Source organism: Bacillus sp. FSL W7-1354, from assembly GCF_038002405.1.
In the GTDB taxonomy this organism is placed as follows: Bacteria; Bacillota; Bacilli; order Bacillales; family Bacillaceae; genus Bacillus; species Bacillus paralicheniformis.
On sequence record NZ_JBBOCL010000001.1, the window covers coordinates 229,209 to 286,879 of the forward strand.

Below are 57,671 nucleotides of genomic sequence, written 5' to 3' on the forward strand. Positions count from 1 at the left end.
TGATACGAAAGAAGGTAAAATCGACCGGGCGAGACACCTTCTCGAAGCATATCAGCATTCGTGTCCGGACGCATTGCCGTCATATAAAGAGTGGCTTGAGCGCGTTTTCGGCTTTCAGACCGAATCGGAGGGCAGCAAGCAAAAAGATGTGCTGAGGCTCATGACCGCGATGGAGCCAGAGCATTTTAAGCGTCTTGATCCGTGCCGTATTTATCTGCGTTCAGAGAGCCATGTCGTTAAGCAGGTATGTGATACATTGATCCGTTTTAATGAAAAGGAAGGAGGTTTTATGCCGCATCTTGCCCACCACTGGGAATGTGACGCCGACCAAAAAACGTGGACGTTCTATTTGAGGAAAGGGATCTATTTCCATGATGGCACAACATTGACAGCTGAGGATGTTAAATACTCGTTTGAGCGTTTTATGCTGGATGATGAAAATAAATGCAAATGGCTCGCAGAGGATATCGGAAATGTTGCGGTCAGGGATGAATATAGTTTTGATATTTGTTTAAAGGCAAAAAACTCGCTGTTTTTGCATCATCTTTGCGATGAAAGGCTGTCTATTTTAAACCGCCATCAGAATGACGGACTGTTGATCGGGACGGGTCCTTTCAGACTTGTCCGCCGGGATGACCGGATTCTCGCGCTTGAAGCGCATGAGCGATATTTTCAAGGGCGGGCTTTTTTAGACCGGATCGAACTATGGTATATGGATGGCAATTTTTCTCTTGTCGACTACGGTTTTTATATGGAAAAAGAAGAACAAAGTCAGGTTTTCGATGAATGGCACGAGGAAAGGAATGTTCAGTACATCTCGGTGAATGCAAACAAATCGGGGCCTCTCAAGCATAAGGCGTTCAGGAAGGCTTTGCGGCAAATCATTTCCCCTTCACATATGGTCAGTGAATTAGCCGGACAACGGACGGCTCCTGCGGGAGGCTTTCTAAACCGGGATCTTCCGCCTGAATCCGGGGACGACGACATCGGCAAGCTGCTTATGGAAGGCCATTACAAAGGCGATCCGCTTCGGCTTTATACGTTTTCCGAACCGGATCACCGGGAGGATGCGTCATGGATCCAAAAGAGGTGCAGGCGGTACGGCATCGCACTAGAGGTTTGTTATATGAAAGCGGATGAGCTCATGAAGGAAGAAGTGATCGCAAAAGCCGATTTGATTCACGACAGTGCGACATTCGGACGTTCGGAAGAAATGAGCTGGCTGCACCTCCTTTTAACGGAAAACAGCTTTTTACACGTCCATATGCCGGGGGAATGGCAGAGGAAGTCCGCCTTGATGAGGGATCAGCTTCGTTTCATTGATGAGCATTCCAAGCGGATCAGCCTTCTGTGTGAGGCGGACCGCGCCTTGACAGAAGAGGTTTACACGATTCCGCTATATCAAAACAATATTCGCGTTAAAGCGGGGGAAGCCATTCAAGGCATTGTGCTTAACGAAGAAGGATGGATTGATTTTTACGGCATCTGGTACAAAAAAGAGGCTCTTCTGTAAGAGCCCCTCCATTGTGTTTCTTAATGACCGGAATGTCCTCCATCCGCTGACTTAATTTCCAATATGTCATCAAGAACGCCTTGCGTTCGAAATGAAATCTCATTTTCTGATCCGAGAATGAATGCATGGTTATAAGGGCCGTCCTGCGGTCTGTCCCGAAAAGAAGGCTCGATCTCGGATAAATAGCTGTACATCGTACTGTCTGCCTGTCCATTTTTGAGTAAAAGCAGAGGAGCGTGTTTTCCCAAATGGGAAAATGGCGCTCCGGCAAGCGCCAGCTCGGGCGCGGCCGTTGATGCGAAGGACAGTCCGCGTCCCGGATCTGTGATTCCCCACCCAAAACCGGTGTTTTTATCGCTGAATTTCGCAAACGCAATCGAATTTGCGACAGGCGTATCTCCGGAAATTCTTTTGACTGTTCCATATTCCTTTAATGCATCCTCCGTTTTTTCTGAAACGGCTTTTTTAGGGCCGAGAATATAGATGTTTGCTTTGCCGTCCCTTTTCTTTAATGCTGCGGCCGTCTCTTCGGGAATGCCTTTTTTGTTCACGTACAGGATCGGCTCAGGCATGTGGGCGATCCAGTTTACAGCCGGGAGCGAATAAAGTTCCGCATCTTCCTCGGATGATCCGATGATAACGCTTTTCGGATACTCATCGGCTGCATCCGCGTATTCTTTGTCAATCTCTTTTGCCAGATCAGCCTCGTTCTTCCCTTTCAGCTCTTTTATTTTAAAAGAGTTCAAAGCTTGAAGTGAATCGAATTCTCCGACAGCCATGATTTGCGTTCCGTCTGAAGTGCCCGTCGGGTTCAAGCGCTTGATTTCATTCTGAATCTGCCCGGAGATTTTCCCTTTTTCCGCGATTAAAACAGGTCCGTTATTCGGGTGATGGATCAGATCAGCTGATGCAAGAGCTGCCTGCCATGATCCGCCCGAAACTAAAATCACTGCGCCCGGCCTGTTTTGTTTATGAGTGGCCGGCCATATCGTTTGAGAGGTTTTGATGCTCATTTCTTCCGGTGTATTCGCGTCAAGTCTTGTCGTGTTCTTTGTGTTTTTCACCAGAAGCCCTTCTTCCGCCCGCTTATTGAAATCATTCGGAAGAGAAACGGCGTCTTTTTCTTTCATCTCCGAATGATTCTTCGTATGATGCTCCTTATGTCCGTCCGTCTTTCCCGAGCCGGAATTTTGGCATGCTGCGAGCGGAAGCGCGAAAACAAGCATGACAAAAAGTAAACCGGATTTCAATTTCATGGTGTTTTCCTCCTTTTTGGTCCAGATTACTGAGTAGTATACCCGGGAAATGTGCAAAACTGGTGCAGACATCTCGACATTTGTTACATATTAGAAGGCAGCGTGATGATAAATTCGCTTCCTTTCGGGGTTCTGTTTTTTACTGCAATCTGACCGCCGTGAAGCTCGACGATTTCTTTCGCGATGGCCAGGCCCAGCCCGGTACCGCCGGTTTGTCTCGATCTCGACTTATCGACCCGGTAAAAGCGCTCAAAAATATAATCCAGTTCTTCTTCCGGAATGCCGCAGCCTTCGTCCGCTATCGTAATCTTGACCTGATCCTCTGCTTTTGTTGCGGTGACGGACGCTATTGAATCAGGATCGGAGTATTGGCGGGCGTTGTTCAGCAAATTTGAGATCACTTGTGAAAAACGGACTTCATCGACTGAGACATAAAGATCCGCCGGGATGTCGAACGAAAGGCTGATTCGTTTTTCCGAAAAAGCGACCGCCGCTTTCTGAACTTCTTTTTTTATGAATGTGTGCAGGTGAACCTTTTTCTTACTGATTTGAAATCCGGGCTGTTTCAGTTTTGTCAGCAAAAATAAATCGTCAACAAGGGTGTTTAAATTGTCCGCTTCCTCTTTGATGATCGACAAGTACTGATTTCTGGCTTGTGGATCGAGTTTATCTCTCATCGCGACATCTGTGTAGCCTTTTATATATGTGATCGGAGTCCGCAGCTCATGAGCGACGCTTGACAGAAAATCGTTTCGTTCTTTTTGAAGCCTGCTGAGATTTGAAGAAAGGCTTTCGATTGATGCGGCGAGCTCGCCGAGTTCATCGTTCCGTTTGATATCAAGCGGAATCGAAGCTTGACCGTTTTTGATACTTTCGGTTGCTTCCTTCAGTTTAATAATCGGCTTCGCTAATACACGGCTGAACCAAAGAATAGCTGCGGCAGTTAAGACGCCGGTTAAGCCAAAGCTGAGGAAAAACCGCTTCGTAATGTTTGCCACCAAGGCTTTTATCGAGGAGGTCTCCAAATACATGAAGACGTAGCCGGCCGTTTCCCGTCCGTTCATGATCGGACTGATCGTACAAATATACTTTGATGTATTCCAATGGGACGATAAAGCGGTCCCTTTCCTCGGGATGTGTTTTTCTTCGAAATGAAGGTGTTCCGTCATGTCTCCCCGGGCAGACTGCGCCAATACGCGTCTATTTTGGTCCGTTATGATTACGTTTGTCCGGGCTTCGGTTTCCATCAGGGTGACGTGGTCTATCGTCCTTTTGTCAAAATGTTTTTCGAGGACGTCTCTGTGGCTGTTGCCCCTTAGTTGGAGCGCGCGGATTTCTTCGTTTATTCTTGTGTTGATAATCGTTGTATACAGCGCCGCAAAAAGAATGGTTTCGATGAAAAGGATTAAAATGAAAAATGAACCTGCGAGCTTAAGTGAAATCTTTTTCATGCTCCGGTTCCTTTGCTTGTCCATTTGTAGCCGACGCCGTAGACGGTCCGGAGATGATCTTCAACCGGAAAGCCAGCTTTTTTCAATCGGTTTCGCAAATTTCTCATGTGTGAATCGATGGTGCGGGGCTCGATATCAGAGTTGAACCCCCAGATGTTCTCAATCAATTGGTCTCTCGAAAGCGCTTGATCCGTGTGGTTTAAGAGCGTCCCGAGCAGATCGAATTCACTTGGCGTAATGCCGATTTCCCGTTGATTGACATGCAGGGTATGATGCTGTTTATTCCAGATTAAACCGCGGAACCGGATTTCATGAAACCGACGGGTCCTGCGCAGGACAGCTTCTATTCTGGCAAGCAGCACTTTTTCGCTGAACGGTTTTGTTAAATAATCGTCTGCTCCGCAATTCAATCCGCGCACAATGTCATCCTGCCCGTTTTTGGCGGTGAGCATGATAATCGGAACGTTTGTCAATCTGCGGATCTCTTGGCACACCATCCATCCGTCCATCTCAGGCATCATAATATCGAGAATAACAAGATCAAAATTGTTCATTTTTATTAAATCCAGGGCTTCTTTTCCGGTGGCGGCTTTTGTGCACGAATAATGTTCTAAATAAAGCTCCAGCAGATCGAGCATCCGGATTTCATCATCGACAAGCAGCACGTTCAATGTTTTAGCACCTCTTTAGTCAAAATAAAAGTCCGCTATTTTAAAAATATACCCTATAAGGGTATATTGATCAAGGCGGATCATCTCTTTGTTAAGAAGTATAAAAACCAGACTGCATGGTTTTGTTCGTCAGCTGCCGCCCGCTTGAACGCCTCCCGTATCGCCCGGTCTTTCACATAGTCTGCGATGTCCAAATAAAAATCAACCGTTTCCTGTTCGTCTTTAAATGCGAACTCCAGCGCGTTTCGATACTGTTCCGGACAAGGCTCAGTTATGGAAATGTCAGGCTTTCGGCCGGTAAGAGACGTATAAAATGTTAGGAACGCATTAAAGTGGCGAATTTCATCTTGTCTGATTTCTAAAATCCGCTTTTTTGTTTCGGAATCCGGCGCCTTTTGGGCGATTTTTTGATAGCAGACGACCGCGCTGTGCTCTCCGTTTACCGCTTTTTCAAGATCCTTGATCAGCCTGTCGTTTTGCCTGGCGGGATAGGCGGGAAGATACGGCTGAACATACCACATCTTTTTCACCTCAACACTTTATATTTGACGTCCTGTCATTATATGTATGTGCTTGCATGCATGTGCCTATGGAAGGTTGAGCCTCGAACATGTGTCAAAATGATGTGCGGTGAGCACAATCTATTTTAAAAAAATGAAGTTTGACGTAAAATGGTTGTTAGTGCCGAATTAATGACATACATATCAAAATGGAGTGAGACTATTGAAAAAGGTAATATTGACGGCCGTGGCTTTATTGGTGTCGGTTGTTTTGTTCGCCGGCTGCCAGGCGGAAAAAGGGGGATCAGCCAAGGGGAAGTCTGAAAAAGTTCAAATTACGGTTTCCGCGGCTGCGAGTCTCAAAGATGTATTAGCGGAACTTTCCTCCGTATATGAGAAAGATCATCCGAATGTCTCCATAAAGTTTAATTTTGGTTCATCGGGTGCATTGCAGCAGCAGATCGAACAGGGCGCTCCGGCCGACTTGTTTTTTTCTGCCGCCGAGGACAAATTTAATAGAGTAGTTAATCAGGGGTTAATTGACAAAAAAGACACTGTCAAGCTGGTCGAAAACAGTCTGGTGCTGATCGTTCCGAAAGGGAAAAATCAGCATGTCAACAGCTTCAAAGATTTGGCGGAGGGCAAAATCGAAAAACTTGCGGTCGGCAAACCCGAATCAGTGCCAGCCGGAAAATACGCAAAAGAAACGTTGACGAACCTTGACGTATGGTCTAAAGTGCAATCTAAAATCGTCTACTGCAAAGATGTAAGGCAGGTCCTTTCTTATATCGAAACAGGCAACGCGGATGCCGGAATCGTTTACCGGACGGACGCCCTTTCATCAGATCAGGTCGAGACTGTCGAGACGGCGAAAAGCGATCTGCATACACCGATTGTCTACCCGCTCGGAATTGTAAAAAATACAAAGCACAGGGAACAGTCTGAGGAATTTTATCAATTCCTGCAAAGCGACCAAGCCGTTAAGGCAATGGAAAAGTACGGATTTAAGAAGGGCTGACCGCCGTTATGCTTGAGGAATTCTTTTCCCCGATTGAAATTTCAATTCAAGTATCAGTCGCAGCGGGCATCATCGCAGTTTTGCTTGGAACTGCTGCGGCGAGGCTCCTGGCGAACAGAAACTTTAAAGGCAAGTCTGTTATCGAGACGGTAATGATGCTGCCGCTCGTTCTGCCGCCGACCGTTGTCGGATTCTTTTTAATCGTGATCTTCGGAAGGCAGAGCGTGATCGGACGCTTGATAGAAAACGTATTTCAAGCACCGGTTATTTTTACCTGGTGGGCAGCCGTGATCGCCGCTGCGGTTGTCGCGTTCCCGTTAATGTATCAGTCAGCAAAATCAGGATTTTCGGCTGTCGACCGCGATATCGAGGATGCCGCGAGGGTTGATGGAGCAAGCGAGTGGAGGGTGTTCCTCTTTGTCACCGTTCCCCTCGCATCAAATGGAATCATGACGGGGATTGTGCTCAGCTTTGCGAGGGCGCTTGGCGAGTTTGGCGCAACGCTGATGTTTGCGGGTATCATCCCGGGGGTGACGCAGACGGTGCCTACGGCGATATACTTGGCGATCGATTCGGGAAATATGACGCTGGCATGGATGTGGGTCGCCTCTATCGCGATCATCTCGTTTTTGATGCTGTTTTTTGTGCAGTTCAAGCAAAAATAGCCGTATGGGGTGCAAGTGCTCATACGGTTTTTTCCCAGTTTTGGAGAATGGTTATTTTGCAGATGTTTCGATAGAATAAAGAGTAAGAAACAGAAAGGAGACGAGCTTAGTGGGAGCAGTATTTTTATCAGGCAGATCCGGGAGTGGGAAAACGACCTTTATCCTGAATGAAATCAGAGAAAAACTTCGCGATGAACCGCTCGGAAAACCGATCATTTTTCTAGTCCCGGATCAAATGACGTTTTTAATGGAATACGAGCTTAGCAAAACACCCGATTTGGGCGGAACTATCCGCGCCCAAGTGTACAGTTTTTCAAGGCTTGCCTGGCGAGTGCTCCAGCATACCGGAGGCATGAATCGGCCGTTTTTGACGGGGACGGGCATTCAGATGCTGCTGCGGAGACTGATTGAAGAGCATAAGGGCGAGTTTAAAGTCTATCAAAACGCAAGCGATAAAAGCGGATTTACGGAGCAGGTGGAACGGATGCTGACCGAATTTAAACGGCATTGTCTGCAGCCTGAAAGCATCCGGGACATGATAGAGGGGACGGGCAAATCGGAATACGAAGATGAACGGATCCTTTCCGATAAATTGCACGACTTATATATTTTATACAGCAAGCTTGAGGAAAATCTGGAGAATCAATATGTTCAATCTGAGGATTATTTGACGCTTTTGGCCGAGCAGATTCCGTATGCGGATGAGATTAGAAACGCTGCCGTTTACGTGGACGGATTTCACCAATTTACGCCACAGGAGATGAACGTGCTGGAACAGCTGATGGTACATGCGGAGGAGATCACTTTTTCGCTGACGGCGGATCAGCCGTTTACGGCCAACAGCCCGAATGAGCTCCATCTGTTCAGAATGACCGGGAAAGCGTACTATGACCTTTACCAGAAGGCGAAGGAACTTGGCCTTGATCCGTCAGAAGTGCGGCTGGAAGAAACGAAACGGCACCAGCAACATTCGGAGCTCCGGCACCTTGAACGCTATTTTGACGAGCGTCCTGCAAAACCGTATCGCGGACGGACCGAATCGCTCCGCATCATGCAGGCGTCGAACAGAAGAACCGAGATTGAAGGTATTGCGCGCGAGATTCATTCTTTAATTCGCCAGGGCCGCTTCAGGCTTAGGGATATCGCCGTTATTGCCCGCAATGTTGAAGATTATAAAGATACGATAAAAGAAGTTTTTAAAGACTGCGAACTTCCTTTTTTCATAGACGGCAAGGAATCGATGCAAAATCATCCGCTCATTGAGCTGATCCGTTCGACGCTTGATATCATTAAAGGAAACTGGCGGTATGAAGCGGTGTTCCGCTGTGTCAAAACGGAACTTTTATTCCCGGAAGGACAGCCGAAGGAACGGCTGCGCGAACAGATTGACCAGCTTGAAAACTACTGTATTGCGTATGGCATTAAAGGAGACAGATGGACAAGCAAAGATCCGTTTGTTTACAGAAGGTACGCTTCACTGGATGAGGATTTTGCCAAGACAGACAAAGAGATTGAAACGGAAAATATGCTCAATGAACTAAAGGGCTGGATCGTTCCGCCGATCCACAGGCTGCAGAAGCGCTTGAAAAAAGCTGAAACCGTCAGGGAAATGGCCGAAGCCGTTTACCTTTATCTTGAAGAAGCCGATGTTCCGATGAAGCTTGAACAGGAAAGGCGGCTGGCCGAAGAAAGCGGTAGGATTGCAGAGTCGCGCCAGCATGAGCAAGTATGGGATGCCGTTATTCAACTGTTGGACGAGTTTGTTGAAATGATGGGCACAGAGCGGATATCGTTTGCTTTATTTCAGCAAATGATTGAAACCGGCTTGGAGTCTTTGAAATTCGCGCTGATTCCGCCCGCTCTTGATCAAGTGTTTATCGGCAATATGGACCTTTCAAGGATGTACGGCACGAAATGCACATTTCTCATCGGTGTAAACGACGGTATACTTCCGGCGAGGCCTGCGGACGACGGCGTGCTTTCAGACGATGACCGGGAGTGGCTGAAACGAAACGGCGCACAGCTGGCTGCGACGGGTCGAGAGCAGCTCTTGGATGAGAATTTTCTGATCTACATGACGCTTTCCAGCCCGTCTGAAAAGCTCTATGTCTCCTATCCGATCGCAGATTCGGAAGGGAAGACGCTGCTTCCTTCAACAGTAGTGAAACGGCTGAATGAGCTGTTCCCGGACGGCGAAGAGAAGATGCTGATTCATGAACCCGAGCAGCTGGACGACGAAGCCCAGCTTGAATTTCTCGTGAATAAAGGCGCCGCCTTGAGCCATTTGGCAGGGCAGCTCGGCATTTGGACGAGGCAGTATGCGATCAGCGATGTATGGTGGAGTACATACAACTTTTTAATGAATGAGCCTGACCGCATCTTTTCTCAAAATATCCTGTCCAGCCTGTTTTTCAGAAACAAGGTCGAAAACTTGAACCGGCATGTGAGCCGCGATTTATATGGGGAGCACATTCAGGGAAGCGTGTCGCGGATGGAGACGTTCAAAGCCTGTCCGTTTTCCCATTTTGCTTCGCACGGTTTAAAGCTGAAGGAACGTCAATTTTTCAAGCTTGAAGCTCCGGATATCGGTCAGCTGTTCCACTCGGCGCTGAAGCTGATTTCAGATCGGCTTCACGAGCTTAAACTGGATTGGCGCGACTTAACGAAAGCCCAATGCGAGACTTTGTCAAGCGATGCAGTTGAACGGCTCGCGCCAAAGCTGCAAAAAGAGATTTTGCTCAGTTCGAACCGTCATCATTACGTGAAGCAGAAGCTGCAAAAAATCATTGCCAGGGTATCGGGCATTTTAAGCGAGCATGCAAAAGCAAGCGGGTTTGCCCCCGTCGGCATCGAGCTCGGATTCGGGGGGAAAGGTCCGCTTCCTCCAATGCGTTTTACCTTGAAGAACGGCTGCACAATGGAGCTTGTCGGCCGGATCGACAGAGTGGATAAAGCGGAGAGCTCAAAAGGGCTGCTGCTTAGGATTGTCGACTATAAATCAAGCGATAAAGGCCTCGATTTGGCCGAGGTGTATTACGGCCTCGCCCTGCAAATGCTGACATATCTCGATTTGTCGATCACACATTCAACCGATTGGCTCGGCATGAAGGCATCCCCTGCAGGCGTGCTTTATTTTCATGTGCACGATCCGATGATCCAGGCTTCGGTGCCGCTCGGCCTTGATGAAATAGAAAAAGAGATTTTCAAAAAGTTCAAGATGAAAGGGCTGCTCTTGGGAGACCAGGAAGCGGTCAAGCTGATGGATACCACGCTGGAACAAGGCAGGTCGAACATGATCAGCGCAGGCTTGAAAAAAGACGGCTCGCTCCGTTCGGATTCTGACGTTATTGCAGAAGAGGATTTTCATGTATTAAGGCGCCATATCCGCCGGACATTTCAGAAGGCCGGCGAGGAGATCACAGACGGTAAAGTGTCGATCGAGCCTTACAAGCTAAAAGACCGGACACCGTGCACATATTGTTCGTACCGGTCATTCTGCCAGTTTGACGAATCGCTTGAGGAAAACGAATACCGGATATTAAAACCCGAAAAAGACAACGTGATTTTGGAGCGGCTGAAAAAGGAGGATGAGACAGATGGAGATTTCTAAACCGAAGGGCAGCAATTGGACTGATGACCAATGGAAGGCGATTGTCTCATCCGGCCGGGACATTTTAGTTGCGGCAGCGGCCGGCTCCGGAAAAACGGCCGTGCTGGTTGAGCGGATCATTCGGAAAATAACGGATCAGGAACATCCCGTAGATGTCGACAGGCTGCTTGTCGTCACCTTTACGAATGCATCTGCGGCTGAAATGAAGCACAGGATCGGCGAAGCGCTCGAAAAAGAGCTTGCCGAAAATCCGGGTTCGCTTCATTTGCGCAGACAGCTTGCTTTATTAAACAAAGCGAGCATATCAACATTGCACTCATTCTGTCTTCAAGTCATCCGCAAATACTATTATTTGATCGATGTTGATCCGGCTTTCCGGATCGCCGATCAGACGGAAGGCGAGCTGCTTGGCGATGAGGTGCTGGACGAGCTGTTTGAAGAAGAATACAAAAAGCAAGATCCGGCCTTTTTTGAACTTGTGGACAGATATACGACAGACCGTCATGACCTCGATTTGCAGCATCTCGTCAAGCGGGTCTACGAGTTTTCCCGTTCGCATCCCGATCCGGAAGGCTGGCTTCACACATTTGTTGATCTGTATGACGCGGCTTCAGATACGAAAGTTGAGGCTCTGCCGTTTTATTCTTACATTAAAGAAGACATCGCACTCGTTCTGGAGGGGATGCGGCAAAAGCTGACGCGTGCGCTTGATTTGACAAAGCAGCCAGGGGGGCCTGCGCCGCGCGCCGAAAATTTCCTCGATGATTTAGCGCAGATTGACAGGCTGATTCAGCAGCAGAATGATTTTTCGGCTCTGTACGAGCTTGTACCGGCCGTTTCGTTTCAAAGATTGAAGCCGTGCAAAGGAGATGCGTACGATCCTCGATTGGTTGATGAGGCCGCAGATCTCCGCAACAGCGCGAAAAAGCAACTTGAAAAGCTGAAAAGCGATTATTTTACGCGAACTCCCGAGCAGCACCTTGAGAGCTTGAGGGAAATGAAGCCGGTCATTCAGACGCTCGTCCAGCTCGTGTTGGAGTATGGCAAGCGGTTTGCGGACGCGAAAAAGGAAAAAGCGATCGTCGATTTCTCAGACCTTGAACACGACTGCCTTGCGATTTTATCCGGGAAAAACCAAGCCGGCGAAGCCGTGCCGAGCGAAGCGGCGAAGTTTTACCGCCATCAGTTCCATGAAGTGCTTGTTGATGAATATCAGGATACGAACTTGGTCCAGGAAGCGATTTTAAAGCTCGTCGCCAAAGAGGAGCATGAGGGGAACCTGTTTATGGTGGGCGATGTCAAGCAGTCGATTTACCGGTTCCGCCTGGCAGAACCGCTTTTGTTCCTTTCGAAATATAAACGCTTTACAGACGATGGCTCGGGTTCCGGTCAAAAAATCGATTTAAATAAAAACTTCAGAAGCCGTTCAGATATTTTGGACAGCACGAACTTTTTATTCAAGCAGCTCATGGGAGAAAAGGTCGGGGAAGTCGAATATGACGAACAGGCCGAATTGAAGCTTGGTGCGTCTTATCCGTCGAACGAAGCGACAAAAACGGAGCTTCTGCTCATCGAAAACCAGAGCGGCGCGCAGGATGAAGAGGCTGAAGAGCTTGAGGCGGTCCAGCTTGAAGCAAGAGCGATGGCCGGACAAATCCGCAGGCTGATAACAGAAAAATTTCAAGTATATGATGCCAAAGCGAAAGCGTCGCGGAACATCCAGTACCGTGATATCGTGGTGCTTTTGCGGTCGATGCCTTGGGCGCCGCAAATTATGGACGAGTTTAAACAGCAGGGGATTCCGGTATACGCGAACCTCTCAACGGGTTATTTTGAAGCGACAGAAGTATCGGTCACACTGTCTTTATTAAAAATCATCGATAATGCTTATCAGGACATCCCGCTTGCGTCCGTTCTCAGATCGCCTGTTGTAGGTCTTGACGAAAATGAGCTTTCCTTGATCAGAATCAAGGATAAAAAAGCGCCGTTTTACGAAGCGATGAAAGCATACCTTGCTGCAGCAGATGGCGATGAGAGGCTCAGCGAAAAGCTTCGCCGCTTTGACGCCCTGCTCAAAAAGTGGAGAGCGTATGCGAAAAACCACTCTGTGGCAGAGCTGATCTGGGAAATCTACCGGGATACGAAGTATTTGGATTATGTCGGCGGAATGCCGGGCGGAAAACAGCGGCAGGCCAATTTGCGCGCGCTTTACGACAGGGCAAGATCCTATGAAGCGACATCGTTCCGCGGTTTGTTCCGCTTTTTAAGGTTTATTGAGCGGATGCAGGAGCGGGGTGATGATCTCGGAACGGCAAGAGCTCTGAGCGAACAGGAAGACGTTGTTCGGCTGATGACGATCCACTCAAGCAAAGGGCTTGAATTTCCTGTCGTATTTACCGCCGGTCTCGGACGGAATTTTAATATGATGGACTTGAACAAGTCTTATCTGCTGGATAAAGAACTCGGTTTCGGAACGAAGTTTATTCATCCGAAGTGGCGGATCAGCTATCCGACGCTGCCGCTGATCGCGATGAAGAAAAAGCTCCGCCGCGAGCTTTTATCAGAGGAGCTGCGCGTCTTGTATGTCGCTCTTACCCGGGCCAAGGAAAAGCTGTACCTGGTCGGGACGGCTAAGGATAAAGAAAAGCTGCTTGCCGACTGGCGGTCACAAGCGGCGGGGTCTGAGTGGCTGCTTCCGGATTATGAACGGTTTCAGGCGAAATCTTACCTGGATTTCATCGGACCTGCTTTGATGAGACACAGAGATATGGATGAATCCGGCGCGCCGCTGGTGATTGATGAGATCCGTGAACATCCGGCGCGCTTTCAGGTCAGCTGGCTGTCGGCCGCGGATCTTCAAGCAGAAGATATTGATCAGGCCGGTGAAGAAAGACACGGCCGGCTCTCCCAAATTCAAATGGGGCTTCCGATCGATGGTTCGTTTGAGTATGAGCAACAAGTCAGAGAAAGGCTGACATGGTCATATCCATACAAAGACGCCGCCAAAGTCCGAACAAAACAGTCTGTCTCAGAAATGAAAAGGCAGAAGGAGTATGAGGATGAGTACGGCGACCGCTCGCTGATTCGCCCAACCAAGGATGCTCTCCTGTTTAAACGGCCGTCCTTTATGATGGTTAAAGGCCTGACCGCTTCCGAACGGGGAACGGCGATGCACACCGTCATGCAGCATATTCCGCTGACCCGTGCGCTTGAAATGAATGAGCTCAGCCGCCTCCTAGACAGGCTTGTTGAGAAAGAGCTATTAACAGAAGACCAGCGGGCAGCGATTGAGGAAGACGATATTCTCGCATTCTTTGATACGGAAATCGGACAAAAGCTTCTCGGCGCCCGCCGCGTCGAACGGGAAGTTCCCTTTAACATGACGCTGTCCGCCAAAGAGGTTTATCCTGGTCTTGAGTCAGCCGACGAACCTGTATTGATACAGGGAATTATCGATTGTTTATTCGAGACGGAGGACGGTTTTTACCTTCTTGATTACAAAACCGACCGGATACACGGAAAGTACCGAAACGGATTCGAAGGGGCCGAACCGATTTTAAGGAAGCGTTACGAAACACAAATTCAGCTTTATGCACGAGCCGTTGAAACGATGATTAAAATGCCGCTCAAAGGGCGTGCACTGTACTTTTTTGACGGAGGACATGTGCTCTTATTTTAATATGAAACCGGCGTCCCCCTGACGATTTCGGGGGGAGCTTTAATGAAAAGAGAGGTGAGGCACACATGCGAATTTTACATACAGCGGACTGGCATTTAGGAAAAACGCTTGAAGGGAGAAGCCGCCTGAAAGAACAGGCGGACTTTCTTGAAGAGCTCACAAGGATCGTAAAAGATGAAAAGATCGACGCCGTTATCATGGCCGGAGACGCATTTGACACAGTGAATCCGCCTGCACTGGCTGAACAGCTTTTTTATGAAAGCCTCTCCGCCTTGTCTGACAAAGGAAACCGTCCGGTCGTCGTGATTGCCGGCAACCATGATAATCCGGACCGCCTTTCCGCGGCCTCTCCGTTAACGACAGACCATGGCATCCACTTGATCGGGTACCCGAAGACTGAGCCAGTTGAAATAGAAGTCGCTTCTAGTGGGGAGATCCTGTCAGTCGCAGCGCTCGCCTATCCTTCCGAGTCCAGACTGAATGAAGTGCTGTCGGAAACATTTGACGAAAAACTGCTGCGCGACCAGTATGATGAGAAAATCAAGCAGACCTTTCAGCGTATGTGCGGCAAGGCGAGAAAGGATGCGGTGCAGATTGCGGCAAGCCATATTTATGTGGCGGGCGGCAGCCAGACGGATTCTGAGCGGCCGATCGAAGTCGGAGGCGCATATACGGTGGCTGCGGAAAGCCTGCCGGAAAACGCCGCCTATGTGGCGCTCGGGCATCTTCATCGCCCGCAGACGATCAAACGGGCCCGCACGCTTGCCAGATATTCAGGTTCACCGCTTGCTTACAGCTTCTCTGAAGCGGGATACGCAAAATCGGTCACCATTGTCGAAGCCGCACCCGGTCAAACGGCATCATGGGAAGAGGTCCATTTGACGAGTGGAAAACCGCTCGTTAAATGGAAGGCGGAAAAAGGGATGTCCCAAGTATACAGCTGGCTGGAGGAAGAGCGGGACAAAAACGCGTGGATCGACCTTGAAATCCATCTGACAGACCAGCTGTCGATTGAAGAAATTCACCGTTTGAGAAAAGCGCATCAAGGCATCATCCATATTCGTCCGGTTTTTGAGGAAGCCGCCTCGGATGAAGAGAAGATCCGGTCCAGAAACGTTCCGATTGAAGAACGGTTTATAGCGTTTTATGAAAGACAAACCGGTGGAGCGGTTCCCGATGAGGAAACCGTCAAACTGTTTCTGGAGCTCGCCGCAGGATCGGAACAGGAAGAGGGTGATGAAACATGAAGCCGATTTCTCTGTCTATTAAGGGGCTGCACAGTTTCAGGCAGGAGCAGGTGATCGATTTTGAGCGCCTGTGCGATGCCGGTGTATTCGGTATCTTCGGGCCGACCGGAAGCGGCAAGTCGTCGATTCTTGACGCGATGACTCTCGCTTTGTACGGGAAGGTGGAGCGGGCCGCCAATAATACGCACGGTATTTTGAATCATGCCGAAGATGAGCTTGCCGTATCGTTTACGTTTAAGCTGCAGACAGGCCATGAGACGGCTTATAAAGTGGAACGGGTCTTTAAGCGGACAGATGCCGTCAAGGTCAAAACATCGATCTGCCGCTTCATTGAAATGAAAGAGGAACAAATCGTTCTGGCCGATAAAGCGAATGAAGTAAACCGGAAAATCGAAGAGCTGCTGGGCTTGACGATCGACGATTTTACAAGGGCAGTCGTCCTGCCGCAAGGTAAATTCGCCGAATTTCTTTCCTTAAAAGGAGCGGAGCGGCGGCAGATGCTTCAGCGCCTGTTCAACCTCGAACAATACGGGGACAGGCTCGTCAAAAAACTGAAGAAACAGGCGCAAACAGCGCAGGCCAGAAAAAATGAGATGCTTGCCGAGCAGGCTGGATTGGGCGATGCGGGGGAAGAGGCGCTGAAACAGGCGGAACAGCATCTCGAAGAAGCTGAAAGCCTTTTGCAAAGCAAGAAGCGCGAACGAGACGCAGAAGCGCAGCGCTTTGCGGAGTATCAGGAGATTTGGAACCTGCAGCAGGAAAAAGAAAGCTATCTGAAAAAAGAGGCGGAGCTTTTAAAGAAACAGGAACAGATTCGGGAAAAAGAAAGCCGCCTGCACCTCGCCGAAACGGCAAATACGCTCAAGCCTTATGCAGACGCCTTGCTGGCAGCGCGGGAAGATGCCGAACGCGCACACCGGGAAGAAAAACAAGCGCGGGAACAATTAGAACAATATGAAGAGCTTCATAAAAAAACAGAACGCGAGTACGAGGATTTCAGGCGTCTTAAAAATGAAAAGGAACCGGAGCTTCTCAAGCAAGAAGAACAGCTCACCGCTTTGAAGGAAATTGAAAACAAGCGGCTAGCCGCACAGGCCGAGGCCGAGAAGAAGCAGCGCGAACAGCGTTTGAAAGAAGAGGAAATCAAGCATGCGGCAGACAAGCTGGCCAAGGTGAAAAGTCTGCTTGAACGCGGGACAGCCAAGCAGAATCAGCTGAAAGCGGAGCTGAAATCTGTCCAGGTATCTAGCGAAGAGCGTAAAAACTGCCGAAATGCCAATCAGCTTGCTTTTCACATTCAACAGCTTAACAACGATGCCGCTTTAGAAAAGGAACGGCTTGGTCAGCAGGAGACGCTGATTAAAGAGCTCCAGCAAGAACAGCAAGCGGTGGATCAAAAGGTAAAAGCTGAAACCGAACGCATCGAGGCATTGTTTGCCGCTGTCGAACGAGCGTACGCGCTCGTTTGCGAAACAGACAGATCGCTCTCTGAGACCATCCGTGTGGCATCTCAAAAAAAAGAAGAGATTGCGGCAAAACGGGAACAGGCAAACCGTGATCAGCTGGCAATCGAACTGGCAAAGCAGCTCAAAGACGGAGAGCCTTGTCCGGTCTGCGGATCTGTACATCATGAAATGCCCGCCCGCGTCGGCATAGAAAGCCTGTCCTTTAAAGAGGCGGATTCCGAACTGGAGAAAACGGAAGCCATCATCGCTGAAGCCGGTGCGCTGGCTCAGGAGTTTCTCTCGGCCAAAGTGGCACTCGAACAGCAATCCGACCACCTGGTGAGCGAATGCCCGTTTTTAGTCAAGAGCAAACATGAACTGCCTGAAACCGCTGCATCGATAGAAGAAGGCACCATTCCCGAACGGTACAACCGCATCAGCTTTGAATGGAAAGGAATCAGACAGGATCTCGCAGAGACAAAAAGCAGGATGTCCAAGCTCCTTCACACATATAAAGAGCTCTGCAAGAAACGCGACCAAATCAGCGAGCGACTCAGCCATGAAGAAAAGGAGCGTAACAGGCTTCAAAACCGCGTCGGCGAATTAAATGACCAGTTAAATGAACGCCGAAAAAGCTTCGGCGAACAATTCGACGGCCTCTCTTATGAACAGGCTGAAAAATGGCAAAAAACGATTGAAGAAAAAGATCTGGCCGCAGAGGAATTCGAAAAGCGTATCGAAATGAGCGTCGGCTTTCTCACAAAACATGAACAGCAAAAAGAGAAGCTCACCGAGCGCTTGTTTGCGCTTGATAAAGAAAAGCTCGACCTCCGCTATGCAGTCGAAAGCCTTAATAAAGAAATAAACGATTATCAAAAAGAGCTGATGGGCTATCCCGATACAGCTGCGATCGACAAAAAGCTTCAAGACGTGAAAACGCAATTGGCCAAGTTGCATGAGCAGGAACAGACGCTTTACGGACGGCTCAAAGAGACCGAATCCGAAGTCAGCCGTTTAAGAGGACAGACAAAAGGGTGTGAGCTCGCTTTGCGTGAAGCGGAAGCAAGGCTTGCGAAAGCGGCGGACATCTGGCAGGAAAAATCCGGAGGTACACCGTTTGAAAAGGCCTCTGAAGTGAAAGCGAGCATTTTAGACCGCGATGATCTTGCCCGGCTGAAAGAAGACATTCAAATGCATTGGGATCAGACAAAACAGTGCGAGTCCAATATCAAGCGGATTACGGAAAAGCTTGACGGGAGATCGGTTTCTGAGGAGAGTTGGGAAAAAGCCGCCGTCACGAAGGACAAAGCTGAGGAGGCATTCAGCAAAGCCTTGGAAGAAAGGGGCGCGGCCGGCAAAGCTCTCGCCGTCATCCGCGAGAACCATAAAAGGTTTAAGGAACTTGAAGCATCATTGGCTGAATGGCAGACATACATCGACCGTCTTGATAAACTCCAAGCCGTCTTTAAAGGAAACAGCTTTGTTGAATACTTGGCAGAAGAGCAGCTTGAAAGCGTCACAAGAGACGCATCTGCAAGACTCGGCGAACTGACAAGACAGAGGTATGCGATTGAAGTCGACTCAGAAGGCGGCTTTGTGATGAGGGACGATGCCAACGGCGGAGTCAAGCGCCCTGTTACGAGTCTGTCAGGCGGGGAGACGTTTCTGACTTCACTGGCGCTTGCGCTTGCACTTTCGGCACAGATCCAGCTTCGCGGAGAGTATCCGCTCCAATTCTTCTTTTTGGACGAAGGGTTTGGCACGCTTGATCAGGATTTGCTGGATACGGTCGTGACCGCATTGGAGAAGCTTCAGTCTGACAATCTGTCGGTCGGTGTGATCAGCCACGTTCAGGAACTTCGGGCCAGGCTGCCGAAGAAGCTGATTGTCCATCCGGCTGAACCGAGCGGCAAAGGCACAGCTGTATCGCTTGAAATGATTTAACCTGGTAACCAAAAAGCAGCCTTCTTCTAGTGGAAGAGGCTGCTTTATGCATTTCCGACAACATTCTGGTCGCTTACATCCGGGTCTATATAATTTGTCGCGTTTATACCATTGTTGACGATAAGGAAATCTCCAGTATTACCAGCACCAGAACCGAGTGCAGACTTTGAAGAGCTTTTTGGAGATAGATAAAAAGAATCGCCGAAATTCACTACTCCTCCTGAGATTTCATTGATTTTAATGGGTCCGACAATGGCTGGCATGATTGATCGACATCCTTTATAGAAGTCTCTGAACCAGTATATGTCGGCCGGGCGGTTATTGTGAGTTCCTTGCAGGAGGAAGCTTTCTGATATGTTTGACTCTCGCCTCGGAAATCATGCGGCGCGTCGAACCAACCTGAAAAACTGAAGAAGAAGATACCCCGGCAATTTTTACAGCTCTGACTCGAATGACGGGAACCTCATGGAAAAAAGCTGATGAGACGCCGGTTTCCGGTGATAAATGTGGTATCGGCTGCTGAAAGAGAGGGAAATCTTCCTGATTAAATGAGCCTTCATTTCCGAAAAAAAGTGAAAGGTAGCGCTGAACAGCGAGAATTTTCACTTTAGGAATAATCTCTTCGACATCCCCGATTTGCAGCGTGCTGGTGATCCCTACTGAATGAACTTTCAAAAACTTTACTTTTGACGTTCTGATCATCTTGATTCCGGCGCCAGCGGGACAAACGGCCCGACAATGAGAGATTCAGGCGGTGTATCAAAAATTGATGACAGGGAAATGCATTCTGTATCTCCGATTAAAAAAACAGATGAGCTTGAAACCCCGGTAATGTTAATATTACCTACATCCAAACAGCGGTTCACAACGGTAAAATTCATGTGTTTTCATTTCCTTTCATTTCGTCAGGAATCGATTTGAGAAAGTGTTCGATTGCCCGTGCGATATCACGTTTCACATAATCGGCCAGCCGTTCTGCATGCTCGCGAGGCTGGATGTTTTCGTCAGGCTGCACATGTTTGACGTAATAGCGGATGCGGCTGTCGATTTGCTTTCTGATGTCTTCGATGATATGGTGGCGGTTTGTATCGTCCAGTTTACTGTCATACCGGTCTTCCAGCTGTTCCAGCAAACGAGGGGTTTCTTCGTTTAAGTAGGCATCGACGAGCTGTCTCGTTTGCTGCATCAGCTGGCCGTCGAGTTCCTGCTGCAGCATTCCGATACCTGGCGGCTGCTGGCTGATTTCAAAGTTCTCCACCTGGTCAGGATCTGTCGGATTAAGCCCGATGTTGAGCGTTCCGTCCAAGCGTTCAATTTTTAATTGATCAAATTTGTATTCGATCCGGTCAATCCGGGTACCGGGATTTTCTTTCAGCTGGTTCAATTCCGACTGCAATGCGGCAATCTGCCTTTCGAGGCGCTGGATTTGCGCAGCCTGCTGCTGCAAATACCCATACCAGTTCTGTGGATTGCTTTGTTTCATGAGATTACACCCCCGTGTATCCTATGGTACTGTAACAGAAGGAGCATGAAGAGGAACGAGAGTTGGTTGAGTCCCGTCTTCAAAAGCGTCGTCAAAAACTTCGCCGCCGGCGACAGGCGGGGCTGCTTCCGTGTAGCTCCCTGTATTATAAAGGTTGGAAAGTGTTTTAATGGAGCCCGCGCTCCCGATCTGCAAGACGGAAGAGTTGCTGATGCCTTCGACTCTTAAATAGTTGATTTGAATCGATTGGTTGATATAAAAATTCATGCCCCCACCTCCTTACAGGTTGCCTGCGAGCGGCTGATCAATCATATCGTTGTCATATGTGTTGGTGATGCTGTTCTGGTTATATACGCTGAGTCCGTCTCCGGTATTGAAACTGCCGGCGCCTGCGAATGTTTTAACTTCTGCATAAGGAGAAATCGTAATGCAGTCTCCGACATGAACAACGCCGCTCGTACCGACGGCATTTACTTTAAAAGCTCCGACAATAGCTGGCATGATGGCACACCCTTTAAGTAATCACACGTTTTTTATGGGCTATACACCATATCCTATGTTGATTAGGCGCTTTTGTGATAAAAAAAGAGGTTTTGCCGTGAGTGCTGATCACATGCGGGTGAAACTTATCAGATTGGAAAACGTATGAATAAGAAAAACGGTGCGATAAGGGAAGGGGGAGGAGACATGTATTTTCAATTGAATGCGGTGTCAATCGCTGCAGCCCTGCTGTTCTTTTCAGCAGCCTATGCAGTCGGAATAAAAAAACAAACTTGGATATTGCGGGGATTTCGCCGGGAAAGAGTAAGGGATCAGGATAAGCTGGCCAAAATCGCAGGGTATTTCTTTTTGAACAGCGGATTTTTGTTATTCTTGAACGGGTTTGTTTATATTCCGTATCAAGAGTCCTTTACACCTTCGGTCATTCTTGCCTACGGTGTGTGCACGGTGATTTATGTTCAAAAAACAATGGCCGAATAGCCAAAGCTGCGACCTGAAATCAACGGATGATGAAACGGAGGAGAGGGAAGGCCGGGCATCAGGCGCAGCTTGCAGTCGGAGGTCATGACGTATGGCGGCCTTTTCTTTCTTCCGCATGTATCACGCAGTTCTCATCCTTTTGCATTCGTTGGTTCAGCAAGTTGTCCAATTCCTGACTGCATTGAATGGCCTCTTTGGAGTTGATGCCGAATTTTTCGGCAGCTTCAAATAAGGCCAGTCTTTTTGCTTCAATTTTATTGTTCATCATGGCAGTCTCCAACTTTCGATTTGTATTTTGAGTCGGTGATTTCAGGTATTCAGCAATGATGTTCCTTGATATTGCTAGTATACCTTATTTTGTGTTAAAGGGATTTTTTTCGCCAATATGACAAAAAATGTGACATTTTTTTTGAAGGAGAGCGCCCGTTTATAATCGGGAAAGCTCGAAAAGCAGAAACCGCTTCCTCTGTTCGATAAAATGGAAAATTTGTTTTTGCTCATCTTCGAGTCGGCTGTATGTGACGGTTGTATAAGGATCATATTCAAGAAAAGGCGCGATTGTCTCATGCCAGTCTACCGCAAACCGCGAAAGCCGGCTGATTGTAAATTGGCGGTGCAAGACGTTTTTCATTAAATTGAAGTATTGGGACTGAAAAGCCGGGATGTCGAGCAGTCTCGCAGACAGTGTATTATAGCCTTTCGCCGGAATCCTGTTATGTTCCATTTCTTCCCCGTGAATATTCCGTCCCCATGTCGCGTCATAATCCCATGGAATAATTTGAAACGTTTTTGTGCGATCGTTTAAATAAAGCGCATAGTTATGGACGAAGCCGTCGAAGTTTTGGGTGCAGACGGCGCCGATGAGCCATAGCAAATATTGTTTGACATCGAGATAGCGTTTGATTTCCTTTTCAAATATGTCGTCTTTGGCGGTATTAATAAAGTAGATAAATTCCTGGAGGTAATCATCGTGGCGGCTTGACCCCGTTTTTCTTTCATATCCCTGCATGAGATTTTGCTTAGCCTTTTTATCGAAGGAGCTCAGCAGAGAAAAATTAGCATCGTCATCAACGGCATAATAAATGGCCCCCCTTTCTAAATTTCTCCTCTTTAAGAAATGATCGTCAACAGATTCGATTTTTAAATAGATGCCTTCTTTTTTTTCGTTGAGATAAAGGAAAGCGTGCGATGCTGCCGGCGCAAGAACGCCGATTTGTTCAAAAAAATGAAAGGATAGCCTGTTTCTGATGAAAGACGGGTCGTGATATTCGGCGTTCAAATGAAACGCAGCTTCTTCAGCCTTTTCTTTTCTGTCCGGATATTGAATGAAATAGGACTTCTTTGTCAGTTTGCGGGTATGGGCCCCTCTGTATGACACTGCGACAGGCGTCTTTGCTGAACCGGTCAAGAGCATGCCCGGAACGGCTTCATCACTCCAGACGTCTTTTTTCAACTCAAGCAGATGCTTCGGATGAATGTGCAGCCTGAAGGCCGGCAAGGCAGTGGCACTCATCATCATTTCCTCCTTTTTCAGCTGACATATCATATGTGAAAACAGCCAGTCCCGGAAGCGGACCGCCTAAGTTTGAACAAAAACAGTCATTTGCCTCAGTACACTTGTCTTTACGGTGCGTATGATAAATCAGGACATAAAAAAGGAAGAACAGGAGGTTACAAGATGAGTGGTGTCCATGATCATGACATTAAAGAGGCGGTAGATCAGCTGAAGAGCGAAGGCAGAGACCATTATTTAGACCGGGAACCCGAAGAATCCGCCGGCTCGGGAAAAGAGCGGCGTCCGCATAACATTTGGGATCTTTGGTGGGGGATCAAGCCGGACAGAAGCAAAAAACATCATAAAAGCAAGAAGCATGACGACCATGAAAAACCGGATAAAAGCAAGCACGACAAAAGCAAGAAACCTGATGACTGCAAAAAACCTGACAAAAGCAAGAAACCCGATGACTGCAAAAAGCCTGACAAAAGCAAGAAACCTGACGGCTGTAAAAAACCGGATAAAAGCAAAAAGCCTCACGATTGCAAAAAACGGGATAAATGCAGAAGTAAACGCCCCGATCATCATCGCTGCAAGAAGACTCACCATCATAAACGAGGCGGCTATGAAACCATTACAAAATGGTCTGACGGAAATCTGACCGAAGTCATCTACCGGAAAAAATAAGAGAAGCGGCTTACTGCATGGTGAGCCGCCATTTTCTTTTCCGGGAAGGAACGCCCGGGACTTTCGAAGCTGTTTGCAGAAAGCGAAAAGGAATTTTCGTTTTTTTAGAGAATATGTAGAATAGTTTTAAATCATACTGCGGGGGAATATTTATGAAGTTTGCGACAGCAAAGCTACACAGCCGTACATTTGTAGGGCTTGTCATGGATGAGAAGATAATGGATTTGCAAAAGGCGGAAAAAAAGCTGTTTGAGCTTGAAACGATACCTGAAACGCTTATCGAATGCGTAAGCGAGGGAGAGAAGTTTGTCCGCCATGTCGAACAGCTAGTGGAATGGTCAAAAAAGAAAAACAGCGAAGAGAGCGGTTCGTATATTTATCCGCTGTCAGACGTTGATTTGCTTGCGCCGATTCCCGAACCGCGGAAAAACGTGATCTGCATCGGAAAAAATTATCGGGATCATGCGATTGAAATGGGAAGTGAAGCAGATATTCCCGAACATATCATGGTGTTTACAAAAGCGCCGACTTCGGTTATCGGCCACATGGAAGGGATTGATGCCCACGAAGGCGTGACAGAGGCGCTCGATTATGAAGGCGAGCTCGCGGTTGTCATCGGCAAAACGGGAAAGAACATCCCGAAAGCTGAAGCCCTCGACTATGTGTTCGGCTATACGATCATCAATGATGTGACGGCGCGCGATCTGCAAAAGAGGCACAAGCAGTTTTTTATCGGCAAAAGCCTTGATACGACTTGCCCGATGGGGCCGTTTCTTGTACATAAATCAATGATTGAAGACGCAGGCGACTTGAGGGTTGAGACGAGAGTGAACGGCGAACTCCGCCAGTCGGGCAGCACAGAGGACATGATTTTTCCGATTGCGGACATGATCGAAACGCTGTCTAAAGGAATGACGCTTGAAGCGGGGGATATTATCGCAACCGGTACGCCGTCAGGAGTCGGCAAAGGCTTTAATCCGCCAAAGTTCCTCCGAAAAGGCGATCAAGTCGACATTACGATCGAACCGATCGGAACGCTTTCCAATCCAGTGAAATAAAAAACTTTTATAAAAATATGCGAGATTGCCAGGGGGGCTATTTTTTGAATCAACGGCAAGTACACAGCCTGTTTTCGACATGTGTTATGGCTGCTCGCAGATTGTTTATCAATAATGATTGATGTTTGGGAGGAAAGAAATTGTTCTTTAGAAAAATGACGGAAAAGGAAAAGAAAAGTACTGAAAAAGCGACAAAAGTAGGATTTGTTTTTTATATGATTGCTTTATCGGTAAGTTCCGCATATTCATTTTTTATAGAATCAGGATTTAATATTTCATTTTTGATTTTAATGGTTGGTTTAATCGTATTTTTTACCAGTGATTTCATATTCAATAAAATCACTGGCTAAAATGAAATGGAAGACAGACAAGCCGCTCAGCCGATCTGTAAAATGATTTGAGACACTGGGTGAAATGTTATCCCTGCCTGATAAAGGAGGATCTCGAAGGAAGGTTCAGGCAGAGTTTTGGCTGAAACGCTTTCCAATCCAGTGAAATAAAGGATTGTCAAAAGATTGGCTTTAGCATATAATGAAGCTGTCAAACTTTTTAGAAATGAGGGATGTGTGATGAGAATGGATATTGTCTTTTTTGCCCAACAAACGATCATTGCACAGCCCATGTAATATTTCGACTGGTATTCTTCAAATGGATCTGGTGATATTTCCATGGGCTGTCGAAGCGGCTCATGGAGTGTTTATATGTTGAGAGAGCCGTGTATTTGCGGCTCTTTTTTTGTTTGAAAAATCATCAGATCTTTAGGAGGAAACCACATTGAATTTATCTGCATTAGGCATCAAATATATCATGGAAGCTTTAAAGGACGAGGAAGGTCTGATTTTAGGAAGGATCGCCCTTGAGCATAAAAGGTTGTACCGGGTATGGACGGAAGAGGGAGAATGGCTGGCCGAAATCTCAGGCAGGCTGCGGTTTGAAGCGGAGAGCCGCGGAGACTACCCCGCTGTCGGCGATTGGGTGTATATGCGTCCACGCGGTGGCGAAAAGAAGGGAATGATCACGGAGATCGTTCCCCGGTTCAGCAAATTTTCGCGCAAAGCGGCGGGGGAGCCGGCAGAGGAACAGATCACCGCAGCAAACGTCAACACGATCTTTCTCGTCAATGCGCTCGGTCTGGATTTTAATGTGAGAAGAATCGAACGCTATTTGCTGCTGGCTTGGGAAAGCGGAGCCAATCCCGTCATTGTCTTGAGCAAAGCCGACATCGCTGACCGGATTGAAGAAAAGGTGCGCCAGGCGGAATCCGTGGCATTCGGGGTGCCGATTCATGTCATCAGCGCTCATGAAGGCAATGGGATGGATGAGTTGAAAGCGTATGTGAAACAAGGAGAAACCGTCGCCCTTTTAGGGTCGTCAGGCGTCGGCAAATCAACGATCATCAACTTTTTTCTGAACGAAGACAGGCAGGCGGTCCAGTCTGTCCGTGAAGATGACGACAAAGGGCGGCATACGACGACACACAGGGAAATGTTCTTGCTGCCTGAAGGCGGACTTTTAATCGATACGCCGGGGATGCGGGCATTGGAGCTTTGGGAATCGGAAGAAGGATTCAGACAGAGCTTCAGCGATATTGACCAGCTTGCAAAAAACTGCCGATTTTCAGACTGCATGCATCAAACAGAACCCGGCTGCTCCGTGCAGGAGGCGCTGGCTGACGGCAGACTCGATGCCGGCCGGTTCCAAAGCTACCTGAAATTAAAAAAAGAGCTCGAATACCTCGAAAGAAAAACGGATAAACGGGCCGCGCAGCAGGAAAAAAAGCGGTGGAAACAGATAACGAAAAGCATGAAAAAGAACAAACGCAAATAAATGAAAAAGGCGCTGATGAATGATCTCAGCGTCTTTTTGTGCGGAAATGACAGCGTTCACATTGTTTTGTTTAATGGACCGGTTCATGATAAGATAAGAACGATACCTGATTTGATAGGGGGAAAAATGAATATGACGCATATGCATATCACGTCTTGGGTGATCGCGCTCATTTTAGTGTTCGTTGCTTACGGACTTTACTCATCTGGAAACAGCAAAGGCGCAAAAATTACACATATGATTCTCCGCTTATTCTATATTATCGTTATCATTACCGGGGCGCAGCTCTTTTTAAAGTTCACGGCATGGAACGGAGAATACATAGCGAAGGCCTTGCTCGGCCTCATCACCATCGGATTCATGGAAATGCTTTTAATTCGCAGGAAAAACGGAAAAGCGGCCACCGGGATCTGGATCGGCTTTATTGTCGTTCTGCTCTTGACGGTTGTGCTTGGGCTCCGTCTTCCACTCGGCTTTAAAGTGTTTTAATTAAAAGACATCGGTTCTTTATGAGAACTGGTGTCTTTTTATGTCGGCGGCTTGAAGGTTGAAATCATCACGATTCGTTCCCCGTCTGAAGCGGTCCATTCGAATCTGTCCTTCCATTCCTCTTTTCGTTCGTAATGATGCTGCAGGGCGCATTGTTTCATATCATGAGAAAATTGATAAAACGAAACGCCCTTCACATCCTTTTTCCCGGGCCAAAAGCTCAAGCCGTTATAGGCGAAGACGCAGTCAAAGACGGAAAAGCCGAGGCTGTTCAGCTGATCCAAAAAAGAATAGAACTGTCCGTCTTCCAGATCGTTCAAAAATTCGAGAAATGCCTGTTTTACCGTTTTCAGATAACGGATCGATTCTCCGCCTGTCAGCTTCACGGTCTCCGGCTTTTCCGTGACGGCAAATTGATCAAACAGTTCGGCTTTTTGCCATTCTCCGTCTATGCTGATGAAAACTCCGGGACTGTTCAGGCTTTCAACCAAAAATAAATCTCCTTCTTCGTTTTCAATCAGGCAAATCCCGTCTTCCATTAAAATTTTGCCGTAAATCCATTTGCGCTTTTCGGCGTAAATTCGTTTTTGGCGTTCGGTGTCCATGGGCGGTCTCCTTTCTTATTTCGTTTTTTCCAAAACGGGCTTGTCTCATACAAGACTCTGTTGGACAATTCAACTATTATTTTAAGGTGCATAAAATAGGTAAAGTGACAAAGGAAGTGAAGCCTAAAGCAGAGGAAGAACATTAGAATTGGAGCTGATCGACAATGTGTGGAATAACGGGGTGGGTCGATTTTAAGAAGCCGCTTGTTCAGGAGCAGTCTGTCATGGAGAAAATGACTGATACGCTTTCGAACAGAGGACCTGATGATACGAATATTTGGGGAAAGCGCCATGTTTTATTCGGACATAAACGCTTGGCAGTTGTGGATCTGGAAGGCGGCAGACAGCCGATGACCCGCACACACCAAGGGTACGATTATACGATTTGCTATAACGGCGAACTCTATAATACGGAGGATTTGCGGAAAGAGCTTAGGCAGCGGGGGCATCAATTCAAGAGCCACTCAGATACAGAGGTTTTGCTTCATTCATACATGGAATGGAAAGAGGAATGCATCGACAGGCTGAACGGAATTTTTGCATTTACGGTATGGGATGAAAAGCGCGATCTTCTTTTTGCGGCACGCGACAGGCTCGGCGTTAAACCGTTCTTTTACACCGAACAGGGCTCATCATTTCTGTTCGGATCTGAAATCAAAGCGATTCTCGCTCACCCGGAAGTGAAAGCAAAGGTCGACCGTTCAGGGCTGGCCGAAATTTTCGGCCTCGGGCCGTCGCGATCGCCGGGGAGCGGTGTTTTTAAAGGAATAAAAGAGATCCGCCCGGGGCATGCGATGATTTTCTCAAAAGACGGTTTAACGGTTTGGCGCTACTGGAATGTGAAAAGCGAGAAGCATACCGACAGCTTTGACGAAACGGTGGAAAATGTGCGGTCGCTGTTTCAGGACGCCGTCACAAGGCAGCTTGTGTCTGATGTGCCGGTTTGCACGTTTTTATCAGGAGGGGTTGATTCGAGCGCCATTACCGCAACGGCCGCCAAGCATTTTGAGGAAGAAGGGAAGGGGCCGCTTCATACGTTTTCGATCGATTATGAAGACAATGAACAATATTTTACGTCAAGTTCATTTCAGCCAAACGCCGACGGACCGTGGATTAAAAAAATGTCCGATGCATTCGCAACGGTTCACCACAACTGCGTGATTTCCCAGGAGGAGCTGGCCGCTTATTTGGAAGAAGCCGTACTGGTCCGTGATTTGCCGGGGATGGCTGATGTCGATTCTTCTTTGCTGTGGTTTTGCCGCGAGATTAAAAAGGACTTTGTCGTGAGTCTTTCCGGGGAATGCGCGGACGAAATTTTCGGCGGCTACCCTTGGTTCCATTCGGCAGAAGATGTGAAAGGTTTCCCATGGATGAGATCAATGGAAGAACGGATCGCACTTCTGCAGTACGGCTGGCAGAAAAAACTGAACCTCGGCGAATATGTGAAGGCGAAGTACGAGGAAACGGTTAAAGAAACACCGCTGCTTGAAGGAGAAACGGGTGCGGAGAAACGAAGGAGAGAGCTGTTTTACTTAAATATGCTCTGGTTTATGACAACGCTCTTGGATCGAAAAGACAGAATGAGCATGGGGGCGAGCCTCGAAGTCAGGGTTCCGTTTGCGGACCACAGGCTTGTCGAGTATGTCTGGAATATTCCGTGGGATGTCAAAATGCATGGCAGCCGTGAAAAAGGCATCTTCCGCAAGGCTCTTGAAGGCATTTTGCCTGATGAAGTGCTGTATCGCAAAAAAAGTCCATATCCGAAAACGCACCACCCCGCTTATACGAAAGCCGTCATTCGTTGGCTGGAGTCATTGCTGGAGCAAAAAGACTCGGCGCTTTATGTTTTCTTAGACAAGAAAAAACTGGAGCGGCTGATTGAGACGGAGGGCGCATCATTTCAAGTTCCCTGGTACGGACAATTGATGAAGGGACCGCAGTTGATCGCACACCTTGCCCAAATCCATACTTGGTTTGAGAATTATCGAATTGATATTGAGGAATAACATAAAACACCCGGCATAAGCCGGGTGTTCCAGCTTGTCGACAAAGCCACAAAAAGTGGCTTGATCGACAAGCTTTTTTTGTTAAAATGTGAGTGAAATCTAGTTTTTGGAGGTTTTGCCATGTTGTCTAAGCACTCTAAAGATCAGCGCGAACAGCTTGAAGTCTTTGCCTTAAGTGAACTTGTCCCGGAAGACCATCTGGTCAGGAAAATAGAAGAAGCCATGGACTTTTCTTTTATTTATGAAAAAGTTGCTCCCCTTTATTCTTCAAAAGGGCGCCCAAGCATTGATCCCGTTGTATTGATCAAAATGGTTCTGATTCAGTACGTGTTTGGCCACCGCTCGATGCGCGAAACCATTAAACGGATCGAAACCGATGTCGCTTATCGCTGGTTTATTGGATATGGATTTTCTGAAAAAATCCCTCATTTTTCAACCTTCAGTAAAAACTATGAGCGCCGTTTTCATGATACGGACCTATTTGAAACAATCTTCTATAAAATCTTGCGTCAGGCCATGGATCTCGGTCTTGTCGACCCGTCGGTCGCCTTTATCGATGGAACCCATGTCAAAGCCAATGCGAATAAGAAAAAGTTTGTGAAGAAGATTGTGAGAAAAGAAACAAGAGCTTATCAGGAACAATTAGATCGAGAAATTAATGCCGATCGCGAAGCCAACGGCAAAAAGCCCTTAAAGCCCAGGCAATGCTCAGAAGAACGGGAAATAAAAGAAAGTACGACAGATCCTGAGAGCGGTTATTTTGTAAAAGGTGAACGGGAACGTCTTTTTGCTTATGGTTTTCATACAGCTTGTGACCGGAATGGATTTGTGCTGGGGGCGGTTGTTGAGCCTGCCAATATTCATGACAGCCAAGTGTTCACGACCCTGTTTCAACAGGTGAAAGAGCACGTCGCTAAGCCTCATACAGTCGCAGTTGATGCCGGATATAAAACGCCGTTTATCGCAAAGTTTCTAAGTGATCAAAATGTCCGTCCCGTCATGCCTTACACTCGACCACAAACTAAAAAAGGGTTCATGAGAAAACATGAATATGTATACGATGAATATTACGATGCTTATATTTGCCCTGACGATCACGTTCTGACATATCGCACAACCAACCGTGAAGGCTATCGGATTTATGCATCAGATCCAAACCGATGTGAACACTGTTCTTTTCTGAAGCAATGTACGGAAAGTCGAAATCATCGAAAGATGATTCACAGGCATCTCTGGCAGGATCATTTGGATGAAGCCGACCATCTTCGCCACACGGATGAGAATAGGCGAATCTACGCCAAACGCAAAGAAACGATCGAACGGGTTTTTGCGGATTTAAAACACAAGCATGGCCTGCGCTGGACAACCCTGCGGGGAAAGAAAAAATTGTCCATGCAGGCGATGCTTGTTTTCGCTGCCATGAATCTCAAAAAGCTGGCGAATTGGACCTGGAAAGGGCCTGATCGTCAGCATTCTCATCGAAAAAACAGAATAAATTGGACAAAAATAGGTCGGATTATAAAAATCCGACCTATTTTGTCAACGGTCTGAAACACCCGGCATAAGCCGGGTGTTCTGCGTTTTGGCAAAATAAACGGCGGCGTTATTTGAACACCGCCGCTGATTTCAATGATCGGCAGACTGGATGGATGAGAGTCAAACCTGTTCTGTCTTGGAAGACGGTCCCGGCTTTAAATTGTTGAGCCGTGAGACAAGATCGGTTCCGAAAGCGGAGCTGACGTCAACATCGCCCTGTTCGATGTAGCTTTCTTTATACTCGTACGCCGAAGAACCGTGTTCGGCATAATCGAGTCCGGATATTTCCTCTTCTTTTGATACCCGGATCGGAGTGAAAGCTTTCATTACTACAGTGACAGCCGATGTAGCAGCGAGGGTCCAGGCTGCGATCGCCAAAATGCCGACGGCTTGAATGCCGAGCTGTGCGGCTCCTCCTCCGTAAAAGAGACCGCTCGATGTATTGAAAAGCCCGACTGCAAGCGTCCCCCAAACACCGCAAACACCGTGAACGGCAATGGCGCCGACGGGATCGTCAAGCTTCAGCACCTGATCGATAAACTGAACGCCGACAACTAAAATGACACCTGCGATGCATCCGATTAATATCGCGCCTGTAAATGAAACGCCGTCCGCGCCCGCGGTAATTCCGACAAGGCCGCCAAGCGCGCCGTTCAGCGTCAGGGAAGGGTCGATCCTGCCGTAGCGGAAATAAGTGAACAGCGCCGAGCTGACGACTCCGCCCGACGCGGCTAAAAGGGTTATGGTGATGACATGCGGGACGGCGGCGGGATCAGCCGCAAGCGTGCTTCCGCCGTTGAACCCAAACCAGCCGAACCACAGGATAAAGACGCCGAGTGCGCCCAGCGGAATGCTGTGTCCTGGAATGGCATTGACCTTTCCGTTTGCATATTTTCCAATCCGCGGCCCGAGAAAGATGACAGCCGCAACCGCGCCCGCAGCACCTGTCATGTGAACGATCGCAGATCCGGCAAAATCAACAAATCCGAGGTCATACAGCCAGCCTTCCCCCCAAGTCCAATGGCCGACAACCGGGTAGATGAGACCGGTCATAAACAGCGTCAAAATCATATAGCTGCCAAGCTTCATCCGTTCAGCGACAGCGCCGGAAATAATGGTCGCGCACGTAGCGGCAAACACTGCCTGAAAGACGAAAAATCCGACATCCTGATCACCTGCTAAAGCAAAACCGCTTGTGCCGATGAACCCGCCGGCGCTGTCCCCGAACATCAACGCGTATCCGGCGAAGAAATAAAGGATGGAGCCGATAGAGACCGTCAGAAAGTTTTTCATTAAAATGTTTAACGTGTTTTTAGCTCTCGTAAAGCCAGATTCAACCATCGCGAAACCGGCGTGCATAAAAAAGACGAGCAGAGTGCCGATGGCCACCCATGTCATGTTGACCGAATCATTGACCGATTGCGCCGTCGGTTCTGCGGCCAGAGTTGATGCTGCGAGGAAAAAACTGAGGAACAGGACGAAAGATACCTTGGTTTTCATAAGAATCATCCTTTCTTAAAGTATCGGCAAAAAGAGGCGGGATGGAGCCGGTCGTTTTACACAATCGCTTCTTTTCCGGATTCCCCTGTCCGGATTCGAACCGCATTTTCAATCGGGAGCACAAAGATTTTTCCGTCGCCAACCGTATTTGTCGAACATGTGCTTTCGATGATTTGGATAATTTCATCAATGCTCTCCGATTCAATCACCATTTCGACTTTCACTTTAGGCAGCAGCTTGATTTCGTAGGAGGTGCCGCGAAACAAAGCCTGTTTCCCGCGTTGTTGCCCGCAGCCGGCAACCTCTGAGACCGTTAATCCGTTTATGCCAACCTCTTCAAGCTTTTTGCGGAGGCGGGGAAACTGTTCAGGGCGTATAATCGTTTCGATTTTTTTCACAATGTAAATCCTCCTTTTGGTGTAAGGTTTTATTACGTGTATTGTTATGTTTATTATCATACGTAATATCAAATTGAAAATCAATACGAATTTTCAAAAAAATTAATCTATTAGACCTATTATCAGAGAGGTTTGTATTCACAGAATGAAATCCTTGTGATGTTTTATGACATTAAAAAACCTGCTTTCAGTTGAAAGCAGGTTATGCCGCAAAGCCTTTTTGTAGCCACATTTTAGATCTCCATCTTCTGTACATCAAAATTCCCCTGACCCACTCGTCGGCGATGAAGGAAAACCATATTCCCGCCAGGCCGAATCCGAGCTGAATGCCGAAAATATAAGCGATCGGAAGGCCGATTCCCCACATTGAGACAATTGCCATATAAACCGGATATTTCGCGTCTCCAGCAGCTCTGAGAGAATTAATGATGACCACGTTAAACGAGCGGCCAGGCTCCAGGATAATCGTCAAAAGGATCAGTATACTGGCCGTTGCGATAATATCGGGATTGCTGCTGAAAATGCCGATCAGCTGTTTGGAAAACACAGCGAAGAGAACGGAAGTAAATGTTGTAATGGCCAGAGCCCACCAGAGGCTCTTCAGACAGCGGCTGTACGCTTCATCAAATTGTTTCGCACCGATATGGCGTCCGATTAAGATTTGCGTTCCCTGGCTGATCGCTGTGCCGAAAAGCATGATGAACATCATCAAATTTTGGGTATAGACCTTTGTCGTCAGCGCCTGCGCGCCCATCAGCGTGATAAAATAGGTGACAATCATCTGTGACGCGTTATACGAAAGCTGCTCCCCTGCTGAAGGTATCCCGATTTTCAGCAGTTTTTTCAGATGGCTTTTCTTTAAGACAAACAGCCGTTTGGACAACATCGGCATGCCGACGCGCTTTTTGACGAGCAGAGCGATCGCGAACAGGCCGATGATGCGCGCGATCGAAGTGGACATTGCTACGCCGGCCACGCCTAAAACCGGAAAGCCGAACGGCCCGAATATGACAAGATAGTTGCCGGCGATGTTCAGGATATTCATGCCGATGGTTACAACCATTGTGTCCTTTGTATGCCCGTAGCTTTTCAAAATGGCGCTGAACGTCATAATGAGCGCTTGAATAAAGGACAGTCCGCCGACGATCTGGAGAAAGATGCCGGCCTCGGCCAGCAGGTTGGCGGACAGGCCCATCATCAATAAAAGCGGTTTGGCAAATATATAAATCACCGCGCTGATGAATAGACTGATGATAAAATTGGCGCTGATGGAAACATAGCCGACTTCCATCGCTTCGGCTTTTTGCCGCGCTCCTAAAAATTGAGAAATAATAACGGTTGTTCCTGTGGCGATAAAACCGAACATCACAATGATCAAGTTCAGCATTTGGTTGCTGACGCCGACGGCTGCCACGCTGTCATCGGAATATTGGCTGAGCATCAGGGTATCTGCGTTGCCCATTAACATATATAATGAAACCTCGATAAATATAGGCCAGGTCAATGCGAATAAAGAGAGGTTTTGAGGTGCTGTTTTTTTCATGGCGTTTGACCCCTTTCTTTTAAAAAATCCGTTTTATAGTGTAACGCCATTTTCTTATAATAAGAAGAGACGAAACCGATACTTCTTGGAGAAATACGACTTGATGAAAAGGGGAGAGAACATGGAACATATCATCTTTACAATTCCGCCGCTCCCTGTGTTGATTACCGGCGGAGAAGGACTGTTCAAAAAAGGGGAAAAGCATGTGAGGCGTGAATATTCCGTGTTTGATCTCTTATATGTAATACAGGGGGAACTATTTTTGACTGAGGACGGCGACCCCCATCAGATCCGGGAAGGGGAATATATCATCCTTGTACCGGGGCTTGAGCATTATGGACACCAAGGCTGTCAAGACGATACCCGCTATTTTTGGCTGCACTTTCAGGAGCCGTCTTATGGCTTTGCACAGCAGGGAGGTGAGAACTGGACCGAGCTCAAGCTGAAGAAGGGGACGTTTGAAACGCCGACATTATATCATTTAAAGATTCCGAGAAAGGGAAAGATCGACCAAAAAGCGTTTATTGAACAGCAGTTTAGACGTTTGATTGACGATTCCGCCCAAAATTCCGACCTGCCTCTTCGGAAGCAGCTCTTGTTCGAAGAGCTGCTGATTCACCTGCAGAAGGAGGCGTTCCACATTCCTTCGGCGAGTGAGCGTGTGGCATCCGAAGCGCAGCATTACATCGATCGCCACTATAAGGAGAAGCTCAGCATGGAGCAGCTTTCGGCTGCCCTTCACTATCACCAGGACTACATTACCCGCTGCATGCAAAAGGCGTTCGGCATCACACCGGGCCAATACGCCAATAAGGCGAAGGTTTTTGAAGCGAAGCGGCTCCTTTCTTCGACAAACGACAAAATGTCATCGATTGCCGAACAAGTCGGAATCGATGATCCGACTTATTTCTCAAAGCTGTTTAAACAAATAGAAGGGATTTCGCCTGTTGAATACAGAAAGATGATGAAGAGAAATATTGAGTGATATTTTCAAAGCATAGGAGGAGAAAAGTTTGGCATCCATCAATGGTGAAAAAGTAAAGCTGCGCACGATCACAATGGATGACCTGCCCGGATTATGGAGAATGATTTACGGAACCCGAAACCCTGAATGGAAAAAATGGGATGCCCCTTATTTTCCGCTTCAGCCCGAACCGTTTCAATATTTTCTCGACTCTTTTGTGCCGGCTTTAAAAGAAAAACCGCCGCGCTATTTGGCGATTGAGATCGAAGGAGAGCTGAAAGGAACCGTTTCTTACTATTGGGAGTGCCGGCCGACACGCTGGCTGGAATGCGGGATCGGCATCTATGATCCGCGGTTCTGGAACGGAGGTTACGGCACGGAAGCCGTAGAATTATGGGTCGGCTTCCTATTTGAAAACGTCGATGTGCCGAGAATCGGAATGACGACGTGGTCCGGCAACAGGCGGATGATGAGGTGCGCCGAAAAAGCGGGGTTTAAGATGGAAGGCCGGATTCGCAAAGTCAGATATTATGACGGAGTCTATTATGATTCAATCAGATACGGAATATTGCGGGAGGAGTGGGAGCTGATTTGCGGCGGTAGCTGACACGCTCTATAATGTAATATTAGATATCTTTCATCAGCGGACTAGAGGGGACCAAAATGAAAAAAACCATTTATGATGTAGCGGAAGCGGCAGGCGTTTCGATTTCCACGGTTTCCCGGGTGATCAACAATACCGGGAGAATCAGCAGGTCGACAAGGCAAAGAGTGCATGCCGTCATGAAAGAACTCGATTATCAGCCGAATGTTCACGCTTCTGCGCTTACCGGAAAGCGCACGAACATTATCGGCCTGTTGACGCCCGATATTGCAAACCCTTTTTTCGGAGAGCTTGCCAAAAGCGTTGAAGAGCGGGCGGGCGAGCTTGGATTCAGCATGATGATATGCAGTACCGACCGCGATCCGAAAAAGGAGACAACGTATTTCTCGGTGCTCAAGCAAAAAAGCGTCGACGGCATCATTTTTGCGACCGGCATCGAAAATCAGGAGAGCATGGATGCGCTCGAGGATATTGCAAAAGAGGGCATACCGCTCGTGATGATTTCTCAGGACCGCGCCCTTGTTCCCCTGGATGTCGTGGTCATCGACGATTTTATGGGCGGATACTTAGCGACGCGGCATTTAATTTCACTCGGCCATAAGACAATCGCCTGCATCGCCGGCGACGGATCGACAACCGGAGAAAAAGACAGGCTGAAAGGCTTCCAAAAAGCGATGGATGAAGCCGGCATCAAAGTGAATGAATCGCTCATCGCCGGTACCGGTTTTTCCCTGGAATGCGGCAAAAAAGCAGCCGCTCAGATTTTCGAAAGCAACATTCCGACCGCCGTTTTCGCCATGAATGATGTGCTTGCGTGCGGAGTCATTCAGACTGCAAGGGAATGGGGGCTCCAAGTTCCAACGAATTTATCTGTCATCGGCTTTGATAATACGTTTTTAGCCGAAATGACCGATCCGCCGCTTACGACAGTGTCGCAGCCGATTGAAGAAATGGGCCGCCGTGCGGCCGAGCTGCTGGCCGAAGAAATCAGCGGCGAGAAAAGTTCGAAAAACAAAATCATTCTCATGCCTGAACTTGTCGTCAGACAGTCGACGGCACCTCCATTTAAAAAAGATGCACATGCAGAAAAGAGCGGGTTTTGACAGAAAAAACGCTCTTTTTTTAAAAAATAAGAGCAAGCGCTTGCTCTCGTTAAATCCTAAAAAGCATTGCGGATAAAATAAATACAGGGTAAAATCAAAATTGAAATGAGCAAGCGCTTTCTCTAATTAATAAAGCGCTTTCAATATGTAAGAAGGGAGAGAAGAAAATGACAGAACGAGTGAGATGCGCCGTATTAGGGCTCGGAAGGCTCGGCTATTACCATGCGAAAAACCTCAAAACCGAGGTGCCCGGGGTCCTGCTCGCCGCTGTGGCCGATCCGGCAGAGGGGAGGGCGAGGGAGATTGCCGCTGAACTGGGTGTTGAAAAGTGGTTTGAAGATCCGTTTGAATGTCTCCACGATCCAGAAATTGATGCCGTCGTCATCGTTACACCGACATCTACCCATGCCAAAGTGATCAAACAGGCGGCCGAATGCGGCAAACAGATTTTCGTCGAGAAGCCGCTGACATTAAATCTTGAAGAATCGATTGAAGTCATTTCTAAAGTCAAAGAAACGGGCGTGATTTGCCAGGTGGGGTTTATGAGGCGGTTTGATCCTGCTTATGCGGATGCCAAAAGGAGGATCGATGCCGGAGAAATCGGCAAACCGATCTATTATAAAGGGTTCACGCGCGATTTTGGCTCTCCTCCGGCCGAATTCATTAAAAAAAGCGGCGGTATTTTCGTCGATTGTTCGATTCACGATTATGATATCGCGCGTTATTTAATGGGGGCTGAAATTACTTCGGTTTCCGGCCACGGAAGGGTTTTGAAGCACGCGTTCATGCCGGGATGCCATGATGTCGATCAAGCGCTCACCTATATGGAGTTTGATTCGGGGGCGGCGGGTGATGCGGAAGCAAGCCGCAATTCGTCTTACGGCCACGATATACGCGCCGAAATTATCGGGACGGACGGCAGCATCTTCATCGGGACGCTGCGGAACCCGGCGGTTACCGTGCGGACCGGGCAGGGGAGCAGCTATAATATCATTCCGGATTTCCAGGCGAGGTTCCATGAAGCGTACTGCTTAGAGATGCAGCACTTTGCCAAGTGTGTTCGCAACAAAACGAAACCGATTGTGACTGAAGTGGATGCGGCAGTCAATCTGGAAATCGCGCTTGCGGCCTCAGAATCCTGGTCAACAGGCAAGACCGTCAAGATTCAGTATCAGACGAAACAGCTTACGGTATGAAACGGGGCTCATAAACGGGCTGTGATAAAGACAAAGTATGCCGGAGATCATCCTGCGGTCAATAGGATCAACAGAAAGAAGGGCGGAAGAAAGCATTTCTCCGCCCGATGCCGCCCTTTCTCTCAGCGTTTTCAATCAACTGCAAGCCCCTTATTGCACATTCAGATTCGGTCTCAGATTCACCTGATAGTCCACCTCGACATCCATCTTCTCCCAACGATGCAGCCACGCTTTGTCGCTCATCGGCTTCGTAAACGGAAACAGCGCTTCACCGCCGACTTCAAGCGGATCAACCCGAATGTTTTGCATGTCCTTTATCATGTCCGTTGTTTTCTTTTCCAATTCGGATTCCACATCATGGACAAGTGCGCTGAACTCGCTTTGATCCTGCAGGTTTTTGTCGCCTGTGTATTCTTCAATGCCCGCGTTTATGCTGACTTTCATTGATAAAGCTGTATTGTTTTGATTCAAGTCAAATGTGACGGTTGAGCGGGCTTGGCCGATTATGATTGACAAGTTGGGAATCGTGAGGAACTTCAGATACCTGTTATTGTTGAGCAGCTGAAAAATTTGATCGTCTATGCCGGTCAGTGTCTTCACGAATTTGTCGTTTCGGAAAAGTCCTGTTCCTTCATATGTGAACTGGTTACCATCGGTTCTGAAAACAGGCACGTAAGGATCTGAATAGTGGGTGTACAGCTGGTTTTTGAATTGATGCAGGTTAACGATGCTCATTTCACCCTGGTTGGCTCTTTCAAAATGCCTTAACGTCTGATAAAGATAAAAGTCAAAATTCTCGCTTTGCTTCAATTCGTTCAGTATATATTTGTCAAAATCACCGTTGACGACGATGAGATAAAGGCGAGGGCCGATTTTCGGGTCTGACAGAAGCGTGTTGATAATCGGAAGTATGCCTTTGTCGGCGAGATTTTCTTCGATCATCACCATTCTCAGCTGCCCGTTTTTCAGCTCGTTGTAATAATTTAAATTAAATCGCTTGCCGACTTGTTTGATCATATTGACTTCGGTGCTGAATAGCCGCTTCTTTTCAAGGCCCACCGGAGGGACGGTGGTGCTCATTGAGATCTTTCCTTTTTTTCCTTCTTTGATATACCAAAAGGTAACCGGTGAGATTTCTTCAATCTCATTGTTTTCAACAAATGGAGAGCAGCCCTCAATCGTCATGAAAATCACAAGTGCGATACAGCCGTTTAATATGAGGCGTTTCCCGCTGATCATTGCATGCGCCCCTTTCGTTTTCCGGCAATGACAAGAATAGCCGGAATCAATGCGTAAGTGACGGCTCCGATGGATACTTCGATCAAAAACCACATATCTTGCTGCTTTCCGGATTGCCAAAACCAGGTGCTTAACACGAGCGAACATCCCATGAGCAATAGGAAGCTGAACAGAAATCCTCTTCGCGTCACAGGCTTGGCCATTCTTTTAAACAAAATGCGGAGGCCTCCGTAAAAGCAGAGTAAAAAAATCGCGATTACAAACGCAAAATGAAACATATGGGCAGACAGTAGAAACGTATCGATCCGCTCCAAAATCGGCGACTGCAAATAGCGGAGCATGTTTATCACCGGAAAAATGGTTTCCAGCAAATAAGAGGAGCCGTAGAAAAATAATGCACCGATAAACAAAAACAAATATTCGAAGAGTGAAATCGCATTACCGACCGATAAACATTTCAGCATATTAGCTTCCTTGCTGAACCATGGAGCCAGACAAATCAAATACTCGGGACTGGAAAAAGAAGACCACATGACGAGCAGCGCCTTCCAAGAATGTTCAGTCCAGTCAAAAGGAATCAACGGATATAAATCGGTCAAGGAAGCGATCGGGGGGATATAAAACCTGATAAAAATGAACACGATCCAAAATGATGACATAAAGGCAATGATGACAAATCGCATCGTATTTTCCATGCCGCGGGAGGCCGCATATCCGCTGATCACCAGAATCAAGATCACAAGCCAGTTGATATTGATGGCGGGAAAGATGAAGTGTCTCACCGTTTCGGCGTAGCTTGTGATCATGATCGCGATCTTTAACGCGAGCTGAATTAAGCCGATCAGGATAAAAAAGCGCAGCTTGCGTTCGCCGAAGAGAGCGGCAAAGCCTTCATAGCCTTTTGCGGCCGCTGGAGAAGACAGCCATTTGGACAACAGGTACAAGTTGAACTGTGACAGCATTCCGACAGCGAGCATAACGAACATCATGTAAGGGTGAACCAGATACATCGGCAGAACCAAGATGAAAAAAAGAACTTGCATACGGTTGGCGATGAGGGCGATGTAAATTCCGCCGAGAGGCCGTGTCTTATGAAATAATTGAAAAGAACTCAAGCCGCTTCATCTCCTTTTAACGTACCGCCATTTTTGCAAGGTATGCAGATATTCGGGGCGCTTTTTCAGCCAGATCAAAGGACTTCGTATAAAAAGATCGAGCCAATCGCGCCAATATAACGGAGTAATCGGCGCAAAATAAGGCTGCTTGAGAGAAGTAAGCCCGTTCAAATGAACAAACAGTCCGATCATTCCGAAGATCAATCCGAAAAAACCGAGGCAGGCGGAGAACACGAGCATCGTAAAATGAATCAAAGTGTGCCCTTTAGCTACGATGTAGTTAGGCACCAAAAATGACGCGACCGTTGAGATGCCGACCAAAACGATTAGCACTTTGCTGACAAAGCCCGCCTGCACCGCCGCTTCTCCAATCACAATCCCCGAGATAACCCCCAATGTTGAACTTGATTTTGTCGGCATCCGCACGCTGGCTTCCTTAATAATTTCAATGACGAGCAGCATAAGAACCGCTTCCCAAAACGGGGTGAACGGCACTTTGCTCCTTGATTCGATTAGCACATAAAGGATCTGGAGCGGAAACATATGATAATGATGAGTCGACAAAGCCACATAAAAAGGGATGAGCAAAATAGACAGAAAAAAACTGGCGTAGCGCAGCATTCTAAAAAAGCTGGCAACCGGCCAGCGCGTCGTATAATCTTCAGCGGAGTGAAAAAGGTGAAAAAACGTGATCGGTGCATGTAATACAAACGGCGTCTGATCGACCAAAATGGCGACTTTGCCAATGCTTAAATTGTATGCGGAAATGTCGGGACGCTCAGTCTGCTGGAACTGCGGAAAAATCGAATGATGATGATCTTCAATCAATTCAGTGAGCTGTGCGGAATCGAAGATCATGTCAAAATCGGTTTCCGCGATTTTTTTTCTGGCTTCCTCAATCAATTCCGGATTGGTTAATCCGGCAATATAAACGATAACAACAGATGTTTTGCTGAGCGAACAGACCGTCAGCCTTTCCGCTTTTAAATTGGTTAAAGGCAGCCTGCGCCGCAGCAAAGAAAGATTGACGTCGAGCTGCTCGGTAAAACTGTCTTTCGGACCGTACATCACCGTTTCGGTTTGAGACGGTTCGATCTGCCGGCCGACCCGATTTTCAATGGGAATGGCAAACCACTGCTGCCTGTCCGGATCATGGATGATGATCGAACCGGACATCAGCCACTCCTTTGCGGTTTCTAAAGATACGATCGGTTCAACGTGCAAAACAAAGGTTTTTAAACAGCGATATATTGACTCTTCTTCGGCGCTCATGATCAGAGGCCTGATGATCGACTGTTGCAGCATGACCCGATCAATGATGGTATGTAAATAGTAAAATACTGCTTTTTGTCCGCCTTTTGTTTTATGCTCTTCGATCACCGCATCAGCCATACCGGCGGTGGCGTCAAGAAGGGCATCTTTCGTAATGGGAGCGCTCCGCAATCCGGCTCCCTTTCTTTTATATTTTCGAAACATGGACATCCCTCATCAGCGATTGATCATTGCCGGGTTACCGGATGTCCTTATTGTGCTCGCTGCTTCTCAGGTTTATGCGGACAGAAGCCGCGTTCCCGCAGGATCAGGTAAACAGCGAGGCGCCGAGGTAGGCGGCAAGCCCCCACATGACAGCCGCAGATCCTTTATTGAACAAGGTCATGACGACCCCCTGTGAATCGAGCTGTTTGAGAAGTCTTCCCGCTGCGGCAAGTCCAAGGAACCATAGCCACGAAACGATCATACATGCACAGGTGAACAGCCAAAGATCCGCACCTTCATACGCTAAAGAGTTGGTGCCGATCACGCCGACGATATCGAGCAAGGCGTGCGGATTTAAGAGCGATACGGCCGCAGCAAAAGCGATTTGCTTTTTGGGCGGCATAGCTTCGGACGCGTTTCCTACCGCCGGTTTGCTCCTCCATGTGATCCATCCCATATAAATGAGAAACAAAAATCCTCCGGTCAAAAGGACAAATTTAACTTCAGGAAGGCCGGCGACAGCCGCGGAAATACCTGTGACTGCCAGTATAATCAGGAGGGAATCGCACAACGATGCGGAGATCACAAGCGGCAAGACACGCCAAATGCTCGATGATGCGGCCCCTTGCTGAAAAATCAGGACATTTTGCGCGCCGAGCGGCAAGATCAGTCCAAAAGCGAGAATCATTCCGTGAATAACTGCGTTCATGACTGTAAAAACCCCTTTCATTCAAAACATCCGTTTTATTGTAGAGTAAGAAGCGGGGAATGTCTCCGGCCATTTGGCTGGTCTAATTGCCCAGCCAAATGCTATCTTTTAAAAAAGGAGCTGAACATGAAGTGCACAGACAGCTGAACAGACATTCAGACATTCCGTTATACCAGCAAATCGAACAGATCATAAAAGAGAAGATTTTACAGGGCGAATGGCCGGCCGGGACGAAAATCCCTTCACAACGCAAGCTGGCATCTATCTTTCAAGTGAATAGAAGCACGGTTACCGCGGCTCTGGACGAGCTGACAGCCCAAGGATTTCTTGAAGGCAACCGGGGCGGAGGCACAAAGGTGGCCAATCAAACATGGTCACAATTGACGGCGGGGCCGCCGCTTGACTGGACGAGTTATGTACGTTCGGGAATTCACCGTCCCAATTCAATGACGGTTCAGGAAATCAACAGGCAGGAGTTTACAGAAGGGATCATCAGGCTCGGCACAGGTGAATTAGCGCCTGAACTGCTGCCCTATCAACAGATGGAAGAGATTCTTCGCCGCGCACCGTCTGATAGGCTGATGCTCGGGTATGAGGAAGCGAAAGGAAGCCGCTATACAAGAGAGGTGCTGGCGGAGCATCTGGTCCGGAAGGGTGTGCGTGTATCGGCCGACTCGATTCTGATTGTCTCCGGAGCGCTCCAAGCGCTGCAGCTCATATCGATCGGCCTTTTGAAGCGGAGAGCCGTCGTGTTGGCGGAAAAGCCGTCATACCTATACTCGCTGCACGTTTTTCAATCGATGGACATGCGGCTTTGCGGGCTTCCAATGGATGGCGGGGGATTAGACCCGTCCGTCATTCCGGCGGTAAAAAAACGGCATGGCGCCGATTTACTGTACACGATTCCGTCATTTCACAATCCGACGGGCAAACTGATGTCGGAAAACCGGAAGCGCGAGCTGATTCAAATGAGCAAAAGGCTGTCGCTCCCGGTTATTGAAGATGACGCATACGGCGACTTGCGGCTTGACGGTCCGCCGTCATCGCCGCTGAAGGCCATGGACAGAGAAGGCAGCATTCTTTATGTCAGTACACTATCGAAAACCGTCAGCCCCGGCCTTCGCATCGGCTGGGTCGCAGGCCCGGAGCCCGTCATCGAGAGGCTGGCCGATATTAAAATGCAGACTGACTACGGCTCAAGTTCATTGTCGCAATGGGTGGCTGCAAAGTGGCTTTCAAGCGGACTTTATGATGAAAATCTCAGCTGGATCAAAGATGAACTGAGACGAAGGCGGGATGAGGCGCTCCGGTGTCTTGAGACCTATTGCAGAGGAATCGCCCGCTGGGAAAAGCCTTCAGGCGGGTTTTACATTTGGGTCACATTTCTAAAGCCGCTCTCGCTCAGCGCTTTGTTCGAACAAGCATTACAGAAAAACATCCTCATCAATCCCGGCACCCTCTACGATAAAGAAGCTAAATACAGCATCAGGTTGTCCTATTCGTACGCCTCTTTGCCAGAGCTTCGCTACGGCATTCAAACGATCGCAGAACTCGCCGGGAAGCTCATGTGAGTCCCGGCTGTACCGGCTGCTGAAAAATCGACGTTCAGCAGCCGCTCCTTTTTATTTCAGGCCTCGGGTTATTTAAAAACAGTCCAAAAAATTCCATTAACATATCATTCAAGGAACTATTGATTCATATTAGCAGCTGGATTTGCAGTAGAGGAAATCTTCATGTTGCCTCATTGTGAGAAACGCCCTATTTTTCTGAATCTTATTGACATGCCGGTGTCACAAAATATACACTTTTTTTGTCATTGAAAATGATAATCTTTATCAATTGGAGGAATGCTTTCTATGCCTGTACAAACGAGTTCTAAAAATCAAGTGTTTTTGGAGCAGCAAAATAGAAGAGAGTCTAATGCGCGTTCATATCCGAGAAGATTTCCGCTCGCCATGCAAACCGCGGAAGGCGTCTTGGTGACTGATGCGGATGGAAAGCAATATTATGACTGCCTGGCAGGAGCGGGGACGCTTGCGCTTGGTCATAATCATCCAGTTGTGATTGAAGCGATTCAAAAAATGCTTGATGAAAAACGCCCGCTGCACACGCTTGATATCACTTCCGAAATCAAAGAAGAGTTTGTCAGCGAAGTATTTGCAAGCCTTCCTGAGGCGTTTGCCAAACGGGCGAAGATCCAGTTTTGCGGTCCGACCGGCGGCGATGCGATCGAAGCCGCTCTCAAGCTTGTCAAAACGGCAACGGGGAGAAGAACCATCTTGTCGTTTCACGGTGCCTATCATGGTGCAACTCATGGAACGATGGCGCTGAGCGGTAATTTATCTCCAAAGGAAAATGTCCAGGGACTTATGCCTGATGTGCATTTCCTGCCATATCCGTATGAATACCGCTGCCCGTTTGGAAGAGGAGGAGAGGCGAGCCACAAGCTGTCGAGCGCATATATCGAAAATATGCTGGATGATCCGGAAAGCGGAATTTTACAGCCGGCCGGGATGATCTTTGAAGCCGTACAAGGAGAAGGAGGCTCAGTTCCGGCTCGGGCTGAATGGATAAAAGAAATGAGAAGGATCACAAAAGAACGCGGAATCCCTCTGATCATTGATGAAGTGCAGACCGGCATCGGCAGAACCGGAAAAATGTTTGCGTTCGAGCACGCCGGCATTATACCGGATGTCATCGTCCTTTCAAAAGCGATCGGCGGAAGTCTTCCTCTGTCTGTCGTCATCTATGATCAAGACCTTGATCAGTGGGGACCGGGGGCGCATATCGGTACATTCAGAGGGAACCAGATGGCGATGGCGGCCGGAAGTGCAACGTTAAAATATATAAAAGAGCACGATGTACTGTCACATGTAGAAAAAGTCGGCACGAAGCTCATGCAGGAATTGCAAGACATTCAGGAACACGTTCCTGAAATCGGTGATGTCCGGGGACGGGGGCTGATGATCGGCGCCGAAATTGTCGCACCGCATAAAAAACAAAACACAAACGGCAGCTATCCGGCTGATGCGGAGCTTGCAAGCGTGATTCAAAGAAAATGCTTTGAAAAAGGACTGATCGTTGAAACGGGAGGACGCCATGGAAGCGTGATCCGCTTCTTGCCGCCGCTCATCGTAACAGAGGCGCAAATCGACGATATCATCACGATCTTCAGAGAGGCCGTCTATGAAGCAGTCAAGTAAACAGAAAAACTTTGATTCCCTGTTTATGCACAACGGCGAACAGGGGATCAAAGCATACCGTGACGCGGCCGAGGCCGCTGTAGAGACGCTGTGGGCCGATTGGAAAAATAAAATGAAGCCCTACAGCGGGAAGATGCCGAATGAATTAAAGCACGAAATTAAAAACTTGTTTTCGTTTAAGGAAGCGGGAGAACCGCTTGCGGATGTTCTCGCTGATCTAAAAGAAGCCTATTTGCCGCACCGGATTCATGTTGAAGATCCAAAATGCGCCGCACACTTGCACTGTCCGCCGCTCATCCCGGCACTCGCTGCAGAGATGCTGATCAGTGTGCTGAATCAGTCGATGGATTCGTTTGATCAAAGCGGAGCGGCTTCATTGATCGAGGAAGAAATGGTGCAGTGGCTTTGCCGAAAGTTCGAGTACGGAAAGAATGCTGACGGAACATTTACGAGCGGAGGCACACAGTCTAATTACACGGGACTTCTGTTGGCCCGCGATGCTTTCTGTGAAAAGCAGTGGAACTGGAACGTACAGAAGGACGGACTGCCGCCGGAAGCGGACAGGCTGCGGATCCTCTGTTCAAAGGATGCTCATTTTACCGTGAAAAAGTCGGCTTCCCAGCTCGGACTTGGAGAGCGCGCCGTCGTACTCGTCGATACAGATGATGAAAAGCGGATGAGCCTTTACGATTTAAAGCGAAAAACAACGCTGCTTGAGGAATCGGGCTTACATCCATTTGCGATTGTTGCCACATGCGGTACGACGGACTTCGGAAGCATCGATCCGCTTTCCGAGCTTGCGGATGCCGCGCATGCCGGCGGGCTTTGGCTTCACGTTGATGCCGCGTATGGAGGGGCGTTGATTTTGAGCAGAACCCGCCGCTATAAATTGGCCGGTATCGACAGGGCCGACTCCATCAGCGTCGACTTCCACAAGCAGTTTTATCAGCCGGTCAGCTGCGGCGCTTTTCTTGTCAAAGACAGAAGGCATTTCCGCTTGATTGGTTATCATGCCGATTATTTAAATCCTGAAGAGGATGAAGCGGAGGGAATCGTTCATCTCGTCAATAAATCGATTCAGACGACGAGGCGCTTTGACGCTTTAAAGCTGTTTGTCTCGCTGCGTGTGCTTGGAGAAGATACATTCGCCGAGATGATTGACTGGACGTTCGCATTGGCCGAAGCGGCAGCGGAAAAAATCTCCGCAAGCGATCGGCTCGAACTGCTGAATCCGCACCCTGAACTGAACGCTGTCGTCTTCCGCTGCCTCGCCTCAGAAGACGACGCGGAGAACGACCGTTTGAATAAATGTATCCACAGAGAATTGTTCAGAACGGGACAGGCGGTGATCGCCAAGACGGCAGCAGCCGGGAAAACGTATTTAAAATTCACGCTGCTGAATCCGCGGACGACGCTTTCGGATCTTGACGACATTCTCGGCAGGATTCAAGAGCTGGCAAGTCTTTATACGAATAGCAGGAGGATAACAAGATGAGTTCATTTAAAGAAATAGCAGAAAACGCTACGATTCAAAGTTTTTTAAATTGCTATTTGCGTGAAACCGGCATCAAAACCCGTGAGATCGCGGACGGCTCTCAAAAAACGCTGATTGTTCCGCTAAAACGCCAGCAAATCGAGCTGATCGTTCCGATCAAGTACTGGTCGAAGACGGGAAGGCACCTTTTCTCATTTCCGCTTTACTATCAAACAACCCAAAACAAGCCGCTTCCGCTCGACTATGTCACGCTCGTCTCCCTCGCTTCAAAAGAATTGCTTCTTCAGCAAAACCGCGGGGGTGCCGAGGATGAATTCATGCTCAGAGTCATTTTGAGCTGCCGCAATATCAGCCGTTATGTGGAAGAACGGGCCGGTGATCAAAATGAGCTTAGCCGCGCTGATTTTACGTTTATCGAAGCGGAGCAGTCGCTCTTGCTCGGTCATCTGATGCACCCGACGCCAAAAAGCAGGCAGGGCATGAAACCTGAAGAGGAAAACATTTTCTCACCTGAATTGAAAGGGGAGTTTCAGCTTCATTACTTTAAGGCGCATGCTTCGCTCGTTCTGCACGATTCAAGTACAGGAACAAAAGCGCCGCTAGTCATACAAGAGGAATTGAGAAACGACCCGATGATTGATAATGCGTGGCTAGACGAGCAAACGGCCGATCCGGATTTTGCGCTTCTTCCCGCACACCCGCTCCAGGCGAGATCTTTGCTGGAGGAGCCGTATGTTCAAAAATTGATCGATCAAGGTCTCCTTACATATCTCGGTGCAAAGGGCAGGACGTTCACGGCGACATCCTCCGTCCGCACGGTTTACAGCAAGCACTCGCGCTATATGTACAAATTCTCAGTCCCGATCAAAATCACGAATTCGCTTCGTGTGAACAAGCAGAAAGAATTGGACAGAGGTGTTGAAATGGCCCGGCTGCTTCAGACAGAACTCGGTCAAAGGTTAAAACAGGAGTTTCCGGGCTTTCGCGTTATCACAGATCCTGCCTACATCTCGATTCGGGGGGAGAACGGGGAGTCCGGCTTTGAAGTCGTGATCAGGGAGAATCCGTTTTATGAAGACGACCGTTCTGCATGTCTGGTCGCCGGGCTTTGCCAAGATCACGCCTTCGGGAAAGAGTCACGGCTGTCCTCTGTGATCCGCGGGCTGGCGTTAAAAGAAGGGCGGACAACGGAAGAAGTGAGCATTGATTGGTTTGACAAATATTTATCCATTTCGCTAGAGCCTGTTTTATGGCTGTTTGAAACATACGGGCTGGCGATTGAAGCGCACCAGCAAAACGCCGTTATCCGCTTAAAAAACGGCTATCCGGAGACGTTTTACTACAGGGATAATCAAGGCTATTACTACAGCGAATCAAAAGCCGGGATTCTTTCCAAGCTGATCGAAGACTTGAGCGAAAGGAGCGAGACGATCTGCACGGACGGCGTGGCTGTTGAGAGACTGCGCTATTATTTCTTCTTCAACCATCTGTTTGGGCTGGTGAACGGGTTTGGCTGCGAAGGGCTGATCCGGGAAGAAACGCTCCTGTCCATGATCAGAGAGCGGCTTGAAAAAGCGGAACACATTTACGGCATCACTGAGTTGACGGACAGCCTGCTTCGGTTTTCGGAGCTTCCGTGCAAGGCCAATCTGCTGACGAGATTTTACGACATGGATGAGCTGACGGGCTCGCTTGAAACCCAGTCTCGTTATACGTCTGTCGGCAATCCGCTGTTAAAGGAGGCGGCGGCCGTCCAATGAATGACCGGATCACATTTCAAAAAGCGGACTATGCAAGAGACGTATCGCTCGTCTATCGCTGGATGCAGGAGGAGCACGTCATCCCGTTTTGGCATTTAAACATGCCGTTTGCAAAATTTGAAGACCATTTTCACAAGGCCATCACAGACCCCCACCAAACGCTGTACATCGGCTCTATCGACGGTGTGCCCATGAGCTACTGGGAGTCGTACTGGGTCAAGGGGGACGTCATTGAACACCACTATGATAATGAACCTTTTGACCAGGGCATCCACCTGTTGATCGGAGAAAAAGAGTACTTGGGAAAAGGGCTGGCTCTTCCGCTTTTAAAAGCGATGGTCTGTATGCAATTTGCCGAGCCTAACACAAAAAAGGTCATCGCAGAGCCGGATATCCGCAACAAAAAAATGATTCATGTTTTTGAAAAATGCGGGTTTCGCCCGATTAAACCTGTGAATCTCCCTGATAAAACCGGATTATTGATGTTTTGCGAAAGAGAACGTTTTTTTGAAAAGGGGAAAAAAGATGAACTCTACAAAGAGAGCCACTGATGTATATGATGTCATCGGCGTCGGCATCGGGCCGTTTAACCTCGGTCTTGCCGCATTAGCCGATTCCGTGCCTGAGATTAATGCGCTGTTTTTTGAACGAAATGAAAGCTTTAACTGGCATCCCGGCATGCTGATTGAAGGGACGACACTGCAGGTGCCGTTTTTGGCCGACTTGGTGAGCATGGCCGATGTGACAAGCGAATACAGCTTTTTAAACTATCTCCAGCAGCATAACCGTCTGTATTCTTTTTATTTTCTGGAAGACTTTCATATTCCGAGAAAGGAATACAACCACTACTGCCGCTGGGTGGCAGAACAGCTTGACTCGTGCCGCTTCGGGATGAATGTTGAAAGCATATCGCTCATTGAATCGAATCCGGAGGCGCTTTTTAAAGTGCGGGTCGTGAATCGGGAAAACGGCGGGGAAGCCGTTTATTACACGAGGCATGTTGCGCTTGGCATTGGGACGGGCCCGCACGTTCCCGAAACGCTCTCAGACGCTTTGGGATGCTCGGTGTTCCATTCAGCTGAGTATTTAATGAGAAAGCCCGACGGATTTAAAGGGAAAAGGGTGGCCGTCGTCGGCTCCGGTCAAAGCGCAGCCGAGGTGTTTTATGACCTCGTCGGTGAAGATGAAGCGGAGCATGTCAGCTGGCTCACCCGCTCAAAAGGCTTCTTCCCGATGGAATATTCGAACCTCGGGCTCGAATATTTTTCACCTGATTATATCGATTTTTTCTATCAGCTTCCACAGTGGAAAAAAGATGAATTGCTAACGCAGCAGGATCTCCTTTATAAAGGAATCAGCGCGAAGACGATCAGCGATATTTATCATCTTCTGTATGAGCGGACCTGCGGAGGGCGGGAAGCGGCTTTTGATCTTCAGTCCATGACAGAAGTCAAGCAGATCGAACAGCATGGAGAAACGCTGATTCTGCACTGCGCAAACCGGGTGAATGAAGAACGGTTTGAGCGGCAGGCAGATGTGGTCGTCCTGGCGACGGGCTATAAAGAGAGGCTGCCGGAGTGTCTGGCACCTGTTGACAGCCTGATTGAAAAGGACGCGGGCGGCCGCTATGTCATTACGCGCGACTATAGACTGGTGACAGCTGCAACATCAAAAAACCATATTTTCGTTCAAAACGGAGAGCTGCACACGCACGGCGTCGGAGCGCCTGACCTGGGACTCGGCGCTTACCGGAACTCGGTGATCATCAATCAGCTAGCCGGGAGAGAAGTATACAACGTCAGCCACAAAACGGTTTTCCAGACATTCGGAACAGGAATCACCGAAAAAACCGCGGTGCCAAACGGCTAATAAAGGAGGCATTTTCATGTTGTTTCAAGATGAATTAAAGAGGGTCCTCAATCCGGACAGGTGGACAGAAGTCAATCGGCGATTACTGGCGAAGATGCTTTCTGAGTATATGTATGAGGATATCATCAAGCCCGATTTCATTGAAACTGAAGACGGCATCAACCGGTATGAGCTGAGAACGGCGGAGGATAAGGTGTACCGGTTTGCCGCCAAACCCCGCATGTTTGACAGTTTTGACGCGATGCCGGAGACGATTGAAGTCTTCAAGAGCGGACAATGGACAAAACAAGTGAGCGCGATTGAATTTCTCCTCGATATCCAGCCGCATATCCCGATGAGTCCGGAAACAGCGGGGCATTTGATCAAAGAGTTCAACCATACGATGCTGGCGGATGCTCATCTTTTGGCAAAGGATGCGCTTACGGCTGACGAGCTGACCGAAGCCGATTATGCCGTCATTGAAGGCGAGATGACAGGCCATCCGTGGATCGTCTACAACAAAGGAAGAATCGGTTTTGGCTATGATGACTACCTCCGGTTTGCACCGGAAAATCAGAGAGCCGAACGGCTGCTGTGGATCGCTGTACACAAAGAGACCGCGTCATTCCACTCAGTTGAAGGACTCGATTATGAAACGCTGATTCATAAAGAGCTTGATGAGCTGACTTTAAGGCAGTTCGCTAAAGTGATAGAAAAGCAGGACGCAGCCAGTGAAGACTATTATTATCTGCCCGTCCACAAATGGCAGTGGACAAATACGATCATTCAGCAGTTTCCGGAAGAAATTGCTTCAAAAGCGATCATTCCTTTAGGGGAAGGCGGAGACGAGTACCTGCCGCAGCAGTCGATCAGGACCTTTACAAACATCACAAACAAACACAAGCATCATATTAAACTGCCGATGAGCATTTTAAATACGCTTGTATACAGAGGACTGCCGTCGGAGCGGACGGTGATCGCGCCGAGAATTACTGAGCATATTAAAGGGATCGCCGAAAACGACGCATTTCTAAAAGATGAATGCAGGGTGATCCTGCCGGGCGAAAATGCCAGTCTGAACGTTGATCACCAATACTATCATGCTCTTGAAAAAGCCCCGTATCAATATTTGGAAATGCTCGGCGCTATTTTCAGAGAAAGCATTTATACGTATTTGGAAGATGGAGAGCAGCCTGTTACGCTCGCTTCTTTAACATACATTGATCAAGGCGGCGTGCCGTTTATCAGGCGCCTGATCGAAAAGTCGGAGCTGTCAGCGGAGGAGTGGATCGGAAAGCTGTTTAACACCGTGATGCCGCCGCTTCTGCATTTCATGTACCGCTACGGAACCGTATTTTCGCCGCACGGACAAAATACGATTCTCGTCTTAAAAGATTATCAGCCGAACAGGCTGGCGATTAAAGATTTTGTAGATGACGTCAATATCAGCGACCAGCCGCTGCCTGAACTGAGCGGTTTGACAGAAGATTTAAAAGTCGTTCTCAGAAGCGAGCCTCCGGAAGGGCTTGTGCAGTTTATCTTTACAGGGCTTTTCATTTGCCATTTGCGCTATGTGGCCAACATTTTGGAAAATGACGGTCTGCTTCCTGAAAAGCGCCTGTGGAAAGCTTTGGCTGATGCGATTTTGGAATATCAGCAGAGATTCCCTGAACTGCATGAGCGCTTCGAATTGTTCGACTTATTCAAGCCGGAATTGACGAAGCTCTGCCTCAACAGAAACCGGATGGTCGACTACGGCTATAAGGACGGAGATGACCGCCCGCATGCCTCCGAATTCGGAAAAGTGACAAACGCGCTTGCGCAATTTAAAAAAGAGGCCGCAAAGCTTTAATGCTCATGCGGCAGAGAATGCCCCGCTTCCGGCGGGGGTTTTTTATGTCAATTTCTTATACATCAAAATATGAGGTCCGATCGGCGGTATATCGTAGACCCCGCCTTGTTCGCTGAAGCCGAGCTTTTTATAGTACCCGCTCACAGATGTCCTGGCGTTGCACCATAAAAGGTCTGCGCCTTTTTTCCGAAGAAGCTCTTCGGCATGGCGGATAAGCGTACTGCCCGCTTTTTGCTCGCGGTACCCTTCAAGTGTCGCCATCCCTCTCAGCTGATACTGTTTTTGGCCTTCAAGCTCTGAATGTTCGGCTTGATGAAAGGAGGCGATGCTGATCAGCCTGTCCCGATAATATCCGCCGAGGTGAAACGTGCCCCCGAGCAAATCGGTTTCATACTTGCATGCTTCCAGCGGCTGATTCGGCCGGAGAATGCGGTGCCTGATCTCATACGTATCTTCCGCGTTTATAGGTTTGACTTCAATCATATGATTCCTCCTTCAGTTGCAGTTCAGATTGGACGAACGAAATTCCGCGTGCTGCTATAAATCATGACTGTCATTCCATTATATAACGTTGGCGGAAACGATCAAAGCAGGATAAACACCTTCACCTGATCTGCCTTTAAAGAATCATTTCCCCCGAGAGGCGATCCCTAATCCCTATATCGTAAATGGCGGAATATACCGTCCGTCCACATCTGTAAACTGATATTCTTTGGCTAAATCACCAACTCTTAACGCACGTCCGCTTTTCTCCATCACATCCGGATCTTTGGCCAATGCTGTGATTCCGCGTCCGACATAATAAGGCGTTTCGGTTTTCCTTAAATCTTCTGACTCCTGCCAATCCGCCTCATCTGATTCATGGTACTTCAGCACAAGTTCGGTTCTCATAAATCCCGGCGAAACGGCAAGAACGGCAATGTTGTCCCGTTTTAATTCCAATGAAAGACCGTACGCCATCCGGACGATGGCGTTCTTGGCCAAATCGTAATAAAACTGTCCGGTGTATTTGTTCTCATCCCAAAAGGTCGTATGAATGATAAGAGCTTGTTTATTTTCGCGAAGGAGCGGCACGGCGAAGTGGTTCGTCGCCAGCTGGGCGCGCACCCCTGCGGTGAACATCGTATCCCAATTTTTTAATGACAATTCCCAAAAAGGCTTTGCCTCGACACCCAGATCGTGCGCACCCCATACATTGTTGATCAAGATATCCAGTTTTCCTTGTTCTTCGCGAATTTTAGCGATGACAGCCTCTGTTTCTGAATCGTTCGTATGATCACATCTTACAGCAATACCCTTTCCGCCGGAAGCTTCAATTTGTGACACGGTGTCATCAATTGTACCGGGCCATTGATTCGTGGAAGCCCCCCTGATGCTGCGGCCTGTCATATACACGGTTGCACCGGCTTTTCCAAGTTCGACAGCGATGGCGCGGCCGGCGCCTCTGCTTCCGCCTGTTACGAGAGCGGTTTTTCCTTTCAGCGGTTTCATTCATCCCATTCCTTTCATTATAAAAGATATGCTCATTATAAAAGCTGAATCTTGACAACCATTGTCATATTTTATTAAATAAGTTCATCCATTGATAAAAAAAGGTGGTCATATGAGAGGAGATCGACTGATATCTATTCTTTTAATGCTTCAGGCGCAGGGACAAATGACGGCGAAAGAATTAGCGGAAAGGCTGGAAGTCTCGGAGCGGACGATTTACAGAGATATGGAAGCGTTAAGCGGAGCTGGAATTCCCGTTGTGGCCGAGCGCGGGATTAACGGAGGCTGGTCATTGCTTGATGATTACCAAACCACTTTAACCGGTTTAAAAGAATCTGAAATACGCGCATTATTTGTCCCGCTTTCTGAACAATTGCTGGACGATCTCGGATTAACCCGCATATCCGAAGAAGCCCGAAATAAACTGATAGCCTCGCTGCCTTCGGTATATCGTCAAAACGCAAAAGACGTGTGGAACCGAATATATATTGATACCCGTGCATGGCGCCATAAGAAAGAAAAAGCAGCATCCTTTGAAGTGCTGAAAGATGCCATATGGAAAGATCAAAAATTAAAAATCGTTTATCAGCGGGCAGATGGACAAACAGCTGATCGAATTGTAGCACCGCTTGGACTGGTAGCTAAAGGGTCAAACTGGTATCTGATTGCATCTAAAGAAAATGGGGAGATTCGAAATTACAGGGCTTCACGGATTCATTCTGCCACTCCTGTCCGCGAAACATTTGAAAGGCCCGAAAACTTTGATATTGCTCACGTATGGCAGTCTTCAACAAAGGAATTTATCGAAAGGCTGCCGACGTATGAAGTGCGGGTGAAGGCGGCGCAGGACATCTTGCCGAGGCTGTCGTTTACCAATTATTTTGTGCGGATCATCGAAACAAATGAGGTCGATCAGGAGGGGTGGATCCCCGTTACATTATCTTTTGATACGGAAGAAGAAGCGAAAAGGTATATACTCGGGTTCGCAGAGCACATAAGGATTATTGAACCTAAAGAACTGCACGGGAAGATACTCAACATGGCTGAATCCATTGTTGCTCATTATAAATCCTGAAGTATTCGCGGCATATGTTACGTCCATACAAAATGAACCCTGCAGGCCGCAAACGGCAAGCAGGGTCTTCGGGTTAATGAACATTGAAATATCTGGCTTCCGGATGGGAGACAACGATCGCTGATACGGAAGCTTCGGGCTCCATCATAAAGCCATCTGTTAAATGAACGCCGATTCCTTCGGGCTGGATGAGTCTGAAGAGTTTTTCCTGATCTTCGAGATTCGGACAGGCCGGATATCCGAAGGAGTAGCGCTGTCCCTGGTATTTCGCCTGAAAACGCTGTTCCATCGTGAAGTCTGGTGCATCAGGGAAGCCCCAGCGGTCGCGGATAACCTGGTGCGTCCGTTCGGCGAGTCCTTCGGCCAGCTCAAGAGCAAGCGCTTGTACCGCATGACTTTTCAAGTAGTCGCCTTCCTCCTTAAAGCGGTTTGCGGCTGCTCTTACATGTCTGCCCGCTGTCACGGCAAAGAACGAGACATAATCGAGCTCTCCTTTCGGTCGGACATAATCGGAAATACAGCGGTACGGAAGCTTTTCCTGCCTAGGAAAAACAAACGTTTCAAGGATGCTGTCTTTGTTCCCGGGGTCTAAAATATGGAGCGAATCCCCGTCGCTGTACGCGGGGAAAAATTGATAGACGACCGCGGGGTCGAACCAGCCGTGCTCTTTCCCGTCTCTCAGCAGCTCGTCAATCAGCTCTTTCAGCTCCAGTGCTTTCGGATGCTGTTCAGCCAGGAGTTTTTTGACTTTTCCTTTCAAGCCGAGGTGATGGCCGAGCAGCATTTGTTCATTGACATACGGCACGATATAGGAAAGGTCGATGTTTTTCAAATAGTGCCGCTTCAAGTCTTCCGGCTGAAAGACCGGCGCCTGTGGAACGTGCGCCCGTTTTTCAAGCATTTCAATCACGGCTTTCGTCTGCTTTTTCTCCGCGACGGCGGCGGGTGCAGCGGCTTCTTTTTTCTCGAGAAACTGCGACGGGTCCGTCCGCAGCTGATTGGCGAGCGATAAGCCGTCCATGGCGTCCTTCGCGTATAAAACCGGCCCTTTATATTCAGGCGAAATTTTCATGCTCGTGAACTTTCTTGAAAGCGCGGCTCCGCCGACCATAATCGGGATGGAAATATCCGCTTTGTCGAGGTCCTGCGCTGTAACGACCATTTGCTGCGCCGATTTGACGAGCAGGCCGGACAGACCGATGATATCGGGATTCTCTTTGCGGACCGCTTCAATTAATTCCTGCGGTGTCACTTTAATCCCAAGATCGACAACCTTGTAGCCGTTGTTGCTTAAAATGATGTCGACTAAGTTTTTGCCGATATCATGGACATCGCCTTTAACGGTTGCCAAAACGATCTTTCCTTTGCCGCTGTCGTCTTTCTTTTCCATATACTGTTCGAGAAAGGAAACGGCAGCTTTCATGACTTCTGCCGACTGCAGCACTTCAGCGACAATCAGCTCATTGTTGTTAAACAGCCGTCCGACCTCCGCCATGCCATCCATAAGCGGACCGTTGATCACGTCGAGCGGGGCGGCAAATTTTTTCAACGCTTGTTCGAGATCGGGAATCAAGCCTTCTTTTGTACCCTCGATGACGTACTCAGCCAAGCGCTCTTCCAGGGAAAGAGATGTTTTCGGCTGTTTGTCCGTTTTTTTCTTTCCGCGGTAGAAGTCAGTGAAGGATGCGAGCGTTTTGTCATCAGTGTGAAACAGAAGTTTTTCAGCCATTTCGACTTCTTCTTTAGGAATGGAAGCGAACCGCTCAAGCTTTTCCGTATTGACGATCGCGTAATCAAGCCCGGCCTGTGTTGCGTGGTACAAGAATACAGCATTTAAGATTTCCCGGCCGACGGGCGGAAGACCGAATGAGACGTTGCTGACGCCGAGAATCGTTAAACATTCAGGGAGCCGCTCTTTGATGAGGCGGATGCCT

The 57,671-nt window shown here is 48.2% G+C and carries 50 protein-coding genes (2 of these 50 cut by a window edge); 27 read left to right on the plus strand and 23 right to left on the minus strand.

Annotated features, from left to right (window positions below):
* Positions 1-1,513, plus strand: partial view of an ABC transporter substrate-binding protein gene (locus tag MKZ04_RS01225; RefSeq protein WP_025811707.1) — the 3' portion only. It extends 251 nt beyond the left edge of the window; 1,513 of the gene's 1,764 nt are visible here — the last part of the coding sequence; its start codon lies off the left edge, out of view; the stop codon is at positions 1,511-1,513.
* A 20-nt stretch (positions 1,514-1,533) separates the two neighbouring features.
* On the opposite strand, the gene MKZ04_RS01230 is transcribed toward MKZ04_RS01225, so the two are convergent.
* From MKZ04_RS01230 to MKZ04_RS01245, 4 genes are all read right to left on the minus strand, one after another.
* Entirely contained in the window at positions 1,534-2,769 is a 1,236-nt protein-coding gene (locus MKZ04_RS01230; protein WP_197407234.1) for a cell wall-binding repeat-containing protein, read from the minus strand.
* Positions 2,770-2,852: 83 nt separating this feature from the next.
* Entirely contained in the window at positions 2,853-4,220 is a 1,368-nt protein-coding gene (locus tag MKZ04_RS01235) for a sensor histidine kinase (RefSeq protein ID WP_249726592.1), read from the minus strand.
* The gene (locus MKZ04_RS01240; protein WP_231692506.1) at positions 4,217-4,858 is read right to left on the minus strand and encodes a response regulator transcription factor; all 642 of its coding nucleotides are present in this window, start codon (positions 4,856-4,858) and stop codon (positions 4,217-4,219) included. The genes MKZ04_RS01235 and MKZ04_RS01240 overlap by 4 nt, the downstream gene beginning before the upstream one ends.
* Before the next feature lie 113 nt (positions 4,859-4,971).
* On the minus strand, positions 4,972-5,412 hold the full coding sequence (locus MKZ04_RS01245; RefSeq protein WP_025811702.1) for a ferritin-like domain-containing protein: 441 nt from the start codon (positions 5,410-5,412) through the stop codon (positions 4,972-4,974).
* Positions 5,413-5,614: 202 nt separating this feature from the next.
* Here MKZ04_RS01245 and modA point away from each other — a divergent pair, with 202 nt between their 5' ends.
* The 6 genes from modA (at position 5,615) to sbcC (ending at position 18,999) form a co-directional block, all read left to right on the plus strand.
* The gene (modA, locus tag MKZ04_RS01250; protein WP_003180424.1) at positions 5,615-6,409 is read left to right on the plus strand and encodes a molybdate ABC transporter substrate-binding protein; all 795 of its coding nucleotides are present in this window, start codon (positions 5,615-5,617) and stop codon (positions 6,407-6,409) included.
* Positions 6,410-6,417: 8 nt separating this feature from the next.
* On the plus strand, positions 6,418-7,074 hold the full coding sequence (gene modB / locus MKZ04_RS01255) for a molybdate ABC transporter permease subunit (RefSeq protein ID WP_003180426.1): 657 nt from the start codon (positions 6,418-6,420) through the stop codon (positions 7,072-7,074).
* A 109-nt stretch (positions 7,075-7,183) separates the two neighbouring features.
* Complete coding sequence (gene addB / locus MKZ04_RS01260) at positions 7,184-10,684, plus strand: helicase-exonuclease AddAB subunit AddB (protein WP_145685704.1); 3,501 nt, start codon at positions 7,184-7,186, stop codon at positions 10,682-10,684.
* Entirely contained in the window at positions 10,671-14,363 is a 3,693-nt protein-coding gene (gene addA / locus MKZ04_RS01265; protein WP_341045097.1) for a helicase-exonuclease AddAB subunit AddA, read from the plus strand. The genes addB and addA overlap by 14 nt, the downstream gene beginning before the upstream one ends.
* A 65-nt stretch (positions 14,364-14,428) precedes the next feature.
* Positions 14,429-15,610 carry an exonuclease subunit SbcD gene (gene sbcD / locus MKZ04_RS01270; protein WP_331837389.1) on the plus strand — a complete coding sequence of 394 codons (1,182 nt, stop codon included), beginning with the start codon at positions 14,429-14,431 and terminating at the stop codon, positions 15,608-15,610.
* On the plus strand, positions 15,607-18,999 hold the full coding sequence (sbcC, locus tag MKZ04_RS01275; protein ID WP_341045100.1) for an exonuclease subunit SbcC: 3,393 nt from the start codon (positions 15,607-15,609) through the stop codon (positions 18,997-18,999). Before sbcD ends, sbcC begins: the two co-directional genes overlap by 4 nt.
* A gap of 44 nt (positions 19,000-19,043) precedes the next feature.
* On the opposite strand, the gene MKZ04_RS01280 is transcribed toward sbcC, so the two are convergent.
* Genes MKZ04_RS01280 through MKZ04_RS01305 form a run of 6 tightly spaced genes read right to left on the minus strand, consistent with a single transcriptional unit; the run spans position 19,044 to position 20,983 of the window.
* A complete protein-coding gene (locus MKZ04_RS01280) occupies positions 19,044-19,262 on the minus strand; it encodes a spore germination protein (RefSeq protein ID WP_016885923.1) in 219 nt (72 codons plus the stop codon).
* Positions 19,263-19,317: 55 nt separating this feature from the next.
* Positions 19,318-19,701: a spore germination protein GerPE gene (locus tag MKZ04_RS01285; protein WP_145929679.1), complete on the minus strand. Its 384-nt coding sequence runs from the start codon at positions 19,699-19,701 to the stop codon at positions 19,318-19,320.
* Positions 19,698-19,880: a spore gernimation protein GerPD gene (locus tag MKZ04_RS01290; RefSeq protein WP_105979078.1), complete on the minus strand. Its 183-nt coding sequence runs from the start codon at positions 19,878-19,880 to the stop codon at positions 19,698-19,700. The genes MKZ04_RS01285 and MKZ04_RS01290 overlap by 4 nt, the downstream gene beginning before the upstream one ends.
* Complete coding sequence (locus MKZ04_RS01295) at positions 19,877-20,482, minus strand: spore germination protein GerPC (protein ID WP_145624385.1); 606 nt, start codon at positions 20,480-20,482, stop codon at positions 19,877-19,879. Before MKZ04_RS01295 ends, MKZ04_RS01290 begins: the two co-directional genes overlap by 4 nt.
* Positions 20,483-20,503: 21 nt before the next feature.
* Complete coding sequence (locus tag MKZ04_RS01300; protein ID WP_039072656.1) at positions 20,504-20,749, minus strand: spore germination protein GerPB; 246 nt, start codon at positions 20,747-20,749, stop codon at positions 20,504-20,506.
* A 12-nt stretch (positions 20,750-20,761) separates the two neighbouring features.
* A complete protein-coding gene (locus MKZ04_RS01305; protein ID WP_096747992.1) occupies positions 20,762-20,983 on the minus strand; it encodes a spore germination protein in 222 nt (73 codons plus the stop codon).
* 186 nt (positions 20,984-21,169) lie between these two features.
* Between MKZ04_RS01305 and MKZ04_RS01310 the strand changes: the two genes are divergently transcribed.
* Positions 21,170-21,463 carry a DUF3784 domain-containing protein gene (locus tag MKZ04_RS01310; protein WP_035339011.1) on the plus strand — a complete coding sequence of 98 codons (294 nt, stop codon included), beginning with the start codon at positions 21,170-21,172 and terminating at the stop codon, positions 21,461-21,463.
* Positions 21,464-21,545: 82 nt separating this feature from the next.
* Here MKZ04_RS01310 and MKZ04_RS01315 read toward each other — a convergent pair whose 3' ends face one another.
* A complete protein-coding gene (locus MKZ04_RS01315; RefSeq protein ID WP_020450876.1) occupies positions 21,546-21,728 on the minus strand; it encodes an aspartyl-phosphate phosphatase Spo0E family protein in 183 nt (60 codons plus the stop codon).
* Positions 21,729-21,890: 162 nt separating this feature from the next.
* Complete coding sequence (locus MKZ04_RS01320; RefSeq protein ID WP_025811689.1) at positions 21,891-22,976, minus strand: CotH kinase family protein; 1,086 nt, start codon at positions 22,974-22,976, stop codon at positions 21,891-21,893.
* A gap of 165 nt (positions 22,977-23,141) precedes the next feature.
* Here MKZ04_RS01320 and cotG point away from each other — a divergent pair, with 165 nt between their 5' ends.
* The 5 genes from cotG to MKZ04_RS01345 all read left to right on the plus strand — a co-directional run bounded on the left by cotG (position 23,142) and on the right by MKZ04_RS01345 (position 27,019).
* On the plus strand, positions 23,142-23,645 hold the full coding sequence (gene cotG, locus MKZ04_RS01325) for a spore coat protein CotG (protein ID WP_023856614.1): 504 nt from the start codon (positions 23,142-23,144) through the stop codon (positions 23,643-23,645).
* Between the two features lie 152 nt (positions 23,646-23,797).
* A complete protein-coding gene (locus tag MKZ04_RS01330) occupies positions 23,798-24,703 on the plus strand; it encodes a fumarylacetoacetate hydrolase family protein (RefSeq protein WP_020450879.1) in 906 nt (301 codons plus the stop codon).
* 140 nt (positions 24,704-24,843) lie between these two features.
* Entirely contained in the window at positions 24,844-25,053 is a 210-nt protein-coding gene (locus MKZ04_RS01335; RefSeq protein WP_023856615.1) for a hypothetical protein, read from the plus strand.
* Between the two features lie 424 nt (positions 25,054-25,477).
* A complete protein-coding gene (gene rsgA, locus MKZ04_RS01340; RefSeq protein ID WP_023856616.1) occupies positions 25,478-26,530 on the plus strand; it encodes a ribosome small subunit-dependent GTPase A in 1,053 nt (350 codons plus the stop codon).
* Positions 26,531-26,662: 132 nt separating this feature from the next.
* Positions 26,663-27,019, plus strand: coding sequence for a YisL family protein (locus tag MKZ04_RS01345; protein WP_011197750.1), 357 nt, complete (start codon positions 26,663-26,665; stop codon positions 27,017-27,019).
* 38 nt (positions 27,020-27,057) lie between these two features.
* Here MKZ04_RS01345 and MKZ04_RS01350 read toward each other — a convergent pair whose 3' ends face one another.
* Complete coding sequence (locus MKZ04_RS01350; RefSeq protein WP_020450883.1) at positions 27,058-27,624, minus strand: DUF2777 domain-containing protein; 567 nt, start codon at positions 27,622-27,624, stop codon at positions 27,058-27,060.
* Between the two features lie 164 nt (positions 27,625-27,788).
* Here MKZ04_RS01350 and asnB point away from each other — a divergent pair, with 164 nt between their 5' ends.
* The gene (asnB, locus tag MKZ04_RS01355) at positions 27,789-29,630 is read left to right on the plus strand and encodes an asparagine synthase (glutamine-hydrolyzing) (protein ID WP_341045105.1); all 1,842 of its coding nucleotides are present in this window, start codon (positions 27,789-27,791) and stop codon (positions 29,628-29,630) included.
* A gap of 120 nt (positions 29,631-29,750) precedes the next feature.
* The gene (locus MKZ04_RS01360; RefSeq protein WP_079289155.1) at positions 29,751-31,181 is read left to right on the plus strand and encodes an IS1182 family transposase; all 1,431 of its coding nucleotides are present in this window, start codon (positions 29,751-29,753) and stop codon (positions 31,179-31,181) included.
* 105 nt (positions 31,182-31,286) lie between these two features.
* On the opposite strand, the gene MKZ04_RS01365 is transcribed toward MKZ04_RS01360, so the two are convergent.
* From MKZ04_RS01365 to MKZ04_RS01375, 3 genes are all read right to left on the minus strand, one after another.
* Positions 31,287-32,666 (minus strand): ammonium transporter, encoded by a 1,380-nt coding sequence (locus MKZ04_RS01365; protein WP_341045106.1) that lies wholly within the window; start codon positions 32,664-32,666, stop codon positions 31,287-31,289.
* Between the two features lie 56 nt (positions 32,667-32,722).
* Entirely contained in the window at positions 32,723-33,064 is a 342-nt protein-coding gene (locus MKZ04_RS01370) for a P-II family nitrogen regulator (RefSeq protein WP_105980868.1), read from the minus strand.
* Positions 33,065-33,266: 202 nt separating this feature from the next.
* Positions 33,267-34,607: an MATE family efflux transporter gene (locus tag MKZ04_RS01375; RefSeq protein WP_023856619.1), complete on the minus strand. Its 1,341-nt coding sequence runs from the start codon at positions 34,605-34,607 to the stop codon at positions 33,267-33,269.
* A 121-nt stretch (positions 34,608-34,728) separates the two neighbouring features.
* On the opposite strand from MKZ04_RS01375, the gene MKZ04_RS01380 reads away from it, so the two are divergent.
* The 4 genes from MKZ04_RS01380 (at position 34,729) to MKZ04_RS01395 (ending at position 38,474) form a co-directional block, all read left to right on the plus strand.
* Positions 34,729-35,592 carry a helix-turn-helix transcriptional regulator gene (locus MKZ04_RS01380; protein WP_023856620.1) on the plus strand — a complete coding sequence of 288 codons (864 nt, stop codon included), beginning with the start codon at positions 34,729-34,731 and terminating at the stop codon, positions 35,590-35,592.
* A 28-nt stretch (positions 35,593-35,620) separates the two neighbouring features.
* Positions 35,621-36,178, plus strand: coding sequence for a GNAT family N-acetyltransferase (locus MKZ04_RS01385; protein ID WP_020450889.1), 558 nt, complete (start codon positions 35,621-35,623; stop codon positions 36,176-36,178).
* 56 nt (positions 36,179-36,234) lie between these two features.
* Positions 36,235-37,278: a LacI family DNA-binding transcriptional regulator gene (locus MKZ04_RS01390; RefSeq protein WP_095289987.1), complete on the plus strand. Its 1,044-nt coding sequence runs from the start codon at positions 36,235-36,237 to the stop codon at positions 37,276-37,278.
* 167 nt (positions 37,279-37,445) lie between these two features.
* Complete coding sequence (locus MKZ04_RS01395; RefSeq protein WP_025811683.1) at positions 37,446-38,474, plus strand: Gfo/Idh/MocA family oxidoreductase; 1,029 nt, start codon at positions 37,446-37,448, stop codon at positions 38,472-38,474.
* 150 nt (positions 38,475-38,624) lie between these two features.
* On the opposite strand, the gene MKZ04_RS01400 is transcribed toward MKZ04_RS01395, so the two are convergent.
* From MKZ04_RS01400 to MKZ04_RS01415, 4 genes are all read right to left on the minus strand, one after another.
* The gene (locus tag MKZ04_RS01400) at positions 38,625-39,713 is read right to left on the minus strand and encodes a Ger(x)C family spore germination protein (protein ID WP_026579921.1); all 1,089 of its coding nucleotides are present in this window, start codon (positions 39,711-39,713) and stop codon (positions 38,625-38,627) included.
* Entirely contained in the window at positions 39,710-40,828 is a 1,119-nt protein-coding gene (locus MKZ04_RS01405) for a GerAB/ArcD/ProY family transporter (RefSeq protein ID WP_075212949.1), read from the minus strand. The genes MKZ04_RS01400 and MKZ04_RS01405 overlap by 4 nt, the downstream gene beginning before the upstream one ends.
* A gap of 6 nt (positions 40,829-40,834) precedes the next feature.
* On the minus strand, positions 40,835-42,304 hold the full coding sequence (locus tag MKZ04_RS01410; RefSeq protein ID WP_039072661.1) for a spore germination protein: 1,470 nt from the start codon (positions 42,302-42,304) through the stop codon (positions 40,835-40,837).
* A gap of 103 nt (positions 42,305-42,407) precedes the next feature.
* Positions 42,408-43,013: a LysE/ArgO family amino acid transporter gene (locus MKZ04_RS01415; protein WP_039072710.1), complete on the minus strand. Its 606-nt coding sequence runs from the start codon at positions 43,011-43,013 to the stop codon at positions 42,408-42,410.
* 98 nt (positions 43,014-43,111) lie between these two features.
* Between MKZ04_RS01415 and MKZ04_RS01420 the strand changes: the two genes are divergently transcribed.
* The 7 genes from MKZ04_RS01420 to MKZ04_RS01450 all read left to right on the plus strand — a co-directional run bounded on the left by MKZ04_RS01420 (position 43,112) and on the right by MKZ04_RS01450 (position 53,171).
* A complete protein-coding gene (locus tag MKZ04_RS01420) occupies positions 43,112-44,584 on the plus strand; it encodes an aminotransferase-like domain-containing protein (RefSeq protein ID WP_103749105.1) in 1,473 nt (490 codons plus the stop codon).
* Between the two features lie 285 nt (positions 44,585-44,869).
* The gene (locus MKZ04_RS01425; protein ID WP_023856628.1) at positions 44,870-46,216 is read left to right on the plus strand and encodes an aspartate aminotransferase family protein; all 1,347 of its coding nucleotides are present in this window, start codon (positions 44,870-44,872) and stop codon (positions 46,214-46,216) included.
* Positions 46,200-47,711, plus strand: coding sequence for a pyridoxal phosphate-dependent decarboxylase family protein (locus tag MKZ04_RS01430; RefSeq protein WP_341045113.1), 1,512 nt, complete (start codon positions 46,200-46,202; stop codon positions 47,709-47,711). Before MKZ04_RS01425 ends, MKZ04_RS01430 begins: the two co-directional genes overlap by 17 nt.
* Positions 47,708-49,471, plus strand: a complete 1,764-nt coding sequence (locus MKZ04_RS01435; protein WP_341045114.1) for an IucA/IucC family protein — start codon at positions 47,708-47,710, stop codon at positions 49,469-49,471. The genes MKZ04_RS01430 and MKZ04_RS01435 overlap by 4 nt, the downstream gene beginning before the upstream one ends.
* Positions 49,468-50,022 carry a GNAT family N-acetyltransferase gene (locus MKZ04_RS01440; RefSeq protein ID WP_020450900.1) on the plus strand — a complete coding sequence of 185 codons (555 nt, stop codon included), beginning with the start codon at positions 49,468-49,470 and terminating at the stop codon, positions 50,020-50,022. Before MKZ04_RS01435 ends, MKZ04_RS01440 begins: the two co-directional genes overlap by 4 nt.
* Complete coding sequence (locus MKZ04_RS01445) at positions 49,997-51,340, plus strand: lysine N(6)-hydroxylase/L-ornithine N(5)-oxygenase family protein (protein WP_341045116.1); 1,344 nt, start codon at positions 49,997-49,999, stop codon at positions 51,338-51,340. Before MKZ04_RS01440 ends, MKZ04_RS01445 begins: the two co-directional genes overlap by 26 nt.
* A 16-nt stretch (positions 51,341-51,356) precedes the next feature.
* A complete protein-coding gene (locus MKZ04_RS01450; protein WP_105979068.1) occupies positions 51,357-53,171 on the plus strand; it encodes an IucA/IucC family protein in 1,815 nt (604 codons plus the stop codon).
* A 42-nt stretch (positions 53,172-53,213) separates the two neighbouring features.
* On the opposite strand, the gene MKZ04_RS01455 is transcribed toward MKZ04_RS01450, so the two are convergent.
* Both MKZ04_RS01455 and MKZ04_RS01460 read right to left on the minus strand, forming a co-directional pair.
* Positions 53,214-53,654, minus strand: coding sequence for a GNAT family N-acetyltransferase (locus MKZ04_RS01455; protein WP_020450903.1), 441 nt, complete (start codon positions 53,652-53,654; stop codon positions 53,214-53,216).
* Between the two features lie 174 nt (positions 53,655-53,828).
* Positions 53,829-54,662: a dehydrogenase/reductase SDR family member 1 gene (locus MKZ04_RS01460; protein WP_095290001.1), complete on the minus strand. Its 834-nt coding sequence runs from the start codon at positions 54,660-54,662 to the stop codon at positions 53,829-53,831.
* 112 nt (positions 54,663-54,774) lie between these two features.
* Here MKZ04_RS01460 and MKZ04_RS01465 point away from each other — a divergent pair, with 112 nt between their 5' ends.
* A complete protein-coding gene (locus MKZ04_RS01465; protein ID WP_026579913.1) occupies positions 54,775-55,737 on the plus strand; it encodes a helix-turn-helix transcriptional regulator in 963 nt (320 codons plus the stop codon).
* 73 nt (positions 55,738-55,810) lie between these two features.
* Here MKZ04_RS01465 and metH read toward each other — a convergent pair whose 3' ends face one another.
* A protein-coding gene (gene metH / locus MKZ04_RS01470) for a methionine synthase (RefSeq protein ID WP_341045118.1) crosses the window boundary here: on the minus strand, positions 55,811-57,671 show its 3' portion. 1,556 nt of this gene lie beyond the right edge of the window; 1,861 of the gene's 3,417 nt are visible here — the last part of the coding sequence; its start codon lies off the right edge, out of view; it ends in the stop codon at positions 55,811-55,813.

Bases quoted from the DNA above. Each gene is read 5' to 3' on its own strand.
- asnB (WP_341045105.1), top strand. From the start codon at position 27,789: ATGTGTGGAATAACGGGGTGGGTCGATTTTAAGAAGCCGCTTGTTCAG.
- MKZ04_RS01245 (WP_025811702.1), bottom strand. From the start codon at position 5,412: ATGTGGTATGTTCAGCCGTATCTTCCCGCCTATCCCGCCAGGCAAAAC.
- modB (WP_003180426.1), top strand. From the start codon at position 6,418: ATGCTTGAGGAATTCTTTTCCCCGATTGAAATTTCAATTCAAGTATCA.
- MKZ04_RS01280 (WP_016885923.1), bottom strand. From the start codon at position 19,262: ATGCCAGCCATTGTCGGACCCATTAAAATCAATGAAATCTCAGGAGGA.
- MKZ04_RS01240 (WP_231692506.1), bottom strand. From the start codon at position 4,858: ATGCTCGATCTGCTGGAGCTTTATTTAGAACATTATTCGTGCACAAAA.
- addA (WP_341045097.1), top strand. From the start codon at position 10,671: ATGGAGATTTCTAAACCGAAGGGCAGCAATTGGACTGATGACCAATGG.
- MKZ04_RS01465 (WP_026579913.1), top strand. From the start codon at position 54,775: ATGAGAGGAGATCGACTGATATCTATTCTTTTAATGCTTCAGGCGCAG.
- MKZ04_RS01375 (WP_023856619.1), bottom strand. From the start codon at position 34,607: ATGAAAAAAACAGCACCTCAAAACCTCTCTTTATTCGCATTGACCTGG.
- MKZ04_RS01285 (WP_145929679.1), bottom strand. From the start codon at position 19,701: ATGATCAGAACGTCAAAAGTAAAGTTTTTGAAAGTTCATTCAGTAGGG.
- MKZ04_RS01295 (WP_145624385.1), bottom strand. From the start codon at position 20,482: ATGAAACAAAGCAATCCACAGAACTGGTATGGGTATTTGCAGCAGCAG.
- MKZ04_RS01460 (WP_095290001.1), bottom strand. From the start codon at position 54,662: ATGAAACCGCTGAAAGGAAAAACCGCTCTCGTAACAGGCGGAAGCAGA.
- MKZ04_RS01365 (WP_341045106.1), bottom strand. From the start codon at position 32,666: ATGAAAACCAAGGTATCTTTCGTCCTGTTCCTCAGTTTTTTCCTCGCA.
- MKZ04_RS01415 (WP_039072710.1), bottom strand. From the start codon at position 43,013: ATGAACGCAGTTATTCACGGAATGATTCTCGCTTTTGGACTGATCTTG.
- MKZ04_RS01360 (WP_079289155.1), top strand. From the start codon at position 29,751: ATGTTGTCTAAGCACTCTAAAGATCAGCGCGAACAGCTTGAAGTCTTT.
- sbcC (WP_341045100.1), top strand. From the start codon at position 15,607: ATGAAGCCGATTTCTCTGTCTATTAAGGGGCTGCACAGTTTCAGGCAG.
- MKZ04_RS01310 (WP_035339011.1), top strand. From the start codon at position 21,170: ATGTATTTTCAATTGAATGCGGTGTCAATCGCTGCAGCCCTGCTGTTC.
- MKZ04_RS01455 (WP_020450903.1), bottom strand. From the start codon at position 53,654: ATGATTGAAGTCAAACCTATAAACGCGGAAGATACGTATGAGATCAGG.
- MKZ04_RS01425 (WP_023856628.1), top strand. From the start codon at position 44,870: ATGCCTGTACAAACGAGTTCTAAAAATCAAGTGTTTTTGGAGCAGCAA.
- MKZ04_RS01350 (WP_020450883.1), bottom strand. From the start codon at position 27,624: ATGGACACCGAACGCCAAAAACGAATTTACGCCGAAAAGCGCAAATGG.
- MKZ04_RS01330 (WP_020450879.1), top strand. From the start codon at position 23,798: ATGAAGTTTGCGACAGCAAAGCTACACAGCCGTACATTTGTAGGGCTT.
- sbcD (WP_331837389.1), top strand. From the start codon at position 14,429: ATGCGAATTTTACATACAGCGGACTGGCATTTAGGAAAAACGCTTGAA.
- MKZ04_RS01445 (WP_341045116.1), top strand. From the start codon at position 49,997: ATGAACTCTACAAAGAGAGCCACTGATGTATATGATGTCATCGGCGTC.
- cotG (WP_023856614.1), top strand. From the start codon at position 23,142: ATGAGTGGTGTCCATGATCATGACATTAAAGAGGCGGTAGATCAGCTG.
- MKZ04_RS01450 (WP_105979068.1), top strand. From the start codon at position 51,357: ATGTTGTTTCAAGATGAATTAAAGAGGGTCCTCAATCCGGACAGGTGG.
- MKZ04_RS01320 (WP_025811689.1), bottom strand. From the start codon at position 22,976: ATGAGTGCCACTGCCTTGCCGGCCTTCAGGCTGCACATTCATCCGAAG.
- MKZ04_RS01380 (WP_023856620.1), top strand. From the start codon at position 34,729: ATGGAACATATCATCTTTACAATTCCGCCGCTCCCTGTGTTGATTACC.
- MKZ04_RS01395 (WP_025811683.1), top strand. From the start codon at position 37,446: ATGACAGAACGAGTGAGATGCGCCGTATTAGGGCTCGGAAGGCTCGGC.
- MKZ04_RS01410 (WP_039072661.1), bottom strand. From the start codon at position 42,304: ATGTTTCGAAAATATAAAAGAAAGGGAGCCGGATTGCGGAGCGCTCCC.
- MKZ04_RS01440 (WP_020450900.1), top strand. From the start codon at position 49,468: ATGAATGACCGGATCACATTTCAAAAAGCGGACTATGCAAGAGACGTA.
- MKZ04_RS01305 (WP_096747992.1), bottom strand. From the start codon at position 20,983: ATGCCAGCTATTGTCGGAGCTTTTAAAGTAAATGCCGTCGGTACGAGC.
- MKZ04_RS01290 (WP_105979078.1), bottom strand. From the start codon at position 19,880: ATGAATTTTACCGTTGTGAACCGCTGTTTGGATGTAGGTAATATTAAC.
- MKZ04_RS01300 (WP_039072656.1), bottom strand. From the start codon at position 20,749: ATGAATTTTTATATCAACCAATCGATTCAAATCAACTATTTAAGAGTC.
- MKZ04_RS01230 (WP_197407234.1), bottom strand. From the start codon at position 2,769: ATGAAATTGAAATCCGGTTTACTTTTTGTCATGCTTGTTTTCGCGCTT.
- MKZ04_RS01430 (WP_341045113.1), top strand. From the start codon at position 46,200: ATGAAGCAGTCAAGTAAACAGAAAAACTTTGATTCCCTGTTTATGCAC.
- MKZ04_RS01315 (WP_020450876.1), bottom strand. From the start codon at position 21,728: ATGAACAATAAAATTGAAGCAAAAAGACTGGCCTTATTTGAAGCTGCC.
- MKZ04_RS01390 (WP_095289987.1), top strand. From the start codon at position 36,235: ATGAAAAAAACCATTTATGATGTAGCGGAAGCGGCAGGCGTTTCGATT.
- MKZ04_RS01420 (WP_103749105.1), top strand. From the start codon at position 43,112: ATGCTATCTTTTAAAAAAGGAGCTGAACATGAAGTGCACAGACAGCTG.
- MKZ04_RS01345 (WP_011197750.1), top strand. From the start codon at position 26,663: ATGACGCATATGCATATCACGTCTTGGGTGATCGCGCTCATTTTAGTG.
- MKZ04_RS01235 (WP_249726592.1), bottom strand. From the start codon at position 4,220: ATGAAAAAGATTTCACTTAAGCTCGCAGGTTCATTTTTCATTTTAATC.
- MKZ04_RS01400 (WP_026579921.1), bottom strand. From the start codon at position 39,713: ATGATCAGCGGGAAACGCCTCATATTAAACGGCTGTATCGCACTTGTG.
- MKZ04_RS01435 (WP_341045114.1), top strand. From the start codon at position 47,708: ATGAGTTCATTTAAAGAAATAGCAGAAAACGCTACGATTCAAAGTTTT.